Source organism: Pseudomonas sp. EggHat1 (assembly GCF_014892995.1).
Classification (GTDB): domain Bacteria; phylum Pseudomonadota; class Gammaproteobacteria; order Pseudomonadales; family Pseudomonadaceae; genus Aquipseudomonas; species Aquipseudomonas chaetocerotis.
This window is the reverse complement of record NZ_JACKQK010000001.1, coordinates 740,419-797,641: the sequence shown is the minus strand read 5'-3', so window position 1 is coordinate 797,641 and position 57,223 is coordinate 740,419. Positions and strand designations below refer to the sequence as shown.

Below are 57,223 nucleotides of genomic sequence, written 5' to 3'. Positions count from 1 at the left end.
ACTGGCCAGGTAGGCGGCCTCCAGGCCCAGGGTGTCGTACTTGTTCTCGGCGACGTTCTCTTCGTGGGTAGCCGCTTCGTGGGCGCTCAGGGCTGCGAGGCTGGCCTGTTCGAGGTCGGTCTGCAGATGGGTGAGCACGTCTTGCAGCAGCAGATTCTTGTTCATGGTGCGTTTCGGATTCGGGTTGGTGAAAGGGACGGCGGCCCCTCTTCAAAGCTATTGGGTGGCCAGTTGAACGCGGTTGCGACCTTCGGCCTTGGCGCGGTACATGGCGGCATCGGCTAGGCGGATCAGCTGGGTGGCATCATCGGCGCCGCAGCTCAGGGCGATGCCGATGCTGGCGCCGACGCGCACGGCACGATCTTCCAGGTGCATCGGCGTGTCCAGTCCTTCCAGCAGGCGCTTGGCCAGGTCATGCGCATGTTCGGCTGATTGCACGCTCTCGCAGATCACCACGAACTCGTCACCGCCGAGGCGGGCAGGCAGATCGGTATCGCGCACGTACTGCCGCAGGCGCCGCGCTATTTCGGCCAGTACCAGGTCGCCATAGCCATGGCCGTGCTGGTCGTTGATCGGCTTGAAGCCGTCCAGGTCGATCAGCATCACGGCCAGTAGTTCGTTGCGCCGCAGGCTGCGCGCCAGTGCCTGCTCCAGGTGTTGCTGCAGGGCGGTACGGTTGGCCAGGCCGGTCAGTGGGTCCTGCAGGGCCAGCTCACTGAGGCGCTGATTGGCCTGTTCCAGGGCCTGGGTGCGTTCGGTGACGCGCTTGGCGAGGATCTGCTCGTTGAGCTGCAGCGCGGCTTCGCGTTGGCGCTTGAGCTCGTTGAAGCGTGCCGCCAGGGCGAAGGACAGCAGGATCATCTCCAGCCCCGAGCCGATCTGCATGGCGTACAGGGTAATGAAGTTCGACGGAATCAGGGCGAAGTTGCGTAGCGCCAGCAGCACCGCGCCGGTCAGCAGCATCAGCCAGGCCAGGGCGAACAGGCGAGCACCGGGCACCCGGTAGCCAATGCAGACGAAGCTGGTGACCAGCAGCGTCAGGGTGGCGATCAGGCCGGTCAGCGACATCAGCTGCAGCGCGCGCTGCAGTGGCAGCAGCACACTGGCCAAGACGGCTGCACCGATGGCGATGGACAGCATCAGCAGGCCCTTGTCCCAGCGCGGCAGCCACTGGCGGGTATCGAGAAAACTGCGCGCAAAAACCACCGACAGCAGCGCCGCCGACGTCAGGCTGACCGGCAGCATGCGGTTGCTCCAGGGCGCAGCTTCGGACCACAAATACTGCGCGCCAAGACCATTGAGCGAGAGCACGCTGAGGGCGAAGGCGAACATGAACAGCACATAGTTGAGGAAAGGCCGTTCGCGCAGGGCGAGAAACAGCAGCAGGTTGTACAGCCCCAGTGCGATCAGCACGCCGAAGTAGATGGCATGCACCAGATAACCATTCTGACTGTGCTGCTCGAAATCGCGCGCAGGCATCAGGGTGCCGCTGAGGGTCATGCTGCCGCGCGAGTCGACGCGCAGGTACAGCGTGCGTTGCTCGCCGGGCTGCAGCGCGATCTCGAATACCGGGTTGCGATGGCCGACGCTGCGCTGCGCGTAGGGCACGGTGTCACCGCTACGCGACTCGCGCACGCCATCGGCGCCGATGTCGTACAGGCGTACCTCGTCCAGTGAGGCGTAATTCAGCTCCAGGCGCCAGACGCGCGTTTGCTGGGCATCCGATTGCAGCGCCAGGCGCAGCCAGATCACCCCCGGCACGTAGCCGAAGCTGAGGTCACGGCGGTTCAAGGAGGGCTGGAAAGGGGCGTCGACAGCGCGAACGTCGTCCAGACTCAGCGCGCTCTGGGGATCGGCGAGAAAGTCGACCCGTCCATAGAGATCCTGTGCTGCGCTGCTGTCGTCCAGGCGCGTGCTGGCGAGAGTGACCTGGCACGCCAACAGCAGGCTGCACACCAGCAGCAGACCCGGCAGCGAGGCCAGGTAGGTGAGGGTGGTGTGTCGGTTGACTGGCATGGGCAAGGCCTGGGAACTAGGCGTCGTCAGATAGTGGCAGAAAGCCCCGTGAGCCTGCTAGTGGCGATCCTTCTGCAGATGAGCGGCCAGCGTGCGCAGGGGCGCGAGTTGGCGGCAGATCAGCGCCAGTTGCGTCTGCACCAGGCGTTGGCGCTCGTCGACGTCGTCGGAGATCTGCTCCAGGCTCTGCGCCAGTGCCTGTTCCTCGTCGCTGTGAATGGCCAACGGTTGCTCGCCGCGCAGGCCGGTGGCGATGTCATCGAGGCTGCTCGCCAGCGCTTCGGCCTGTTCCAGCAATTGTGCCTGGGCCGTCTGCGGCAACTGCTCGCCACGATGGGCGCCGAGCCCGGAGAGGTAGCTGAGCAGGGTGTGCGACAGCACCAGAAAGCGAAAACCAAGGTCGGCGTCCTTACGGAAATGCCCTGGCTCCATCAGCATGTTGCCGAGTGTGGTGGACAGCGCTGCATCGGCGTTGTGCGCGTTGCGTCGAGCCAGGCGGTAGCCGAGGTCGTCACGCTTGCCGTGTGCGTACTGGGCAATGATCTGTCGCAGGTAGGCGCTGTTGCAGCTCAGCGTGCTCGCCAACATGCGCCCCAGGCGCCGGCCCTGCCAGTCCGGCAGGATCAGGAACACCGCCAGCCCGGCCAGCATGCCGCCGAGCAGGGTGTCGACCAGGCGCGGCAGGAACAGGCCGTAGCCATCGCCGATCTGGTTGAAGCAGAACAGCACCAGCAGGGTGATCGCCGCCGTGGCCAGGGTGTAGCGCGTGCTGCGTGTGGCGAAGAAGGCGACGCCGGCGACCACGGCGAACAGGGCCTGGATGCGTGGGTCGGGGAACAGATCGATCAATGCCCAGCCTAACCCCAAGCCAATCAGGGTGCCGACGATGCGCTGCACCAGCTTTAGACGCGTGGCGCCGTAGTTCGGCTGGCAGACGAACAGGGTGGTCAGCAGAATCCAGTAGCCCTGGGTCGGATGAATCAGGTGCAGCAGGCCATAACCGGCAGCCAGAGCAATGGACAGGCGCAGCGAGTGGCGAAACAGCAGCGAGGTGGGTGTCAGTTGCTGGCCGATACGCTCGATGACCTCGCGCAACGAATGCGGTTCGCGATCCAGCAGGCTGCTGTCCTGCTCATCGGCCAGGGCCTCGGGGTTGCTGGCACTGCCGAGCAGCAGGTCGAGGCTGGCCAGGTTGCCGGCCAGAGCGCCGAGCGAGCGCAGCAGGCGGCGCCAGGCCGGGTTGCTTTGCAGATGCAGGTGATCGAGGGAGGCATGCAGGTCTTCCAGCGCCTGGCTGCACAGCTCGCGGTATTCGAACGGCTGGCGCAACTCGATGGCACTGCCCAGGCGCTGGCAGGCTTCGCCATGCAGACGCAGCAGGCGCTGGCAGCGAAACAGCACATCGCTGTGGAAGAAGGCTTCGGCCAGTTCGTTGTAAGGGTAGTGCGACGAGCTGGCGCGCTCGTGGATGTCCTGGGCAAGGAAGTACAGCTTCAGATAACGATTGACCTTGGGGCCTGGGCGACCGCCTCCGACCCGGTGCAGGATGATCTCCTTGGCCGCGTTGAGTGCGGAGACTACGCGGCCATTCTGCTGGGCCAACTCCAGACGGCGTTGCTCCACATCCAGCTGGCGCACGGGTTCGAACAGCGCTGCCTTGAGCTTGAGGTACTTGCCCAGTTCGCGAAACAGTCGGGCCAGGGCGAGCTGTACCGGCTGATGGGCGAACAGGCCATGCCAGATCACCGACAGCAGGCCGTACCAGGCGGCACCAGCCACCAGCAGCAGCGGCTCCAGCCACAGGCCGGCGACGCCGCCGCGCTGCTCGACGCCGATCATGCTGTACACCGCGAGGATCAGCGTGCCGGAACCCAGGGTGGCGAAGCGTTCACCGAGTGCGCCGAGCATGGTCAGACAAAAGGCGGAAAAGGCCAGGGCGATGACGAACAACCAGGGATAGGGAAAGAGGAATTCCACCGCATAGGCCGCCGCGCTGAAGCAGGCCAGGGTGACCAGCACTGCGCCGAGGCGGCCTTGCCAGCTGTCGTCGGTCTCGGTCAGGGCGCTGGCGATGATGCCGAGAAACAGTGGGATCAGCCCATGCATCCAGCCCTGCCACCCGCATAGCGCCAGGGCTCCGGCCAGGGCGATGAATACCCGCAGGCTGGCGCTGAACTTGTCCAGCGCCCAGAGGCGGCGCAGTGATTGACGGAGGCGAGGGCGGGGCATAGGGAGTCTGGTCGGAAACGATCTGAGCAGCCTACCGGAACTGGTTGGCCGTTGGGTATCTGTCTGCCGGCGATCTGTTCGGCGTGACCCCTTTCGTGAGTTCTTCGCGCGTATCGCGGATAAATCCGCTCCTACAGGTAGCAACTGCTGGCGCACCCGTACATCCCCTGTAGCACATCCGCCGGTCCTGTCGCGGGAGCCGCTGGAGGCATGAACTATGCTCAACAGAGGCCCTCCGCCAGCTGCCTGGTATCACTGCAGGGCCTGGGAGTCGAACGTGTTTCCTGGCTGGTTGCGTCTGTGTCTGAGTGCCCTGATCCTCTGCGGTTCGGTGGGGGCGAGTGCGGCGCCGGGCGCGGTGGTGCAGCTGCAGGTGGACGGGGTGATCGGCCCGGCCAGTGCCGACTACCTGGTGCGCGGCTTGGCCAAGGCGGTGGACGAGGGTGCGCAACTGGTGGTGATCGAAATCGACACGCCGGGCGGCCTGGATAGCTCCATGCGCGCCATCATCAAGGCGATTCTCGCCAGCCAGATTCCAGTGGCCAGCTATGTCGCCCCGGGTGGCGCGAGGGCAGCCAGCGCCGGCACCTATATCCTCTACGCCAGTCATGTCGCCGCCATGGCGCCGGGCACCAATCTCGGCGCAGCCACGCCGGTGGCCATTGGCATGCCGGGGGCGCCGAGCAAACCGACGGGCGAGGACAAGGAGAACACGCAGAAGAAGGGCGAAGCCGACAAGATGCCGGCTGATGCCATGACCGCCAAGCAGGTCAACGATGCGGCCGCCTACATCCGCGGTCTGGCGAATATGCGCGGGCGCAATGCCGAGTGGGCCGAACAGGCGGTGCGCGAGGCTGTCAGCCTGTCCGCCGAGGAGGCGCTGGAGCAGAAGGTGATCGACTATCTGGCCAGGGACCTGAGCGATCTGCTGCGCCAGCTTGATGGCAAGTCCCTGCAAGCTGCAGGCGTCGAAGTCACCCTGACCACCGCCGGTGCGACGCTGATCAGCCATGCGCCGGACTGGCGCACCCGGCTGCTGGCGGTGATCACCAACCCCAGCGTGGCGCTGATCCTGATGATGATCGGTGTCTACGGCCTGTTCTTCGAATTCTCCAATCCCGGCAGCGGCGTCGGCGGTGTGCTCGGTGGCATCAGCCTGGTGCTCGCGCTCTATGCCCTGCAGCTGTTGCCGGTGAACTACGCCGGGGTCGCGTTGATCCTGCTCGGTATTGCCTTCATCACCGCCGAGGCCTTCTTGCCCAGCTTCGGCGTGCTCGGTATCGGCGGGGTGGTTGCGTTCGTCTTCGGCGGGTTGATCCTGATCGACACCGACGTGCCGGGCTTCGGCATCCCGCTGGCGTTGATCTTCACCCTCGCGCTGATCAGTGCCGCGCTGATCCTGGCCATAGTCGGTATGGCACTTCGGGCCAGGCGGCGTCAGCAGGTGGCCGGTGACAGCGGTCTGGTCGGCAGCCTGGTGGCGATAACCGCGGTGCGCGACGACGATCCGCGCGTCGCTTGGGTGGCGCTGCAGGGCGAACGTTGGCAGGTGCAGGGCGCCTCTGCGTTAAGGCCCGGGCAGCAGGTACGAGTCACGGCGCGCGAAGGCGTGCATCTGCAGGTCAGCGCGGTGGATGAATCCCCGCCCCAAGGAGGTCACTGATGGGCTTCGAACTGAGTTTTCTTTCGCTGGTAATCATCGTCCTTGCACTGCTCGTCTCATCGTTTCGCATCCTGCGCGAATACGAACGTGGCGTAGTGTTCCAGCTCGGCCGTTTCTGGCGGGTCAAGGGGCCGGGCCTGGTGCTGGTCATCCCCGGGCTGCAACAGATGGTGCGGGTTGACCTGCGCACTATCGTGCTGGACGTTCCGACCCAGGATGTGATCTCCCGCGACAACGTCTCGGTCAAGGTCAACGCGGTGGTCTACTTCCGCGTGCTCGACGCGCAGAAGGCGATCATCCAGGTCGAGGATTACCACGTCGCCACCAGCCAGCTGGCGCAGACCACCTTGCGTGCAGTGCTCGGCAAGCACGAGCTGGACGAGATGCTCGCCGAGCGCGAGCGGCTCAACCTCGACATCCAGCAGGTGCTCGACGCGCAGACCGACGCCTGGGGCATCAAGGTGGCCAACGTCGAGATCAAGCACGTCGACCTCGACGAGTCGATGATCCGCGCCATCGCCAAGCAGGCCGAGGCCGAGCGCGAGCGGCGGGCCAAGGTGATTCACGCCGAAGGCGAGCTGCAGGCCTCGGAAAAACTCATGCAGGCCGCCGAGATGCTCGGCCGCCAGTCCGGCGCCATGCAGCTGCGCTATATGCAGACGCTGAGCAATATCGCCAGTGACAAGAGCTCGACCATCGTCTTTCCGCTACCGGTGGAGTTGTTGCGCGGCATCGTCGATCTGAAGGAGCCCAAGGCTTGAATTTAGAACCGATCGGTTCTAAATTGCGTGCATGACGACACGTGGACGCCCCAAGAGCTTCTGCCCGGACCGGGCCCTGGAAAACGCCATGCAGCTGTTCTGGCAACGCGGTTATGAAGCCGCGTCGCTGCAGGACCTGCAGGCGGCCACCGGGCTGTCCAAGAGCAGCCTGTATCAGACTTACCCGAGCAAGCAGGCCTGGTTCGTCGCTGCCTTCAGCCGCTACGTAGCGCAGCGTCGTGCCTTGTTGCTGGAACAGCTTGCTGCCAGCACCTCGCCGCTCGCTTTCATCCGCGAGCGACTGCTCAGTGTGCTCGAAGACGACGGCCCTGACGGTGTGCCGCGTGGCTGCATGCTGGTCAATGTCGCCAATGAATTTTCCCTGTCGGAGCCGGCGCTGGTGCCAGTTCTGCAACAGGCCACGGCGGGTATCTGCCAGGTCTTCGTGCAGGCGCTCGAACGCGCCGTGGCCTGCGGCGAGCTGAGCAACGCTCAGGACCTCGCGGCTCGCGCCAGTTATCTGCAATGTGTGATGAGCGGGCTGCGTACCCAGGTGAAATCTGCGGTGCCGGCGGATTCGATCCGCGCCACCGTGGCAGTGGTGATGGCCAGCCTGGATTGCGCCTGAGCAATCCTGCGCTGGTTTTTGTTCGCTTGATTCTGGACTGATTGGTTTTGAATGGGGGTGGTATGCGGGAATTGTTCGAGTTATGCGGTGCCGATCCTGAGCTGGTGTTTTCGCCGTACTGCTGGCGCGTACGTCTGGCGTTGGCGCACAAGGGGCTGGACTGGCAGAGCCGACCGACACGTTTCACCGACAAGGAGCTGATCGCTTTTTCCGGGCAGAAGCTGGTGCCGGTGCTGATTGACGAAGGTGAAACGGTGCATGACAGCCTGGCGATCTTCGCCTACCTCGATCAGCGTTATCCGCAACGTCCCTTGCTCGGTGACGCGCTGGCTGCCGAGCGCGCCCGTCTGGTCGAGCGCCTGAGCTTTCATATGGTGCGTGTGCCGCTGTTGAAGATGCTGATCCCGCGCGTCTGGCAGGTGATCGACCCGGCTGACCGCGAGTATTTCCGCAGTAGCCGGGAGAAGGCGCTGGGCATGAATCTGGAGGCGTTCGCCGATCCGCAGGGCGGTGAGCGGTTGTTCCGTGAAGGCGTAGCGCCGCTGGAGATGTGGCTGCGTGATCAGCCCTTCCTCGACGGTCAGGCCCCTGGAGGCTGTGACTACCTGCTGGCCGGCATGCTGCTCTGGGCCTGGTGCCTGGGCGCTCAACCCTGGGCCGACGATTCGGCGCTGGGCGCCTGGTTCGCGCGCATCCTGCAGACGTACGAAGCGACTCACGGCCCGGTCAAGCGGGCCGCGATCCACGTGGAGGAAAACCAATGATAGACCTGTACTACTGGACCACGCCCAACGGCCACAAGGTCAGCATCTTTCTCGAGGAAGCCGGGCTGGACTACCGCATCGTTCCGGTGCATATCGGCAAGGGCGAGCAGTTCGCACCCGAGTTTCTCAAGATCGCACCGAACAACCGCATTCCGGCCATCGTCGATCATGCGCCGGCCGATGGCGGTGAGCCTATCGCCCTGTTCGAGTCCGGGGCGATTCTCGAATACCTGGCCGACAAGAGCGGGCAGTTCCTGCCGCGCGAGACACGCGCGCGTTTCACCGTGCTGCAGTGGCTCTACTGGCAGATGGGCGGCGTTGGGCCGATGGCGGGGCAGAACCACCACTTCGTGCGCTACGCGCCGGAGCCGATTCCTTACGCCATCGACCGCTACGTGAAGGAAACCGCGCGCCTCTACGGCGTGCTGGACCACCAGCTGGCCGGGTGCGACTACGTGGCGGACGATTATTCCATCGCCGACATGGCCATCTATCCCTGGGCAAAGCTGTGGAAGATGCAGCAACAGAAACTGGAGGATTTCCCCAACATGGCCGCCTGGCTCGAACGCATCGATGCACGCCCTGCAGTGCAGCGTGCCTACGCGCTGGTAGAACAGGTGAACGCCGATCCGCAGGCTCTGCTCACCGCAGAGGCACGGCGGCTGCTATTCGGGCAGTGACGGACGGACGAAATTTCTCGTGGATTTTCCTGTGAGCTGGCTCACGCTTTCCTAGACTGCAACTGTTGGCCCGCAATGGTTGGAGATGGTTATGCGAATCGGCGTACCCAAGGAAATCAAGAACCACGAGTACCGAGTCGGCCTCACGCCACAGTCGGTGGCCGAGCTGACGGCGCTCGGTCATGAGGTCTGGATCGAAACCCATGCCGGTGCCGCTGTCGGTTTCGCCGACGAGGATTACCTCGAGGCGGGCGCACAGATCGCCCGTAGTTCGTGCGAGGTGTTCCAGCAGGGGCAGTTGATCGTCAAGGTCAAGGAGCCTCTGGCGGTGGAGCGCGCCAGGTTGCGCGCCCACCACACGCTGTTCACCTACCTGCACCTGGCGCCGGATCGGGCACAGACCGAAGAGCTGATGGCCGGCGGAGCCACCTGCATCGCCTACGAGACGGTGACCGATGCACAGGGCCGCCTGCCGTTGCTGGCGCCGATGTCGGAAGTGGCCGGGCGCATGTCGATCCAGGCCGGCGCCGGCTGCCTGGAAAAAGCCCGCGGCGGGCGTGGCGTATTGCTGGGTGGCGTGCCAGGCGTGGCGCCGGGAAAGGTGGTGATTCTCGGTGGCGGCGTGGTCGGCAGTCATGCCCTGGCGATGGCGGTCGGCCTGGGCGCCGATGTCACTGTGCTGGACAAGAGCGTCGACGCGCTGCGCCGGCTCGATGCCCAGTACGGCAATCGCATCACCACGCTCTACTCCACTCGCGCGGCGGTGCGCGAGCAGGTGCTGGCGGCTGACCTGGTGATTGGCGGGGTGCTGATTCCCGGGGCTGCCGCGCCCAAGCTGATCACAGCGGAGATGGTGCGGCAGATGAAGGCCGGTGCAGTGTTGGTGGATGTCGCCATCGACCAGGGTGGGTGCGCCGAGACCTCCCGCGCCACGACCCATGCCGAGCCCACCTATGTGGTCGATGATGTGGTGCACTATTGCGTGGCCAACATGCCCGGCGCGGTGGCACGTACCTCGACCCTGGCACTGAACAACGCCACCCTGCCGTTCGTCGTGGCGCTCGCCCAGAAGGGTACTCGCCGCGCCTTGCAAGACGACCCGCATCTGCTGAATGGGCTCAACGTGGCCAGGGGGGCAATCACCTGCGGCAGCGTGGCCGAGGCCCATGGCCTGCCTTTTCAATCGGCCGCCGGGGTGCTGGAGCATCTGTCATAAGGGCCGCCTGGGTTGCGCGCTACGGAGGAAAAGGCCATGTCCAGCCGTCGTCATCTCCTCTTCGCCGCTGGCGGCGCGTTGCTGGCCAGCCCGGCACTGGCGCTGGCCGAGCGCCTGCTGACGCCACGGCAGACGCTCGGCCCCTTCTACCCCGACCAACTACCGCTGGATGACGACAACGACCTGGTGCGAGTTGACGGCCAGGCCGCAGAGGCGCGCGGGATTCGCGTGCAACTGCACGGCTCGATCCTCGATGTGGGTGGTCGGCCACTGGCGGGGGCACGGGTGGAAATCTGGCAAGTGGATGCCAACGGTATCTACCTGCACAGTCGCGGCGGTGACCGCCAGAGGCTCGACCTCGGATTCCAGGGTTATGGCCGTTTCACCACCGCGGCCGATGGGCGCTATCGCTTTCGCACCATCCGCCCGGTGCCTTATCCCGGCCGCACCCCGCATATCCATCTGGCGGTGACCCTGCCCGGCCTGCCGCGTTTCTCCACGCAGTGCTATGTCCAAGGCGAACCGCTCAATCAGCGCGATGGCCTGCTCAACGCGATCCGCGACCCACGCTTGCGCGAACTGCTGGTCGTGCCCTTCGTGCCGGTGAGCGGGCAGACCGACGAGCAGGTCGCCCGCTTCGACGTGGTGCTCGGCATCACCCCGAGCGCTTGAGTGGATGATTACAACGGCCAGATCCACAGCAGCATGGGCACACTGATCAGCACCACGAGGATCTCCAGCGGCAGGCCCAGGCGCCAATAGTCACCAAAACGGAAACCACCGGGGCTGAGGATCAGGGTGTTGTTCTGGTGGCCAATGGGAGTGAGGAACGAGCAGGAGGCGCCGATAGCCACGGCCATCAGCAGCGAGTCCGGGCTGACGCCGAGCTGGCTGGCGGCGCTCAGCGCGATGGGGCACATCACCGCTGCAGTCGCCGCGTTGTTCATGAAATCCGACAGGGTCATGGTCACCACCAGCAACAGGGTCAGAGTGATGATGGCGTTGCCCTGTGCCAGGTTCTCCATCAGCAGGCGTGCCAGCAGATCGGCTGCGCCCGTCGCAGACATCGCACCGGCCACCGGCATCAAAGCCCCGAGCAACACGATCACCGGCCAGTCGATGGACTCGTAGACGGCGCGCAGCGGCACCAGACGCAGCAGCATGTAGGCCAGTACACCGCTGGCGAAGGCAATCGCCGCCGAGAGCAGGCCGAAGGCGGCGGCAGCGATGGCCAGCAGCATGATGCCGAGCGCGAGGTTGGCCTGTCGTGGATCGGGAATGTTGATGGCGCGTGCGGCCAACGGTACGCAGTCATAGTCGCTGGCGAACTCGCCGATATCCTCGGCGCTGCCCTGCATCAGCAACACGTCACCGCCCTGGATCAGGGTCGAGCGCAGGCGCTTGATCGAGCGATGGCTCTGCCTGGAAATGGCCAGCAGGTTGATGGAATAGCGGCTGCGCAAACGTGTGCTGCTGGCAGAACGGCCAATCAGTGACGAGTCGGGCTTGACCAGCAGTTCCTGCATGGCACGGTCTTCGCCGTTGCTGGCTTTCTTGTCTGCTTCGCCGTCCTTGGCCTGCTGCAGCTCGGCTTCCTCGGCTTCGCGCTCGGCCTCCAGCAACAGGTCCAGCTGGCCGAGCACCTCGCCCAGCTCCTCCGGTTCCGCTTCGATCACCAGTACGTCGTCGGCCTGCAGTACGCGCCGAGGGTTGGGCGCAGTCAGGCGCAGCTTGTTGCGCACCATGGCCACCACCTGGGCGTCGGCCTCGTCGAGCAACTGTTCGATCTCGCGCAGGGTCTTGCCCTGGGCCTTGCCGCCTTCCTTGACTCGCGCCTCGGTCAGGTAATGGCCAGTGTCGAAGCTGGCGGCGTTACCTACTTCGCGCTTGGGCACCAGGCGCCAGCCGAGCAGGGTGATGAACAGCACGCCGGCGACTGCCACGGCGACACCGACCGGGCTGAAATCGAACATGGCGAAGGGACCGCTGCCATTCTGGGCGCGAAAACTGGAGACGATCAGGTTCGGCGGTGTACCGATCAGCGTGGTCATGCCGCCGAGGATGGTGCCGAAGGCCAGTGGCATCAGCACGCGCCCCGGCGGCAGTTCCAGGCGTGCAGAAATCTGCAGGGCGATGGGCATCAGCAGGGCGAGGGCGCCGACGTTGTTCATGAATGCCGAGAGCAGCGCGCCCAGGCCGGTCAATGCGGCGATGGAAAGCAGCACGCCAGCGCCGCTGGGCAGCAGTCGTTGGGCCAGTCGACTGACCGCCCCCGTGCGCTGCAAGCCATGGCTGAGCACCAGTACGCAGGCGACGGTGATCACCGCCGGGTGACCGAAACCCGCAAAGGCCTCGCGCTCGGGTACCAGGCCAACGATCACACACGCCAACAGCGCGCCCAGTGCTACCACGTCATGGCGCCAGCGGCCCCAGATGAACAAACCCATGCTGGCAACGAGAATGACGAAAATCAGGCCTTGTTCGAGCGTCATGAGGCGGTGCCGTCCCTGTTATGTGCAGACTTCTGGTCTGCTGTTCATAGCAGAGTCTGCGCCGCGTCGGCAGTTCCCGCTGCGCTGTCGACTGGGGCGCAATATTTCAGCCTCAGACGTATTGCGCGGCGGCGTAGCCCGACGCCCAGGCCCACTGGAAGTTGAAGCCGCCCAGGTGGCCGGTGACGTCGAGCACTTCGCCGATGAAATACAGGCCAGGCACCTTGAGCGATTCCAGCGTCTTGGATGACACCTCGTCGGTATTCACCCCGCCCAGGGTCACTTCTGCAGTGCGGTAGCCTTCGGTGCCAGCCGGTACCAATTGCCAGTCGGACAGGCGCTCGGCAATCGTCTTGAGCTCGCCGGGCGTGTACTGCTTGAGCGGTTTGTTGGTGAACCAGCTGTCGACCAGCAGGGTCGCCATCTTCTTGGTGAACAGCTCGGCCAGCAGGGTTTTCAGCTCGCTGTTGCCACGCTCGCGCTGCTGGGTGGCCAGCCATTCGGGCAGATCGATATGCGGCAGCAGGTCGATATGCACGGTATCGCCCGGCTGCCAGTAAGAGGATATCTGCAGGATCGCCGGGCCGGACAGGCCACGGTGGGTGAAGAGGATGTTTTCGACGAAACTCTGCCCATTGCAGCTCACCCGGCAGTCCTCCACCGAGGTGCCGGAAAGCTCCGTGCACAGCGTCTTGAGCTGCGGGTCGGTGAGGGTGAAAGGTACCAGCCCGGCGCGGGTCGGCAGCAAATCGTGGCCGAACTGCCTGGCCACCTGATAGCCGAAGCCAGTGGCGCCGAGGGTCGGAATCGACAGCCCGCCGCTGGCGATCACCAGTGACTGGCAGACCACTTCGCCGAGGTCGCTTTGCAGAAGGAAGCCACCTTCGGTCTTTTCGATACTGTGTACCGCCGTATTCAGGCGAATCTGTGCGCCAGCCTCGGCGCATTCGGCCAGCAGCAGTTCGAGGATGTCGCTGGATTTGTTGTCGCAAAACAGCTGGCCAAGCTTCTTCTCGTGGTAAGGCACGCCGTGCTTGGCCACCAGGCCGATGAAGTCCCACTGGGTGAAGCGTGCCAGGGCGGACTTGCAGAAGTGCGGGTTGCCGGAAAGGAAGTTGTTCGGCTCACAGTAGAGGTTGGTGAAGTTGCAGCGGCCACCACCGGACATGAGGATTTTCTTTCCGGCCTTGTTGGCATGGTCGAACACCAGCACGCTGCGGCCACGGGCTGCGGCAGTGGCAGCACACATCAGCCCGGCGGCGCCTGCGCCGATGATCAGTACGTCGGTTTGCAACACGAAATGTCCTCAGGTGAATCGCTGACGCAGCCAGCGCTGCGCGGAAACCGCTGAAGTTTACCCGAAGCCGCTCTGGGCCGACGTTTCTGTCGCCGTGCGGCTGGCAAGTGTGTAACGCCCGATTGACTGTCTCAGATATGAGACAGTGACGAGTGGCCTCGTGCCTGCTATCACTAGAACTGATCATTTCGGATGGACCACCACCCATGCTCGCAGTGCGTGCCTGGCTATTGCTGTTGCTGCTGTCGCCGGTATTGGCCTCGGCCGAGCTGCTGCGCCTGGTGGCCGACCCCTGGCCGCCGTTCAATGATCAACGGCTGCCCGGCAAAGGTCTGGCCAGTGATCTGGTGGAGCAGGCGCTCGCCCGTGCCGGCTACACCACCCGCTACGTGGAGGTGCCCTGGGAGCGTGCGGTGCTGGGGCTCAAGCGTGGCGATTACGATGTACTGATCAACGCCTGGTACAGCGCCGATCGTACCGAGTACGGCTATTTCTCCCAGCCCTATCTGGTCAATCGCATCCGCTTCATGCGGCGCAAAGGGAGCGACATTCAGTTCGAGACCCTGGCCGATCTCTACCCGCACAGCATCGCGGTGGTCAGGGGCTATGCCTATTCCAGGGAGTTCGACAGTGATCCGCAGTTGCTCAAGGTCGGCGTCGGCAGCTTCGAGATCGCCGCGCGGATGCTGCATGCCGGGCGCGTGCAACTGGCGCTGGAGGACGAGTTGGTGGCGCGCCACCTGCTCGGTCGCAAGCTGAGCGCCATCCGCGATGAACTGGAGTTCCTGCCGCAGCCCTTGAGCGAGAACGGCCTGCATATCCTGATACGCCGTAGCCATGCGCAGCATCGCGACATTGCCAGGCGTTTCGATGCGGCGATTCAGGCCATGAGCGACGACGGTAGTTATGCCGCGACGCTGCAGCGCCACAGCCCCTGATCAGGCCAGTACGGTGCGGGCACGGCCCTGTTGCTTGGCCCGATACAGGCGAATGTCGGCCTCATGCAGCAGGCTTTCCAGATCCTCTGGTTCACCCTGATAGAGGCCCGCGCTGAACGATAGCGCGGGCGCACCGACGGCATAGTGCAAGCTGGCGCACTGGCGGCGCAGTTTATCCAGTGCCTGAGCCACATGATCTGCGCCATGCAGGGTCAGCAGGGCAAATTCCTCACCACCCAGGCGGCCCAGCAGCATGTCGGGGAAGGCATTGCTCATCGCCCGGGCGAACACCACCAGGGCGCTGTCGCCGCTGGCATGGCCGAAGCCGTCGTTGATCTGCTTGAAGTGGTCGAGATCGAGCATGGCCACGCTGACCTCGCGACTTTCCCGTTGTGCCTTCTGCAGTATCTGCATGCCTTGTTCGTAGAAGGCGCGGCGGTTGTTCAGACCGGTCAGGGCATCGAACTGCGCGGCCTTTTTCAGTGCGCGCAACAGGTCGCGTCGCTCCAGGGTCGACATTACCCGGCAGTTCAGCTCTTCAGGGCAGAAGGGTTTGCGCAGGAAGTCGTCGGCACCGTGCTTGATGAACTGCGCACTGAGCGACCCCTTCGGGTCGGCGGATACGCCGATGATGATCAGGTCATTGAGGCGCAGCTTCTGTCGCAGCAGCTTGACCAGCTCGAAACCGCTGACACCGGGCATGGCATGGTCCAGCACCAGCAGGTCGATATCCGGGTGCTCGCCCAGCTGGCGCAGGGTCTCCTTGCCGTCGCTGGCCTCGATGATCTGATAGTGGTGCGGCTCGAGGATATGGCGGATGTAATGGCGCTGCGCCGTGGAGTCGTCGGCGATGAGAATCTTGATATGGCTGTTGTGGTCGAGCCGGTGCAGCAAACGGAAGGCGTACTCGTAGGAGTGCTGGCTCTCCTTGAGCACGTAGTCGACCACGCCTTTCATCAGCAATTCGTCGCGGCGCTGTTCGTTGTAGCTGCCACTGAGCACGATGCACGGCAGGTGATAGCGCATCACCAGATCGACGCTCTCGCCATCCGGTGCATCCGGCAGGTGCAGATCGACGATGGCAGCGAAGAACAGTGCTGCCGAGGTCTCCAGCATGACTTCCGCTTCTGCCAGTGACGCGCAGAAGATCGGCTCCAGATCGGTTTCCTGACGAAACAGATGCTCGAGGATCTTCAGTACCAGTGGGCTGTCTTCAATGACCAGAATATTGCGCATGGGTGACTCCGGCCCAGGCCGTTTGACTCTTTATATCAACCTTACAATAGACGCACACGCAGCGTTCTACCCTTGATCTTGCCTTCGGTGAGGCGCTTGAGCGCCTGGCGAGCGACGTCGCGTTCGACTGCGACATAGGCCTGGTAGTCGAACAGGGCGATCTTGCCGACCTGGCTACCGGGCAGCCCGGCGTCGCCGGTCAGGGCACCGAGGATATCGCCCGGGCGTAGCTTGTCCTTGCGTCCGGCGCCGATGCAGATCGTGTGCATCGGCGGCAGCAGCGGCTCACCCGTCGCCTTGGCTGCAGGCAGCGGGTACCAGGCCAGTTCCTTGCCCTGCAGGGTTTCGATGGCTTGGGCACGACCGGCTTCAGCGGGCGCCACCAGGCTGAGTGCCAGGCCTTTCTCGCCAGCGCGACCACTGCGGCCGATGCGGTGGATATGCACCTCGGCATCACGCGACAGCTCGACGTTGATCACCATTTCCAGCCCGGCGATATCCAGGCCGCGCGCTGCGACGTCGGTGGCCACCAGCACGCTGAGGCTGCGATTGGCGAACAGCGCGAGAATCTGATCGCGATCACGCTGTTCCAGATCGCCATGCAGGGCGGCGGCGGAAATCTTCTCGGCCTCCAGCTGTGCGGCCAGTTCGTCACACTGTTGGCGCGTGGCGCAGAAGGCCACGGTCGGTTGTTTGCGGAAATGCCGCAGCAGGGTGCTGACCGCCTCCATGCGCTGGCTCGGCGCTATTTCGTAGAAGCGCTGCTCGATCTGCCCGTCGTCGTGCTGTGCCTCCACTTCGACCCGCTCCGGGCTACGCAAGAAACGCGCGGCAAGCTGCTCGATGGCGGGCGGGTAGGTGGCGGAGAACAGCAGGGTCTGGCGGCGTGCCGGGGTCTGTTCGATGATTTCGCTGATGCTGTCGATGAAACCCATGTCGAGCATGCGGTCGGCTTCGTCGAGTACCAGGGTATTGAGCCCATCGACTTTCAGTGTGCCCTTGCGCAGGTGCTCCTGCACGCGTCCTGGCGTGCCGACGATAACGTGCGCACCGTGCTCGAGCGAGCCGATCTGCGGGCCGAAGGGTACGCCGCCGCAGAGGGTGAGCACCTTGATGTTGTCGGCAGCACGGGCCAGGCGACGGATCTCCTTGGCCACCTGATCGGCCAGTTCGCGCGTTGGGCACAGCACCATGGCCTGGCAGCCGAAGTAGCGCGGGTTGAGCGGGTGCAGCAGGCCGATGCCGAAGGCTGCGGTCTTGCCGCTGCCGGTCTTGGCCTGGGCGATCAGGTCGCGGCCCTTGAGAATCAGCGGCAGGCTGGCGGCCTGGATGGGCGTCATCTCGGCATAGCCGATGGCGGCGAGATTGGCCTGCATGGCGGCAGAAATGGGCAGGCTGGCGAAGGCAGTAGCGGTCACGGCAAGAGCTCGGGGATGAAGAAACAGGCCGGCAGTGTAGCAGGCCCGCTCATTCGTCCGCTGAAACCTCGATATTGCGCCCGCTACGGCCATCTTTCGTGTCCAGTTGCAGGAAGATCGCCGCCGCCAGCATCGACAGCAAGCCCACGCACAGATAGGTCGCCTGGAACGCCTCCAGCACATGGCCGTTGTCGCCCAGCTCGCGGCTGAAACCGCTGAGCAGCGCCGCCGCCGACGCAACGCCAAGGCCCATTGCCAGCTGTACTACTACCGACAGCAGGCTGTTCCCGCTGCTGGCGTCGCGGTTGTCCAGGTCGATCAGCGTTACCGTGTTCATCGCGGTGAACTGCAGCGAGTTGCAGGCGCCGATCAGGCTCAACTGGATGATCAGCTGCAAGGTCGAGGTTTGTGCATCGACCAGGGCCAGGCTGGCGATCAGGGCGCCGAGCAGCAAGGTGTTGCTGGTGAGGATGTTGCGGTAGCCGAGGCGCTCGATCAGCGGTCTGGCCAGGGGCTTGGCTGCCATGGCCGCCAGTGCCAGCGGGATCAGGCTCATGCCGGCCTGGGCCGGCGAATAGCCCATCGCCAGTTGCAGCAGCAGCGGCGTGAGGAAAGGCAGCGCGCCGCTGCCGAGGCGGGCGAACAGGTTACCGATGATGCCCACGGCGAAGCTGCGGGTGTGGAACAGATTGGGTGCGAACAATGGTTGCTCGATGCGCCCGGCGCGGAGCCAATAAGCGGCCAGGCAGGCCATGCCGCCGAGCAACAGCAGCACCACGCGCATGGTAGGCAGGTGCAATTCGCCGAGCCCCTCCAGGGCTACGGTGATCAGCAGCATGGCGGCGCCGAACAGCAGAAAGCCGGCGGTGTCGAAGCGGCTGTGCTCAGGGCCGCGCAGGTCGGGCATATGGCGCAATGCCGCCCAGCAGCCGAGCAGCCCCACCGGCAGGTTGATCAGGAAGATCCAGTGCCAGCTGGCCACCTCCACCAGCCAGCCGCCCAGGCTCGGGCCGATCAGCGGGCCGAGCAGGCCGGGCAGGGTGATGAAGCTCATGATCCGTACCAGCTCAGAACGCGGATAGGCGCGCAGCACCACCAGGCGCCCGACCGGCATCATCAGTGCGCCGCCCAGGCCCTGGATGACGCGTGCACCGATCAGCATGCTCAGCGACTCCGACAGTGCGCAGAGCAGCGAGCCGAGGCTGAACATGGCGATGGCGCCGAAGAAGATGCGCCGCGTGCCGAAGCGGTCGGCGACCCAGCCCGAGGCCGGGATCAGCAGGGCCACCGTAAGCATGTAGGCGATCACCACCGACTGCATGCGCAATGGATTTTCGCCGAGATCGGCGGCCATGGCCGGTAATGCGGTGTTGAGGATGGTGCCATCCAGCGTCTGCATGAAGAAGGCGATGGCGACTATCCAGGGCAGCAGGCGGGCGGTTCTGGGGTCGAGCAGGGTGGGGTTGGTCATGCTGTTCTCATGGTCTGTGCGCTCCACTCTAGGCCGCCGACCGAGCCCGGGCAACTGCGGGTTGCCGATGTGCAAGCAGGTGTCCGAGGTGGTGCTACGCTGGGGTTACTGGCACATCGCCCCGCAAGGGCTAAGGACGGCGTCATGCGCTGGTTGACTCTGTGGCTTTCGCTGGCTTGCCAGTCACTGCTGGCGGCCGAGTGGTTCCCTTATCCGGTACGTGCCGATGGCCGCATGCTGGACTACCGGCCTTTGCCAGTGGCCAGCCAGCCCTGGCGTATCTGCGCGCTGCTGCCCCATGGCAAGGACCGCTACTGGTGGGGCGTGGCCTGGGGGCTGGATCAGGAAGCCAGACGTCTTGGCGTGCGGCTGGGTATCTACGAAGCCGGTGGCTACGAGTATGCCGAGGTGCAGGTGGAGCAGTTCGAGCATTGTGTAGCCGAGGGCGCCGATGCCTTCGTCGTGGCCAGTATCAACACCTATGACCTGTGCAGCGCAGCAGACGTGCAGATCAAGGCCGGTCGGCCGGTAATCGATCTGGTCAATCGCCTGGAATGCCCGGGGCTCAGCGCGCATTCGCGCGTCGACTTCGCCGACATGACGCGTGCCACGCTCAAGTATCTGGTACGTGTCAGTGAGGGGCGGCCGATTCAGGTCGGCTGGCTACCCGGCCCGGCCGATGCCGGCTGGGTGCAGGATGCCGAGCGCGGTCTGCGTGATGCCTTGCCTGGAACCCGGGTGAACCTGATCCATGGTGGTTATGCCCCGGTGGATCGCAGTCGGCAGGCGCAACTGGCGCGCGAGCTGTTCAAGCAGCATCCGCATCTCGATTACCTGATCGCCAATGCCGAAGCAGCGGCCTTCGCCGCGCAACTGGTGCGCAACATCGGCTCCGAGGCGCAGGTACTGTCGCTTTACGCCACCGAGCGGGTACTGGAGCAGATTCGCGAGGGACAGGTATTGGCTGCGCCCACCGATTCACCGGTGATTCAGGCGCGCATCGCCCTGGACCTGGCCGTTCGTGGCCTGCAGGGCGAAAAACTGCCGCAACTGGTGAGCCCGCAGATCGAGATGCTCGACGCTGGGTCCCTCGATCGTTTCGACCTCGGCCGGCTGATGCCGCCCGAGGGCCACTGGATGATCCGCCAGGAATTACCCGACTAGTCTGTCTTCCTGCCTGCGCAGCGGCGTACCACGCACCGGGCGTTCGCCCGCGACGAAATAGGGTGCGTTGCTGCGCGGTAATGGCTGGCGCCCGCGAATCCGATCCGCGATCTTCTCGGCGATCATGATGGTGGTGGCGTTGAGGTTGCCGGTGATGATCTCCGGCATGATCGACGCATCCACCACGCGCAAGCCCTGCAGGCCATGCACGCGGCCCTGACCATCGACCACCGCCATGTCGTCCTCGCCCATCTTGCACGAGCAGGAGGGATGGAAAGCCGTTTCCGCATGCTCGCGAATGAAGGCATCCAGCTCGGCGTCGCTCTGCACATGCGCGCCAGGGCTGATTTCACGCCCACGGTAAGGATCGAGCGCTGGCTGCGCCATGATCTCGCGGGTTAGGCGTATGCCGTCGCGAAACTCCTGCCAGTCCTGATCAGCGCTCATGTAGTTGAAGAGGATGCTCGGGTGCTGGCGCGGGTCCTTCGACTTGAGCTGGATGCGCCCACGGCTGGGCGAGCGCATCGAGCCGACGTGAGCCTGGAAACCGTGCTCGTTCACCGCGTTGCTGCCGTTGTAGTTGATCGCCACCGGCAGAAAATGGAACTGGATGTTGGGCCAGGCGAACTCCGGGCGCGTGCGGATGAAACCGCCGGCCTCGAACTGGTTGCTGGCACCGATGCCGTTGCCGGCGAACAGCCATTGCGCGCCGATGCCAGGCTGGTTGAGCAGTTTGAGCGCCGGGTACAGCGACACCGGTTCGGTGCATGCGTACTGCAGGTACATCTCCAGGTGATCCTGCAGGTTCTGGCCGACGCCGGGCAGTTCATGTACCAGCGGGATATCCAGCTCGCGCAGCAGCGCGGCGGGGCCGACGCCAGAGCGTTGCAGAATCTGCGGTGAGGCGATGGCACCGGCGCACAGCAGCACCTCACGACGGGCACGGGCTTCGGTGGCGTTGTTCGAGTTGCCGATCAGGTAGCTGACGCCGCTGGCACGCTTACCGTCGAACAGGATGCGGTCAGTGGTGGCATGGGTGACGATGGTCAGGTTGGGCCGCGCCCGTGCCTGGTCCAGGTAGCCGCGCGCAGTGCTGGCACGGCGACCTTCCGGGGTCACAGTGCGGTCCATCGGGCCGAAGCCTTCCTGCTGATAGCCGTTGAGATCATCGGTGCGCGGGTAACCAGCCTGCACGCCGGCCTCGACCATGGCGTGGAACAACGGGTTGTTGCCGGCCTTGGGCGTGGTCACGCTGACCGGGCCGTCACCGCCGTGGTAATCGTTGGGGCCGATGTCGCGGGTTTCTGCCTTGCGGAAGTACGGTAGGCAGTCGAGATAGCTCCAGTCTTCCAGACCTTTGGCCGTGGCCCAGTTGTCGAAGTCCAACGCGTTGCCGCGGATGTAGCACATGCCGTTTATCAGCGATGAGCCGCCCAGGCCCTTGCCGCGTCCGCATTCCATGCGGCGGTTGTTCATGTACGGTTCTGGGTCGGTCTCGTAAGCCCAGTTGTAGCGCCGGCCCTGTAGTGGAAAGGCCAGGGCAGCGGGCATCTGGGTGCGGAAATCGAGGCGGTAGTCAGGGCCGCCGGCTTCCAGCAGCAGCACGCTGACGTCTGCGTCTTCGGTCAGTCGGGTGGCCAGGACGTTACCGGCCGAACCGGCGCCGATGATGATGTAGTCGAATTCCTGGGTCATGGCTCCTCCTGTTGCCCGGCTGTGATCCGGGAAAACGCGGTGATTGTTCCCGGATTGCATCCGGGCTACGGGGCGGCGGCTTTTTTGTAGGAGCGGATTTATCCGCGATGACTTCGCGGCTGAAGCGGTGCGCCGCCCGGCCGCTCCTACGCTGCGATGGGGTTCAGAACACCGAGGTGTAATCGCCCATTTCCAGCTGCACCGACTTGATACGGGTGTAGTGGCCAAGGGTGACCAGGCCGTTCTCGCGGCCGACACCGGACTGCTTGTAGCCGCCCACCGGCATCTCGGCCGGCGACTCGCCCCAGGTGTTGATCCAGCAGATGCCGGCTTCCAGCTTGTGGATCACCCGGTGCGCGCGATTGAGATCGCGGGTCACCACGCCGGCAGCCAGGCCGTAGTCGGTGTCGTTGGCGCGGCGGATCACTTCCTCTTCGCTGTCGTAGATGAGGATGCTCATCACCGGGCCGAAGATTTCCTCGCGCACGATGGTCATGTCGTCCCGGCAGTCGGTGAATACGGTGGGGGCGACGTAGGCGCCCTTGGCATAGTCGCCATCGATGACGCGCGAACCACCGATCAGCAGGCGTGCGCCCTCGCTGCGGCCCTTCTCGATGTAGCCGAGCACGCTGTCCATGTGCGCGTAGCTCACCAGCGGGCCGAAATTGGTGGCGTCATCCAGCGGATCGCCGAGGCGGATGCGTTTGACTCGCTCCAGCACCTTGGCCTCGAAGCGTGCCTGCAGCATGCGCGGCACGAACACGCGGGTGCCGTTGGTGCACACCTGGCCGGAGCTGTAGAAGTTGGCCATCACCGCGATGTCGGCGGCGCGGTCGAGGTCGGCGTCCTCGAAGACGATCAGGGGCGACTTGCCGCCCAGCTCCATGGTCACTTCCTTGAGGCTGGAACTGGAGGCGCTGGCCATCACCTTCTTGCCGGTGACGGTGCCGCCGGTGAAGGAAATCTTCTCGATGCCCGGATGCTCGGTCAGCCATTGGCCGACTTCGCGACCGCTGCCAGTGAGCACGTTGAACACGCCGGCGGGGAGGCCGGCCTCGGTGTAGATCTCGGCCAGTTTCAGCGCGGTCAGCGAGGTGACTTCGCTGGGCTTGAAGATCATCGCGTTGCCGGCGGCGAGGGCCGGGGCGGATTTCCACAGGGCGATCTGGATCGGGTAGTTCCACGCGCCGATGCCGGCGACCACGCCCAGCGGCTCGCGGCGGGTGTAGATGAAGGAAGTCTCGCGCAGCGGGATCTGCTCGCCCTCTATCGCCGGGATCAGGCCGGCGTAGTACTCCAGCACGTCGGCACCGGTGACGATGTCGACGTAACGGGTTTCGGACAGCGGCTTGCCGGTGTCGAGGGTTTCCAGCTCGGCCAGTTCATCGTTGCGCTCACGCAGGATGTCCACGGCCTTGCGCAGGATGCGCGAGCGCTGCATGGCGGTCATCGCCGCCCACACCTTCTGCCCCTCGGCTGCGCTGGCCACGGCACGGTCGACGTCGGCCTGGCTGGCGCGCTGCACCTTGGCCAGCACCTCGCCGGTGGCCGGGTTGATGCTGTCGAAGGTTTCTCCACTGCTGGCGGCGACGTACTGACCACCGATGTAGAGCTGCTGTTCGGCGAAACGGGGCATGGGCTGTCCTCTGCACTTGGCAATCTGCTTGGAGAACAGCCTATTTTATTTAAATTGAACGATCAATCAATAAAAACGACCCGGCGTGATCAAAAGCGACATGGAGGGCGCCACTTGTCCTTGGCGCCGCTTCGGCTGTGTGCAATTTCCGTTCGGGACGTTCGGGGATGCTGGGGATGCTGGTGCGCACGGCCAAGGTGGCCCCGCGACACCCTACGAGGCGTTGCCCGCAGCCCGTAGATTGGCCTGGGTGGGCTGTAGGATGGGCTTCAGCCCACCAAACTCAAAAATGGACCGTCGCCCCCGATGTGCCTTCGCGACAGGCTAGTGGGCTTTGTTCAACTGCAGGTCGAGATAGTCGTAGGCAATGCGGCGTGCCTGTTCGGTGTCGAAGGCTTCGCCGGAAAGCGCGCCGCGCAGCCACAGGCCATCGATCAGCGAGGCCAGGCCGCGAGCTGCGAAGCGGGCCTGATCCTGCGGCAGCGCGCGATGGAATTGACCGCACAGATTTGAGTACAGGCGGTGATCATTGACCCGCTGCAAGCGGCGCAGGGCCGGCTGGTGCATGCTGCTGGCCCAGAACGCCAGCCAGGTCTTCATCGCCGGGCCGCTGACCTGGCTGTCGTCGAAGTTGCCATCGATCATCGCCTTCAGGTGCGCGCGTGGGCTGTCCTCGCGCAATGCACGACGGCGTTGTCCCACTGCATTGCTGAGCGCCTGCATCAGGTGACGCATGGTGGCGTCGAGCAGGCCGTTCTTGTCACTGAAGTAGTGGCTGATGATGCCATTGGATACCCCGGCCAGGCGGGCGATATAGGCGATGCTGGCATCGGCCATACCGACCTGGTCGACGGCTTCCAGGGTGGCGGCAATCAACTGCGAACGACGAATGGGCTGCATGCCGACCTTGGGCATGGGGATCTCCAGCGGGTGAAGTTGGGCCGGAGTCTAGGCGGATTTTGATCGTTCGATCAATTACATGGAACAACGAGATGCCGTGTGGCACAAGGATGAGCCTAGAGTGCACTGTGCATATCGCCTTTGATTAGTAGAGCCACCATGGAACAGGCGTTCCTGGAGACTGGCCGCACATTCCGATGGAGCAGAGTCGATTGAGGCCTGCTTCTGTCGGTTGAATACTTGCTTGGGCTTTCGAGTCGAAGGCGATGCGGAATCTCGCAGCTGCAGTACTCAATACTGAAGCCTGCAACTGATCCTTCCCGCAATCACCAGCATCTACGGATAAGGCGTAGTCGCCCAAGGGCAGTTTGAATATGGCTGATTCTTCAGGTTTGAGCCGCACGCTCAGTTGGCCATCAATGTAAATTGCGGCATCACAGCTACTTCCGCTAAATCCTTTATCCCGGTTGATCACCAGGTATTGAAAGGGCTCGGATGGTATTTCCTGATAATTAAACAATCGTTCGGGGGACACCGGTATTGCGCGATTGGCTGGAACTGACTGGGTTGCGCATCCGGCAAGCAGCGGAATGATGGCTAGGGATAGCAGGCGCATGCAGGTCGTCCTTGAACTTGAATTGATCTCCAGCTTATCGAGGTGATCTGCAGAAAGCACTCAGGATTTCAGAAGGTAAAGTCGACTTTGTAGCGGAGAGAAAAAAGCGGGCCGAAGCCCGCTTTGTGATGGGACAGGGTGAGGCTTACTTCAGCCAGCTTTCCACGCGCTCCGGGTTGGCGGCGATCCAGTCCTTGGCGGCCTGGTCCGGCTTGGCGCCTTCGCGGATGGCCAGCATCACCGCGCCGACTTCTTCACCGCTCCAGGAAATCTTGCTGAGGAAGGCGGCAGCGTCGGCGGCCTTGCCCTTCAGTTCCGGGTTGGCCACGGTATCGACGCGCTCGTCGTCACCAAAGACTTTCTTCGGATCTTCGAGGAAGCGCAGTTTCCACTTGGCGAACATCCAGTGCGGAATCCAGCCGGTGACCACGATCGGCTTCTGCGCCTTCTCGGCGCGGGTCAGGGCGGTGGCCATGGCCGGACCGGAACTCGGCATCAGCTTGATGCTGGCCAGGTTGTATTCCTTGATGGCGTCTTCGGTGCGGCGCATCACGCCGGCACCAGCGTCGATGCCGGTGATCTTGCCGTCGAAGTCCTTGGCGTATTTCTCCAGGTCTTCGATGCTCTTGGCTTGTACGTAGTCCGGCACGATCAGGCCGATCTTGGCGCCGGAGTAATTGGTGCCGAGGATTTCCACCTTGTCCTTGAGTTTCTCGAAGTATTCGCCATGAGTCGCCGGCAGCCAGGCGGAGAGGGTGGCATCGAGGTCGCCACGGGCTACGCCCTGCCACATGATGGCGGGTTCGACCGGCTTCAGTTCGACCGTGTAGCCGAGTTTGCTTTGCAGGATTTCACCGGCGACATGGGTGACGGCAACGCTGTCATCCCAGCCGTTGACGTAGCCGATCTTCAAGGTGGGCTTGTCGGCGGCCAGGGCGCTGCCCATGCCGATGGCCAGGGCGGCAGCGCCGAGGCAGAGGTGCTTGATTACGCGCATGTTTGTTGTGCTCCATCAGTGAGTGGCAGTTGCAAGATCGTTGACTGGCTCGTTCTCATTGCGGGCCTTGCGAATCCGTGTTGCGCAGCAGATTGCCGGTTCGCGGGCAAAGACTCCCCGTCACGGCCAGAAATCAGCCGCTAGTGGTTTACGAGGAGGTTTCCGGGCTCGAACCCTGAGGTTCGAGCCCGAATGAGGTTGTGGCTTGTTACAGCCCCACGTGTTTCTTCACGGCGGCAACGCCGTCCTGACCGTCAAAGGTGGTCACGCCGCTCAGCCACTGATCGAGGATCGCAGGGTTGGCCTTGATCCACTCCTTGGCGACGTTCTGCGGGTTTTCCTTTTCCAGGACCTTTTCCATCAGTTGGCTTTCGATATCGACGGTGAACTGCAGGTTGTTCAGCAGCTTGCCGACGTTCTCGCAGCGCGCCTCGTAATCCGGCGGCACAACGGTGTAAACCTTGGCAGCGCCGTAATCGGGGCCGAACACGTCGTCACCGCCGGACAGGTAGGTGATGTCGTGCTGGGTATTCATCGGGTGCGGCGCCCAGCCGAGGAAGACCACCGGCTCCTTCTTCTTGATGGCGCGCGATACCTGCACCAGCATGCCGGCTTCGCTGGACTCGACCATGCGGAAGTCGCCGAGGTCGAACTGGTTGTTCTTGATCATGCCGTCGATCAGCAGATTGCCGTCGTTACCCGGCTCGATGCCATAGATCTTGCCGCCCAGCTGATCCTTGAACTTGGCGATATCCTGAAAGCTCTTCAGGCCGGCCTCGGCCGCGTAGGTCGGCACGGCCAGGGTGTACTTGGCACCTTCGAGGTTGGCCTTGGGCAGTACCTTGACGCCGTCGTCCTTGAGGAACGGCTCGATCACCGAGTCCATTGATGGCGCCCAGTAGCCGAGGAAGACATCGACCTGGCCGCTCTTGACGCCGGTGAAGGCGATGGGTACCGAAGCCATGATCTTGCGCGGCTGATAGCCCAGACCCTCGACCAGAGTCATGGCCACACCCGTGGTGGCGGCGATGTCGGCCCAGCCAATCTCGGCGAAACGCACCTGCTTGCAGCTCGCCGGCTCTGCGGCCATGGCGCCCTGCATCAGTGCGCAGGACAGCAGGCCGATGGCGGCAGTGGTCTTGATCATTTTCATCTGCGGTTCCCTGTGAAGTGAAAAAATGTTTACTGGCGCTGCAGCTTGCCGCTGAACCAGGCAAAGATGCCGCCGCGGGCGGTCTGCTTGGTGCCGAAGCTTTCAGTGATGCGGTCGAGAATGATCGCCAGCAGCACCACGGCCATGCCGCTTTCGAAGCCTAGCCCGATGTCCAGGCGCTGGATACTCGCCAGCACATCGTTCCCCAGGCCACCGGCGCCGACCATCGAGGCGATGATCACCATCGACAGGGCCATCATGATGGTCTGGTTGACCCCGGCCATGATCGACGGCATGGCGTTGGGCAGTTGTACCTTGAACAACAGCTGGCGGCTGGTGCAGCCGAAGGACTGGCCGGCCTCGACGATTTCCTTGTTCACCTGGCGAATGCCCAGGCTGGTCAGGCGCACCGCCGGCGGCATGGCGAAGATCACCGTGGCGATGATGCCGGGCACGCGGCCGAGGCCAAAGAGCATGGCTGCCGGAATCAGGTAGACGAACGCCGGCATGGTCTGCATGAAGTCGAGGATCGGCCGGATGATGGTCGCCACGCGCTCGCTCTTGGCGGCCCAGATGCCCAGCGGAATACCCAGCAGCAGGCTGATCAGCGTCGAGGAGAAGGTCAGGCCCAGGGTTACCACGGTCTGTTCCCAGAAGCCGGTCATGACGATGAGGATGAAGGCCACTGCGGTGAATACTGCGAAACGTGCGCCGATGCGCCACAGACCGAGGGCAACGAAGATGGCGATCAGCAGCCAGGCCGGCGGCAGCATCAGCAAGGCTTCGATGCCTTCGGAGAAGCCGCTGACCACTTTGCCGATGCTGTCGAAGGCACCGCTGTAGTTGTCCAGCAGGTGCTGGACGACGTCGTTGACCCAGCTACCCAGGTCGAGTTTCTTGTCACTCATGGGATTCCCCCTGCAGTCGGGTCAGCAGACGGCCCTTGCTGATGGCGCCGCAGTAGTGGCCTTGGGCGTCCACTACAGGGATCGGACCTTCGTTATCCACCAGGCGCGTGATGACGTGTTCCAGCGGCATGTCTTCGGGTACCGGTACCACGTGCTTGAGCGCATCCGCCTCGAGTGGCCTGGGTTCGTCACCGTCGACCATCAGGGCGATCTTTTCCAGGCTGATGGAGCCCTGGAAGTTGTTCTGCTCGTCGACGATGAAGGCGTAGTGCTTGTCCAGCGCCTGCAAGTCCTTGCAGATCACTGCCGCATCCGGCGCCTTGCCGTTGTAGACATAGGTCGGCACGCTGTCGGCCTTGAGCTGGCCGGCGGTGAGGTAGCGGCTGGTGTCGACGGTGTCGAAGAAGTTGCGCACGTACTCGTTGGCCGGCTTTTCGATCAGCTCCTGCGGGGTGCCGACCTGGATCAGCTTGCCGCCTTCCATGATGCCGATGCGGGTGCCGATGCGCATGGCTTCTTCGATGTCGTGGGAGACGAAGATGATGGTGCGCCGGTGGGTCTTCTGCAGCTCCAGCAGCACGTCCTGCATCTCACGGCGTTTGAGCGGGTCGAGGGCGGAGAAGGCCTCGTCCATGATGATCATCGACGGGTTCACCGTCAGCGCGCGGGCCAGGCCGACGCGCTGCTGCATGCCGCCGGAGAGCTCGTGCGGGTACTTGTGGGCGAAGGTGTCCAGGCCGACCTGCTTGAGCACTTCCATGGCGCGCTTCTCGCGCTCCTTACGGCCGGTGCCGGCAACTTCCAGACCGAAGGCGGCGTTGTCCAGCACGCTGCGCGAAGGCATCAGGGCGAAGGACTGGAAGACCATGCTCATGTCGCGCCGGCGCAGGTCGATCAGTTGCGATTGCGGCAGCTTGGCCACGTTCTGGCCATCGATGTAGACATCACCGGCGCTGGGTTCGACCAGGCGATTGATCAGACGGATCAGGGTGGACTTGCCAGAGCCGGACAGGCCCATGAGAACGAAAATCTCGCCCTCTTCGACACTGAACGACACATCGCTGACGCCGATCACGGCGCCTTTCTCGGCCAGAATCCTCTCTTTGCTCCAGCCTTCCTTGAGCAGGTCGATGGCTTCTTGTGGGTTGGAGCCGAACACCTTGTACAGGTGTTCGACCACGATCTTTCCAGACTGCATGGGACGTTTCCCCTTCAATCGGCATCCAGTTCACGCTGGCACGGCTGGGCACGCATCGTCGAAGCGTAGATCAGCTGTGTCAGGCCTCTGATACCTGTGTGGGTGTTTGCTGAGTTTCGAGGTTGGCGAACGTTTCGCTGCGGGCGTCGAGTGTGGCGCTCGGGCACGCTGCAGCGCACGCGGCTGGTGGCAAAAACTGCCCGCAGCGTCGTTGCAACCTGTTGATGAGTGACCACTGTCTTGCCGTGCTGCAAACCGCTTTCCAAACCCTCTGGCAGTGTTTCGAAGCCCATTCCCTTGGGGGTTCATGCGTCGTCCTGGCGCATGCGTACATCCGAAATTTCTTGTTGGGCTGGCGCCCTGTCGATGGTGGGCCAGCGCTTGTATGTTCTTCGGTCTGGGGCGGTGGGCCCCAGTCTGCCGTTCCCCTTGGGAGGCGGCAGCGACGTCATCGGCTGACTCAACGATATAGTCTTGGGCTCTGCGCAATTATCGGTTTGCGACCCTGACGTGTTGGGCGACGACATGGCCCGTCACACCCTGTATTTTTCCACGTTTTCGCCGTTTTCCGGGCTCCTGAAAGCACTGCGTGATGCCGTTTCGATTAGCGCTCGATGTAAGCATCGAGAAGCGCTTTCGAGAACGTGCTTTAAAAACCTTAACAGACTTTTTCGTCCCTTGGCCAAGGCTGAAAGCCGCGCCGGTGCTGGTTTTCAGCTCTTCAAGCGAGGCGCAGGCGGCGTAGCGCGGGGGCTGTGGCGATGTTGAAAAAAATTTACAGAGAAGGGTGGTGTAGTGCCGAAAATCGCTGGAAAAGCGAAAGGCGGCGCAATGTGACCAATTGGTCGCGCCTGGTTCAGGTCGCGCGCCTGAGCGTGATTCTCTGCGAGATGAGGGAAGGCCCTTCCGGACTGTGAGGCGACCTTTGCTTTTTGCCATTTTATTGGTTTTTCTCGGCCATTTCGTCGAATTTATCAGTCATTTATTGTCAGTGATACGTCGAGGACCTTGCTGGCAGGGCGACCTTGATAGCGGGTCACGCCTTCCAGCCAGGTCGTAATCATCTGCGGGTTGTCTTCGAACCACTGCTTGGCCACGCGGCGGCGGTTGGTGTTGTCTTCCAGTACGGCACTCATCAACTGGTTTTCTGCGCTGATGGTGAAGGTCATATTGCGGAAAAGCCGAGCCAGGTTGCGACACTGCTCGCTCAACCCGCCGCGTGCCAGCGTGTCGACCTGTGCCGCTCCGTGATTGGCACCGAAATAATCATCGCCACCGGCCAGATAGCTCATCTTCAGACGCTCGTTCATCGGGTGCGGTTCCCAGCCGAGCAAGTCCATATGCCCGGACGTTAAGGAGGTGGGCCGCTCTTCGGGGGGAGAAGCCACACTGGCATGCCGAGAAAAGACTCAGACACTGACGGCCGCCGCGGCGCGATTGGATATGCGTGAGTCGGTTGGGTATCTGGGTGCGCTGGCGAAAGTTGGATCATCGCGAACCCGTTGCAGATTCATCAGGATGCACCTCTCCATGGAGGTCCCGGCGGATGACACGCCGGCGAGCGTTGACCTTTGCTGGTGCAGCGATTCTGGCAGAAGCCCGCGTTTCGCGAGCTTTTGGTGCGACGCTTGCCGGTGTCGATGCCATCAAGCGTGACCGGTTGGTCGATGTTGTTACCGACTGTCCGTTACTGGCAGCCAGAGATGCCGTAGCAGGTCACTCAGGCCGTGCTACCAAAATGCTCAAAGCCTTGTAGAAAGAGGCTTTGAGAGCATTTCGCAAACTCTGAAAACAGGGTCAGGAAGCCCGTCCGGCGCGCCATTCATCAACGCTTCAGTTTTTATTGAACGCTTGATCAATTTAGGCATGACCTTTGCGTAGAGATGCATAGCCACCCGGTTTTCGAACCTGGCCAGGATAAAACAGAGGCCCACTTCAATTGGGCTCATACCGTGCTTAGCGTGAGAGGGTTCCATCAATGTCGCAGTTCAGCCAAGGGGCGCAACCCCAGAACCGTGTCGCCCAGTCCATCGGCTTCCTGCTCCTGGATAACTTCACCCTGATTTCTCTCGCTTCGGCGGTAGAGCCCCTGCGCATGGCCAACCAGCTTTCCGGCAAGGAGCTGTTTCGCTGGCATACCCTGACTCATGATGGCCTGCCGGTCTGCGCCAGCGATGGTTTGAAGATCACTCCGGACGCCACTATGCAAAGCGCCCCGGCGTTGGATGCGGTGATCGTCTGTGGCGGTGTGGATATTCAGCACAGCGTCAAGCGTGAACATGTCAGTTGGCTGCAACTGCAGGCGCGCCAGGGGCGCTTGCTCGGTGCGGTGTGCACCGGCAGCTGGGCGCTGGCCAAGGCTGGTCTGCTCGACGGCTACGATTGCAGCGTGCATTGGGAGTGCCTGGCCTCGATGCAGGAAGCCTTCCCGCGTGCGGCCATCACCACTCGCCTGTTCTCCATCGACCGTAATCGCCACACCTCCTCCGGCGGTACCGCGCCGATGGACATGATGCTGCACCTGATTGGCCAGCAGCATGGTCGCGAACTGGCCGCCGGCATCTCCGAAATGTTCATCTACGAGCGCATCCGCAACGAGCAGGATCACCAGCGTGTGCCGCTCAAGCACATGCTTGGCAGCAATCAGCCGAAGCTGCAGGAAATCGTCGCGCTGATGGAAGCCAACCTGGAGGAGCCGATCGACCTCGACGAGCTGGCCTGTTTCGTCGACATCTCCCGTCGTCAGCTCGAGCGCCTGTTCCAGAAGTACCTGCACTGCTCGCCGTCGCGCTACTACCTGAAGCTGCGCCTGATCCGCGCGCGGCAGCTGCTCAAGCAGACCAGCATGTCGATCATCGAAGTGGCCTCGGTCTGTGGTTTCGTCTCCACCCCGCATTTCTCCAAGTGCTACCGCGAATACTTCGGCATTCCGCCGCGCGATGAACGTGCCGGTCAGCAGGGCAACAACCTGGTGATGCTGTTGCCGATTCCCGAGCATCAGGTCAACTCCAGCGCGGTGCTGGCGCTCAACCGTGCGCAAGGCGAGTCGACCTTCGCTAGCGTGCGGATCTGAGTCGAGCCGCAATGAAAACGGGGCGCCAGCGGCGCCCCGTTTTCATTGTGTCGTTGCTGTAGGGTGGGCTTTAGCCCACCACTCTGTCAGTGGTCCAATTTTAGGTTGACCCCATCCCTGTCTGCTTTTGGTGGGCTAAAGCCCACCCTACGCCAATGGCGCCCGTCCGTAGGGTGCGCCGTGCGCACCGGAAATCAGGCCGGCTTCGGCACCAGCGCCGGCAGCAGATGGCGGCTGATGGCTTCGCGCACGTTGGGCAGCAGGGTGGCGCTGCCGCCGAGCAGTTCTTCCACCAGATGACGCAGGGCCACGGCGCGGTCGGCGCTGAGGCCGCTGACGGCCAGTTCGCAAGCCTGCTCGGGCGTGACGCCTGGTGGAATGCTCAGGCCCAGCGCGATCAGGCGCTCACGGAAGTCTTCCTGGTCGATCAGATCGGCATGCATCATGGTCGTGGCTCCTTGGCTTGGGGCGTCAACGCAGGACGCCTTCTTCGATCAACAGCTTGAAGATAGCCTCCGCGCCGTCTTGTGGCGAGACATCCTTGAGCACCTGGCCGCCACCTCCACTGGCTTTGGCAGTCGCCGCCTTCATCCGTTCGGCGCCAGTTTTGGCCTTGATCACCTTGAGACGTTTGGGCCGTGGTTTGGCTGGCTGCAGGCTGGCCTCGGCCAGTAACGGATCGTCTATCACCGTGACCTCATGCGCTTCGATCTGCCCGCGTCGGGCCGGGCCGAAGGCGCTCTGGCGCGCGACCGGGGCCGCGTTATCGACGCTGGCCACGCACGGCATGCGTACCTTGAGGCGACGCCGCTGACCACGTGGCAGCGCTTGCAGCACCTGGGCCACGCCGTTCTCGACCTTTTCCACTTCGGCCAGGCCGACCACCATCGGCCAGCCCAGGCGCTCGGCCAGCAGGAACGGCAGCATGCCCGAGCCTTCGCCAGTTTCCGCCTGGCTGCCAGTGAGCACCAGCTGGGTTCGGCTGCCTTGCAGGTAATCGACCAGCAGCGGCAGGGCATCGGCGCTTTCGGGCTGTTCCAGTACATCGAGCTGCTCCAGGCCCATGCCCAGGTAGCCGCGCAGGGCTTCGGCCTGTGGGTCGCCAGCATGCAGCAGTTGCAGATTCTGCCCGGCCAGACGCAAGCCCAGTTCCACCGCACGGGCGTCCTGCTCGGCGCGGCGTGGGCGACCGGAGGTGGGGTGGGCGCCGACCGAGACCAGGGCGATGATATTCAGGTCAGTCATTTGGGCAACCTCGAACCGTGGGAGCGGCTGGGCGGCACTCCGCTTTAGCCGCGATATGGCCATACGCGCAATCTGTCGCGGCTGAAGCCCCTCCCACGAGGGCGTATTCGTGAGGATCAGGCAGCATCACGTTTGCCCTCCTGACGCCAGGCGGCGACGCGTGCTATCAGGGCCTGGAGGATCGCCGCCGAATCGCCGATCACCGACAGGTCGGCGCGTTTGATCATGTCGCAGCCAGGGTCCATGTTCACCGCCACCACCTTGTCGCAGGCACCGATGCCCTGTAGGTGCTGGATGGCGCCGGAGATACCCACGGCCAGGTAGACGCGGGCAGTGACCCAGGTACCGGTGGCGCCGACCTGGCGGTTGCGCGGCATGAAGCCGTCGTCCACCGCCACGCGCGAAGCGCCTTCGGTGGCGCCGATGGCGATGGCGGCCTGGTGGAACAGATTCCAGTCTTTCACGCCGTTGCCGCCGGAGAGGATGAACTCGGCTTCGGCCATGGGGATTTGCGCCGGGTCCACGGCCACCGCGCCGAGATCTGCGATGCGCGGCAGGCTGTGGGCGACCTTTTCAGCCAGTTCCAGCGGACGAGCTTCATGGCGGGTTTCGCTGACCGGCTCGGCGCATTCGGCGGCGGCCAGAATCAGCCGTGGCAGCGCGCGCTGGATGTCCTGCTGGCCACTGCCGGCACGGCCGATGGCCTGTTCGCCAGCGACTTGCCAGACGCGCGTGGCCGGACGTTCGCCGAGCTTGGCGGCCAGGCGCCGACCCAGCTCGCCGCCACCGGTGCGACTGTCGGGCAGCAGCCAGTGGCGCGGCGCCAGTTGGCTTTCCACGGCGCTTAGGGCGAGCACGCGGGCTTCCGGTGCATAGCCGTCGAAGGTGTCACCCTGGACGCGCAGCAGGCGGTCGACTCCGGCCGTGTCGAATGCGTTTTCCTTGTCCTCGCCGAACACTACGGCGACCACCGCACCGCTGTCACCGGCCAGCTTGCGGGCCAGGCCGAGCAGGTCCTTGTCATGGCTGGACAGGCGGCCGCCGACCATGTCCGGCACCACGCAGATGTGGAAGGCCGGTTGTTCGATGACATGCAGTGGCAATTGCACCTCGACGCTGGCGCTGCTGCGCTTGCCGGCGGTGCCGTGCTGGGCGCCGCTGCGATCGATCCGCTTGAGCCCGGCCGGGCCGACGAAACCGGCGGCGATAGCGTGCGGGTTCTTGCGGATGATGCCGTTGGGGCCCATCCAGCTGGTTTGGTTCTGACTCTGCATGGCCGCATGCAGCGGGTGCAGGCGGTTGCGGGCGATCCACTCGGCGCGAGGGTCGCGGCGGATGATGTCGCTCATAAGGTGATCTCCTGGGCTGCACGGACAACCCCCTCTCCCCTTGGGAGAGGGTTGGGGTGAGGGTGGGATGGGCGGCTCGGGTTCAGACCCTCACCTCCAGCCCCTCTCCCGGAGGGAGAGGGGAGCGCCAGTTGCTTCATCACTGCACCTCTACCAGTTCACGCTTGGCGAGCGGCTTTTTTGCCGCCACTTCGGTGGCTTCGATCAGCACCTCGGCCACCAGCTCGGCGATGTCCTTGATTTCCGGGCGCGGCGCGACTACGCCTTCGAGCATCGCGGTGCATTGCGGGCAACCGACGGCCACTAGTTCTGCGCCCGTTTCCTTGATGTCGATCATGCGCATGTCGGGGATGCGCTGCTTGCCGGGGATGTCGGTGATCGGTGCGCCGCCACCACCACCGCAGCAGCGCGAGCGAAAGCCCGAACGCTCCATTTCCCTGACCTCGATGCCGATGGCCTTGAGCACGGCGCGCGGTGCCTCGTACTCGCCGTTATAGCGGCCGAGGTAGCAGGGGTCGTGGTAGGTCACGCTGGTGGCCTTGCTCTGGCCGAGATTCAGCGAGCCCTTGCGCAGCAGTTCGTCGATGAAGGTGCTGTGGTGCAGTACCTGATAGTTGCCGCCGAGTGCGCCGTATTCGTTCTTCAGTACGTGGAAGCTGTGCGGGTCGCAGCTGACGATGCGCTTGAAGCGGTACTTGGCCATCGTGGCGATGTTGCGTTTGGCCAGGTGCTGGAAGGTCGCTTCATCACCCAGGCGGCGGGCTATGTCGCCGCTGTCGCGCTCTTCCAGGCCGAGCACGGCGAAGTCGACGGCGGCAGCCTTGAGGATCTTCACGAAAGCACGCAGGGTGCGCTGGTTGCGCATGTCGAAGGCACCATCACCGACCCAGAACAGCACGTCGGTTTCACCCTTGTCGGCGAGCAGTGGTAGGTTCAGGTCGGCCGCCCAGTTCAGGCGCCCGCCGGGGTTGAAACCGCCCGGGTTGTCGGTGGCGATCAGGTTGTCCAGCACCTCGGCGCCCTTGTTCGGGGTCGCCCCCTTCTCGAGGGTCAGATGACGGCGCATATCGACGATGGCATCGACGTGCTCGATCATCATCGGGCATTCCTCGACGCAGGCGCGGCAGGTGGTGCACGACCACAGGGTCTCGGCATCCACCAGCGCCTTGCCGTTGAGGTTCACAATCGGCTGATGCGGGCCCCCGCTGTGTTCGCCCAGTGGTATGCCAGGGTAGGGGCTGCCAGCGAACTTGGCGTCGTTGCCACCGGCGAGGCCGATGACCATGTCCTGAATCAGCTTCTTCGGGTTCAGCGGCTGGCCGGCGGCGAAGGCCGGGCACATGGCTTCGCACTTGCCGCACTGCACACAGGCGTCGAAGCCGAGCAACTGGTTCCAAGTGAAGTCGGTGGGTTTTTCCACGCCCAGCGGGACTTTCGGGTCGTCCAGATCCAGGGCTTTCAGGCCGGTCGAGCGCCCGCCACCGAAACGTTCACTGCGGCGGTGCCAGGCCAGGTGCAGGGCGCCGGCGAAGGCGTGTTTCATCGGTCCGCCCCAGGTCATGCCGAGGAACAACTCCGACACGCCCCAGGCAACGCCGACGGCGAGGATGACGGCCAGGCTCCAGCCACCGAAGTTTTCGGGGAGGATACCGGCCACCGGCAGCGTGGCGATAAAGAAGCTGGCGGCAAACATTAGCAGACTTTTCGGCAAACGCATCCACGGGCCTTTCGACAGGCGCGACGGCGGGTCGAGGCGGCGCTTGGCGACGAACAGGGCACCGACGAACATCAGCACCGTGGCGCCCAGCAGGGCGAAGCCGAGGATGCGGTTATGCAGGCCGAAACCGTGCACGACGATGGCCAGCACCGCCGCCAGAACGAAGCCGCCAGCAGTGGCCACGTGGGTCCTGGACATGTACTTGTCGCGCTCGACCACGTGGTGCAGATCTACCAGGTAGCGGCGCGGCATCTGCAGCAGGCCGCCTATCCAGTCGACCTTCGATGGTCGGCCACGGCGCCACATGAAGAAGCGCTTCAACGCGCCCAGCACAGCGAGGCTGAGCGCAGCGAAGAGCAGAATGGGGAGTAGGGTATTCAACATTCGTTGGTCTCCTTAGGGGGACCTCAAGGCGATCCGGTCAGCCCCCTCTCCCTCTGGGAGAGGGCTGGGGTGAGGGGGATGTCCGGCGACTGGTAATCCAGTCGCGCCAACAATCCCTCACCCCCGGCCCCTCTCCCGGAGGGAGAGGGGAGACAAGCTTAAAAGTCCTTGCACAGGCGCAAGGCGTCGTAGATCGCCGCGTGGGTGTTGCGCTGGGCCACGCAGTCGCCGATGCGAAATAGCAGGTAGCCTTCGCCCGACTCGGATAAACAGGGTTGCGGCTTGATCGCGAACAGTGCTTCGACGTCGATCTGGCCCTTGTTGCGCGAGCCTTCCTTCAGCGCGTAGTACAGCGACTCGTCCGGCCGTACGCCGTTCTCCACCACCACCTGGTCGATCACCCGCTCTTCCTTGGCGCCGGTGTATTCGTTCTCCAGCACGGCCACTAGCTTGTCGCCCTCGCGGTAGACCTTTTCCAGCATCATGTCGCCGGTCATGATCACTTCCTTGGGGTACAGGCTGCGGTAATAGGTCGGGAAGCTGGTGCCGCCGATGGCCACGCCCGGCTTGATGTCGTCGGTGACGATCTCCACCTGCGCACCCTTGTCGGCGAGGAAATCGGCCACCGACATGCCGGTGAATTCGCAGATGGTGTCGTACACCAGCACGTTCTTGCCCGGTGCGACCTTGCCCGCGAGCACATCCCAACTGCTCACCACCAGGCCTTCGGCCGCGCCCCAGTGTTCGTTCTGTTCGAGGAACGGATGACCGCCGTTGGCTAGCACGATGATGTCCGGACGCAGGTCGAGGATGCTCGCTGCGTCGGCGCCTGTGCCCAGACGCAGGTCGATCCCCAAGCGCGCCAGCTCCAGTTGATACCAGCGGGTGATACCGGCGATCTGGTCACGCTGCGGCGCTTTCGACGCCAGGGTGATCTGCCCGCCCAGTTGTTCCTGCTTTTCGAACAGGGTGACATCGTGACCACGCTCGGCGGCCACGCGCGCTGCTTCCATGCCAGCCGGGCCGCCGCCGACGATCACTACCTTGCGTTTGACGCCGGTGGTCTTCTCGATGATGTGCGGCACGCCCATGTATTCGCGGCTGGTCGCGGCGTTCTGAATGCACAACACGTCCAGGCCCTGGTACTGACGGTCGATGCAGTAGTTGGCACCGACGCACTGTTTGATCTGGTCGATCTGGCCCATTTTGATCTTGGCGATCAGGTGCGGGTCGGCGATGTGCGCGCGGGTCATGCCGACCATGTCCACGTAACCACCTTCGAGAATTCGTGTGGCCTGGTTCGGGTCCTTGATGTTCTGCGCGTGCAGCACTGGCACCTTGACCACTTCCTTGATGCCGGCCGCCAGGTGCAGGAAGGGCTCGGGCGGGTAGCTCATGTTCGGAATGACGTTGGCCAGGGTGTTGTGGGTGTCGCAGCCCGAGCCGACGACGCCGATGAAGTCGAGCATGCCGGTGGCATCGTAATAGGCAGCAATCTGCTTCATGTCCTCGTGGGACAGGCCGTCCGGGTGGAATTCGTCGCCGCAGATGCGCATGCCGACGCAGAAGTCGTCACCGACCTCGGCGCGCACTGCCTTCAATACTTCCAGGCCGAACTTCATGCGGCCCTCGAAGGTGCCGCCCCATTCGTCGGTGCGCTTGTTGACGCGCGGCGACCAGAACTGGTCGATCATGTGCTGGTGCACGGCGGACAGCTCGACGCCATCCAGGCCACCTTCCTTGGCGCGGCGCGCGGCCTGGGCGTAGTTGCCGATCACCCGCCAGATCTCCTCGACCTCGATGGTCTTGCAGGTGGCGCGGTGCACCGGCTCGCGGATGCCGGACGGCGACATCAGGGTCGGCCAGTGGAAACCATCCCAGCGCGAGCGGCGGCCCATGTGGGTAATCTGGATCATGATCTTGGCGCCGTGCTTGTGCATGGCGTCGGCGAGATTCTGGAAGTGCGGGATGATGCGGTCGGTGGACAGATTGACCGAACTCCACCACTGCTGCGGGCTGTCGATGGCTACTACCGAGGAGCCGCCGCAGATGGCCAGGCCGATGCCGCCCTTGGCCTTCTCTTCGTAGTACTTGACGTAGCGCTCGGTGGTCATGCCGCCGTCGGTGGCGTAGACCTCGGCGTGCGCGGTGCTGAGCACACGGTTGCGGATGGTCAGCTTGCCGATCTGGATCGGCTGGAACATTGCTTCGAAGGCCATTACGGCATCCTCACGGTAAGCGCTCTAGCGTTGTGGGAGGCGCTGGCCGCCCCCACGGATTTCTTATGGGTGACTCAGAGTGGCCGGGTGACGAACAGGCCGTCGTCGTGGTCGTCTTCGGCGCCGCTGTATTGCTGCACGGTGACCGTGCGGATCGGGCTGCCCTTGGCGGCCAGGATCTGGTCGATGGCACCGGAGAACCAGCCGGTGAACATGTAGTCGACTTTTCGATTGACCTTGCCGTACACGTAGACGAAGGCCGAATGCTTGAGCTTGACCTCGGCATGGCCGGTTTCCAGGTCGAGCTTCTGCGTTTCGAACAGGCCCCAGCCGCGCTGCGACAGACGTTTCATGTAGTGCTCGAACACCGCAGCGCCCGAGATACCGTGGCACTCGGCTTCCTTCTCGCACCAGTGCCAGGCGGACTTGTAGCCGGCCTTGTAGAGGATCTCGGCGTATTTGTCGGCGCCGAGCACTTCCTCGATGCCCATGTGGTTGTTGACGAAGAAATGTCGCGGCACGTAGAGCATCGGCAGGGCGTCTGTGGTCCAGACGCCGGTTTCGTCGTCGACGGCGATAGGCATTTCGGGGGCGTGGGTGGCCATGTGTTTTCAGCTCCAGAATTCGTTGTCTGATCGTTCCCACGCTTTGCGTGGTAACGCCTCATTGGATGCTCTGCGTCCGCTTCTGTGACGCAGAGCGTCACGGGCTGCATTCCCACGCTGAGCGTGGGAATGATCAGAGGGGCAGTTAAAAAGGCTTACTCGCCCCAGACGTCCTTCAATACGCGCACCCAGTTCTCGCCCATGACCTTGCGCACCACGCGCTCGGACATGCCTCGCTTGAGTAGCGTTTCGGTCAGATTGGGGAACTCGCCCACGGTGCGGATGCCCAGCGGGTTGACGATCTTGCCGAAGTTGGTCAGGCGCCGGGCGTAGCCCTTGTCGTGAGTCAGGTACTCGAAGAAGTCCTGGCCGTGGCCCTGAGTGAAGTCGGTGCCGATGCCGATGGCGTCTTCGCCGACCAGGTTCATCACGTACTCGATGGCTTCGGCGTAGTCGTCGATGGTCGAGTCGATGCCCTTGGCCAGGAACGGCGCGAACATGGTCACGCCGACGAAGCCGCCGTGGTTGGCGATGAACTTCAGTTCTTCATCGGACTTGTTGCGTGGGTGTTCTTTCAGGCCGGAAGGCAGGCAGTGGGAGTAGCAGACTGGTTTCTTCGATTCGAGGATGACTTCCTCGCTGGTCTTGGAGCCGACGTGGGACAGGTCGCACATGATGCCGACGCGGTTCATCTCGGCGACGATCTCGCGGCCGAAGCCGGACAGGCCGCCGTCGCGCTCGTAGCAGCCGGTGCCGACCAGGTTCTGGGTGTTGTAGCACAGCTGCACGATGCCCACGCCGAGCTGCTTGAACACCTCGACGTAGCCGATCTGGTCCTCGAAGGCGTGGGCGTTCTGGAAACCGTAGAGGATGCCGGTCTTGCCCTGCTCTTTGGCCTTGCGGATGTCGGCGGTGGTGCGCACCGGCATGACCAGGTCGCTGTTGTCGCGAATCAGATTGTTGCTGGCAACGATGTTGTTCACCGTGGCCTGGAAACCTTCCCACACGGACACCGTGCAGTTGGCTGCGGTCAAGCCGCCCTTGCGCATGTCCTCGAACAGGTCGCGATTCCACTTGGCGATGATCAGACCGTCGATGACGATGCTGTCGGCGTGCAATTCGGCTGGGCTCATCAGGCTTGTCCCCTAAACGTATGCGCCGAGTCGGTCGTCGGCGCTTTGGGGAGAGCTTATCCCTGGGGGGCAGGGCGACCCGGTGCAAAAACGACTGGGGGTTTGCCGAAAGCGTCAAGCCGAGGTCGCGAACGGATATGTCATCGTTTCGCCTATTGCGCGTAGCCCGGATGCAAGCCGGGGAATCTGTGGCGCCTGGCCCCGGATTGCATCCGGGCTAGGGTTGGCGTAGCAGGCCGTTGAAAAACGTAGGCGACGACTGCATGGATGCAGGAGGTAGAGCGAAGCAGGAAGCCCGAGCCGAGGCAGCCAGTGCAATACCGATGGTGGCCCCACAAAAACAGGCGAAAAACGGTCGGAGTCGCGCTCGACTTTACGAGTTGTAAATGAGCATTTGACCGGGCTGGCGTTCCAGCCTGTTTTTAACGCAGCAATGGCAACGCAGGTAGTTTTTCAACAGCCTGCTAGCTGCCTGGTCGCTCGTGGCGATCCTGGCTGGGGCTGGCGGCGAAGCGCTTGCGGTAACAACGCGAGAAGTACGAGGCTGAATCGAAGCCGCAGGCCAGGCTCACCTCCAGCACGCTGAGATCGCTCTGGCGCAATAGCTGGCGCGCCTTGTCCAGGCGCAGGCCCAGATAGAAGGCCGACGGCGTGGTCTCCAGATGATGACGGAACAGGCGCTCCAACTGACGCACGGTGATGCCGACCCGCTCGGCCAGCGTTTCGCTGGGCAGAGGCTGCTCGCACTGACGCTCCATCTCGCCTATTACCCGCACCAGCTTCTTGTTGTGCAGGTCGTAACGGCTGGCCACCTGCATGCGCTGGTGATCCAGGCGGGTGCGGATGCGGCTGACCACAAACTGCTCGGACACCTGCACCGCCAACGGCTCGCCGTGTTCCTGGCCGATCAGGCCGAGCATCAGGTCGAGGCTGCTGGTGCCACCGGCGCTGGTGATGCGTTTGCCATCGATCTCGAACAGCTCCTGGGTGACCAGCAACGCCGGGTAGCGCTCACGGAAGGCGTCGATGGCTTCCCAGTGCAGGGTCAGACGCTGATGCTGGAACAGCCCGGCCTCGGCCAGCACGAAGCTGCCGGTGTCGATACCGCCGAGCACGGCCAACTCGGGTTCGCGGCGTTGCAGCCAATGCGCCAGAGTGTGGTCGTAATGGGCCAGCGGCTCGAAACCGGCGACAACGAACAGTGCTCGACTTTCCCCTGGCAGTTCCAGGCTGTCGTCGACGTTGAGCGACATGCCGTTGCTGGCCTGCACGGCATTGCCGTCCTGGCTGAGCAGGCGCCAGCGATACAGCTCGCCGCGAAAGCGATTGGCCACGCGCAGCGGCTCGATGGCGGACATCAGGCCCATCATCGAAAAGCCGGGCAGCAGCAGGAAGCAGAAGGTCTGGGGCATACAGCTCATGGCGCCGGTATCGGAGGTGGCAGGTAGCCCGGATGCAATCCGGGGTCGGACTCCCGGATTGCATCCGGGCTACGGGCATGTCGAAAGATTAATGGGCCAGCATGGCTTTCATACAAGCAGAAAGTCGGTATAGGTCAATGAATAGTCGCTCAAGTGTGAGTTTGGCGTTAAGTCGAAGCGTAAGGTGCATTCATCGGGAGACGAGATTCCCCGAGCACGGTGGGGGTTCTGTCCGCTGGCAGGCCTCTAGAAAAACGAAATAGAACCGCTGTGACACGATGAGGAGCACCCAGATGAAAGGTCTTACCGCGCTGGCCGCGTGCTGCACCCTGAGCCTGTTCAGTACCTCCCTGCTGGCCGACGACGCCAGTTGCAAGAACGTTCGCATCGGCGCCGTCGGCTGGACCGACGTGGTCGCCACCACTGCCGTCGCCAGCGAGCTGCTGCACGGCCTCGGCTACGAAACCAAGCAGACCCAGGCGTCGCAACAGATCATCTTTGCCGGTATCCAGAAAGGGCAGATCGACGCCTTCCTCGGTTACTGGAAGCCGATCATGGACGACAACATCAAGCCCTTCCTCGATGCCGGTGCGGTCAAGGTCGCGGCAGAGCCGTCGCTGGATGACGCCGTGGCCGTGCTCGCCGTGCCCAGCTACACCGCTGACAAGGGGCTCAAGACCCTGGCCGACATTGCCAAATTCAAGGACGAGCTGGACGGCAAGATCTACGGCATCGAGGCCGGCTCCGGCGCCAATACGGCGATCCAGAAGATGATCGACTCCAACCAGTTCGGCCTGGGCGGCTTCAAATTGGTGGAGTCCAGCGAGGCTGGCATGCTCGCCGCCGTCGGCCGCGCTGCGCGTAACGAGAAACCGGTGGTGTTCTTCGGCTGGAAACCGCACCCGATGAACCTGTCGATGCAGATCACCTATCTGACCGGTACCGAAGACGTGTTCGGCCCCAATGACGGTGCCGCCACGGTGTCCACCGTTACCGCGCCGGATTACGCCGAACGCTGCCCCAACGCCAACCGGCTGCTGACCAGCCTGCGCTTCACCAGTGCGCAGGAAGCCGAGCTGATGCAGCCGATCATGGATCGCAAGCAGCCTGCACAGGTAGCGCGTGACTGGATCAAGGCCAATCCGCAGGTGGTCGAGGCCTGGCTCGAGGGCGTCACCACGTTGGACGGCAAACCCGCCAACGCCGCGCTGGTTGCCGGCAACTGATACCTGGGCGCCGGGTGAGCCGGCGCCGATTCCCCTTACTTGCAAAACGCCTGCGGCCCTGCCGTCGGCACTCGTTCGCCCCTGGAAAGGACAGTCGAAAATGAACTACGAGGTTATCGTCACCTGCGCGGTGACCGGCGCTGGCGACACCGTCGGCAAGCACCCGGCGATCCCGGTCACCCCCAAGGAGATCGCTGCCGCCGCCATCGAGGCGGCCAAGGCCGGCGCCACCGTCGCCCATTGCCATGTGCGCGACCCGCAGACCGGCAAGCCAAGCCGCGACGTGGCGCTGTACCGCGAATTGGTCGAGCGCATCCGCGAAAGCGACACCGACGTGATCATCAACCTCACCGCTGGCATGGGCGGTGATCTGGAGATCGGCCGGGGCGAGCAGCCGCTGGAGTTCGGTGCCGGTACCGATCTGGTCGGGCCGATCACCCGCCTGGCGCATGTCGAGGAGTTGCTACCGGAAATCTGCACCCTGGACTGCGGCACCCTGAATTTCGGCGACGGCGACTTCATCTACGTCTCCACCCCGGCGCAACTGCGTGCCGGCGCCAAGCGCATCACAGAACTGGGCGTGAAGGCCGAGCTGGAAATCTTCGACACCGGCCACCTGTGGTTCGCCAAGCAGATGATCAAGGAAGGGCTGCTGGACGACCCGCTGATCCAGCTGTGCCTGGGCATTCCCTGGGGCGCGCCGGCCGACACCACGACCATGAAGGCCATGGCCGACAACCTGCCGCCGGGCATCACCTGGGCCGGCTTTGGCATCGGCCGCATGCAGATGCCCATGGTCGCCCAGGCCATGCTGCTCGGCGGCCACGTGCGGGTAGGGCTGGAGGACAACATCTGGCTGGACCGTGGCGTGCATGCGAGCAACGGCCAACTGGTCGAGCGCGCCATCGAGATCATCGAACGCCTCGGCGGACGTGCCCTGAGCCCGGCCGAAGGGCGCGAGAAGATGAAGCTCAAGCGTCGCGGCTAGAGCGCAACGTCGCCCGGCCCGTCCCACAGGTTTGCGCTGCTCTTGTGGGAGGGGCTTTAGCCGCGACAGCCCGGATGCAATCCGGGGAAATTTCACCTGCCACCCCCGGATTGCATCCGGGCTACACCCGCAAGGAACCCACCATGACCTTCGTCACCGACATCAAGACCTTCGCCGCCCTTGGCACCGGCGTCATCGGCGCCGGCTGGATCGCCCGCGCCCTGGCCCATGGCCTCGACGTGATCGCCTGGGACCCGGCGCCTGGCGCCGAGGCTGCGCTGCGCACGCGTCTGGCCAACGCCTGGCCGGCGCTGGAAAAGCAGGGCCTGGCACCTGGCGCTTCGCTGAATCGTCTGCGTTTCGTCGATAGCATCGAAGACTGCGTGCGCGATGCCGACTTCATCCAGGAAAGCGCGCCCGAACGCCTCGACCTCAAGTGCGAGCTGCACGCGAAGATCAGCGCTGCGGCGCGTCCGGATGTACTGATCGGTTCCAGCACCTCGGGTCTGCTGCCCAGTGAGTTCTATGCAGACGCCGCACATCCTGAGCGCTGCGTGGTCGGTCATCCCTTCAACCCGGTTTATCTGCTGCCGTTGGTGGAAGTGGTGGGCGGTGCGAAGACGGCGCCCGAGGCAGTGCAGGCAGCGATCGGCGTGTACGAGTCGCTGGGTATGCGCCCGCTGCACGTGCGCAAGGAAGTCCCAGGATTTATCGCCGACCGTCTGCTCGAAGCGCTATGGCGCGAGGCGCTGCACCTGGTCAACGACGGGGTGGCCACTACCGGCGAAATCGACGACGCGATCCGCTTCGGTGCCGGCCTGCGCTGGTCGTTCATGGGCAGCTTTCTGACCTACACCCTGGCTGGTGGCCCGGCCGGCATGCGCCACTTCATGGCTCAGTTCGGCCCGGCGCTGAAGCTGCCCTGGACCTATCTGGAGGCGCCGGAACTGACCGAGGGGTTGATCGATGCCGTGGTCGAAGGCACCGCCGAGCAGCAAGGCGAACGCAGCCTGGATGCGCTGGAGCGCTATCGCGATGATTGCCTGCTGGCGGTGCTGGAGGCGATCCGCCAGACCAAGGCCAGGCATGGCTTCGAGTTCGCCGAGTAAACCGAGTCATTCCCGGTGCGCACGGCGCACCCTACGGCCAACCGTCTGTCTGGCGCCCCTCTCCCGCTTGCGGGAGAGGGGCTGGGGGAGAGGGGCACTTCAGGAGTCGCATGCATGCCAGTCAAGCCGATGACCAGCTACCAAACCACTATCTCCCGCGACTGGGTCGACTACAACGGCCACCTGCGCGATGCCTTCTATCTGCTGATCTTCAGCCACGCCACCGATGCGCTAATGGACGTGCTGGGCCTCGACGAAGCGGGTCGCGCCCGCACCGGGCACACCCTGTACACCCTGGAGTGCCATCTCAACTTCCTGGCGGAGGTGAAGGAGGGCGAAGAGGTCGAGGTGCGCACGCAACTGCTGGCGCACGACGCCAAGCGCTTGCATATCCACCATGGCCTTTATCGGCCGGGCGAAGACGCCAGCCTGGCGGAAAGCGAACAGATGCTGATGAATATCGACAGTGCCGTTGGCCGTGCGGCGCTGTTCGACGAACAGGTGGCCGAGCGGGTGGCGCACCTGGCTGCCGAACAGCAGAACCTGCAACGCCCTGCCTGTGTCGGGCGTGTTATCGGCCTGCGCCGGGCTTCGTAGAAGGGGCCAATTCCCGCGGGACCAGCCCTACTTCGGCTTATACGCGCAATAGCCCGGCCGTGGGCCGACCTTGGGGTGGTGACGGCAGGTGTCCGGGCGCTTCTCGTAGACCGTGCACAGGCGCGTCTTGCGGTCGAGGAACAGGCAGTCGTTGTTGGACATGCGGATCAGGGTGAAGATGCCCGACTTCTGGTTGAAGCGCTCGACGATGCCGTCCTTCTGCAAGCGCTTGGCGATATTCTTCGGCGGCTCGCTGCGCTCGAACTCGTCCACCAGCTCCAGGCGGATCAGGTCGTTCAGGCGCACCTCAACGGGCATGGTGCAGCAGGTGGACATGCAGCTGTGGCACATGTCGCTGGTGTATTTGGCCCAGGTTTCCAGGCGGTCGATTTCTGCAGCGGCTATCAGGCGGGGCTTCATCATGATGCTCGGGTAGGCCTGTCTTGTGCGGCGGACTGTTCGCTTCGCTCCCGAGTCCGCCCTACGGTCACGGGGGCGGCGATAATAGCGGGCGCGGGGCGTTTGTGAAGCACCGGCTGGCGGCTGATCGTTTTCCGTTGTGCCTGTGAACAGCTTGGCAGTCGTCTCTATGGGTGTGGGTCGGCGCGACTCCTATACTGTGGCTCGTCTCGGGCGGCCTGCTAGGAACGCGAGGCGACCTCTTTCTCAGGGTTGGGACATAACGCATGCAATGGATCTTCATGCTGGTCGGTTTGGTGCTCGGTGTGGGCGCCAGCGAATCGGTCACGGGTGCGCTTCTGGGCGGGTTGATCGGCCTCAGTCTGGGTCAGGCGCTGCGTCTGCAGGGGCTGGAGACGCGTAACGCGCAACTGGCTGCGCAGCTCAAGGACTTCGCCGAACGCTTCGATAGTGGAACTCGCGCCATCCACGAGCGCCTGGTCAGGGTCGAGCAGGGAGAGCGCAGCGAGCCGGAACCGGCCTCCGTCGAACCCGTCTCCAGCCCAGTGCCCGAGCCGGGCGCTGCCGAAGAATCGCAGCCCGAACTGGACTGGACACTTGATCCGCTGCCTGAAATCGAAACATCGCAGCCTGTCGCAGAACCTGCGCCACTGGCCGCTCAGGTCGCTCACCAGCCCCAACCGGCACCGCAACAAAGCCCCTGGCGCGAGCAACCGCCGCGCGAGCCGAATCTGATTGAGCGTGGTATCGCTGCCGCCAAGGCCTGGCTGTTTGGCGGTAACACCGTACTGCGGGTTGGCGTGGTGCTGCTGTTCCTTGGTCTGGCCTTCCTCCTGCGTTACGCCACCGAAGGTGTCGAGGTGCCGGTAGAGCTGCGCTACATGGGCGTTGCGGCCAGTGCACTGGCGTTGCTCGGCCTGGGTTGGTGGTTGCGCCGACGCAATCGCAATTACGCCTTGGTGCTGCAGGGCACCGGCATCGCTGTGCTGTATCTGACGGTATTCGCTGCCATGCGCCTGCATCCGCTGTTGGACCCAGGCATGGCCCTCGGCCTGCTGGTGGCGGTGACGCTGTTCTCGGCCATCCTTGCCGTGCAGCAGAACGCGCTTGGCCTGGCAGCTGCTGCGGCGCTGGGCGGCTTCGCTGCGCCAATCCTCACTTCCACCGGTAGCGGCAATCATGTCGCGCTGTTTTCCTACTTCGCCCTGCTCAATGCCGGCATCTTCGCCATCGCCTGGTTCAAGGCCTGGCGCCTGCTCAACCTGATCGGCTTCGTCGGCACCTTCGGCATCGGTTTCGCGTGGGGGCTGCGTTCCTACACGCCGGAACTGCTGGGCAGCACTCAGCCATTTTTGATCCTGTTCTTCCTGATGTACGTGGCCATCGGCCTGTTATTCGCCCGCCGCACCCTGCGCGATGCAGCGGATGCGCCTGAGGCGCGTGACGAATTGCTGCGCTGGTCCCTGCGCCGTGGCGACTACGTCGATGCCACCACGTTGTTCGGTCCGCCGCTGATCGGCTTCGGTCTGCAAGTCGCATTGGTGCGACATATCGAGTTCGCTGCGGCCTTCAGCGCCCTGGGTCTGGGCCTGTTCTATCTATTACTGGCACGGGTGCTCAAGGCGCGTGCTGGCGACCGCGCACTGTTGCTGGTGGAAACCTGCCTGGCGCTCGGCGTGGTGTTCGCCAGCCTGGCCATTCCGCTCGGCCTGGATGCGCGCTGGACGGCAGCGGCCTGGGCCGTGGAAGGCGCCGGCATCTTCTGGTTGGGCCTGCGTCAGGGGCGGCCGCTGGCGCGTGCGTTCGCGCTGTTGCTGCAGGTGGGCGCGGCGTTGGCGTTCGTCAGCGGTCTGGACCATGGTTACGGCAGCTTGCTCGACGGCTCGCCGTTGGGCGCGCTGATGCTCGGTGCGGCGCTGCTCTTCAGCTACTGGCAATTTCGCTCGATGCCCGAAGCGGCCAGCGTCTGGGAAAATCGCCTGCTGCCCTGGTTGGGCCTGGCCGGGTTGGCATTCATCTATCTGATTGCGCCACTGCTGTTCGCTGCGCCGGGTACGGCCATCGCCTGGGCGCTGGCCGGGCTGGCGACCCTGTTCGTCGGCCTGCGTATCGCCGCGCCAAGCTTCGTCTACAGCGCCTTCGCCATCCAGTTGCTCGGCGGCTTGCTGTTCCTCGGGCAGATGGCGCTGGATTCGCTGTTCGGGCGTGGTGGTTTCAGCACCGGTTGGTTCGGCCTGCTGGCGGCGTCGATGGTCGGTCTGGGGCTGATCGCCGGCATGCTGCTGGCGGCACGTGATCCGCAGATCCGCGAGAACCGTCGCCTGCTCGGCGTATTGTCGATGGTCATGCTGGTTGGGCTGGTGTTCATCAATCTGGCGGTGCTGTTCGTGCTGCCCTGGGTGGCGGCTGCGGCAGTGTGGGGCGGGACGGGGTTGCTGATTCTGTGGCTGGCGCTCTACCTGCGGCAGCGCGCGGCTTTCCTGTTCAGCCTGGCGCTGCAGGTCTTCGCCGGTCTGGCCTTCCTCGCGGCCGGGCCGTTACTGCTGTCGGGCATCAGTGGCGAAGGCCTGTCGCCGCTGGCGCACACCGGTTTCTGGACGCCCGCCGTGCTTGGCCTGGCTGCACAGATTGGCGCCTGGCGCCTGCACGGTCTGGCGCACAGCGGGCGGGACACCGGCCTCGATGGGGTCAGTCTGCAGCGTCTGGGCCAGTTGCTGCTGGCCTGGGGCGCCGCCTGGTGGGCCTTGGCTCTGGCCAGTGAAGTGATGCGCTTCGTGACTGTAGATATGCAGACCAGCGTGTTGCTGGTAGTGGCAGCGCTGTCGGCTCTGATCTGGATGCTGCTGGCGTTGCGCACCCGCTGGAGCGAGTTGGCCACGCTGTGCAGCCTGCTGGCGCCGGTGGCAGGGTTGATCCTGATCCATGCCTGGCATTCCTTCTACCATCCAGCCGCGCACTTCGGCTGGGTGGGCTGGGCTGCCGTGATCGCAGTGCACCTGCTTGTCCTGCGCCGGTTGCACGAGCTGCTGCCATCCACGGCGGCCAGCGTCGCCCATGTGCTCGGTTGCTGGCTGCTGCTCGGCGTGCTGGCGCTGGAGCTGCGTTATCTGCTGCTGAGCCTGTCCGATCACTACAACGCCTGGCGTTGGCTGGGTTGGGCGCTGCTGCCGACCGCCTATCTGTGGGCGATGGCGCAGGCACGCCGCCTGCCCTGGCCGGTGGCCAGCTTCGAGCGCGAGTACCGGCTGTGGGCGGCGGCGCCTCTGGCCGCATTGATGCTCGCCTGGTTCTGGCTGGCCAACGCCAATAGCGCCGGAGATAGTGATCCGCTGCCGTATCTGCCGCTGTTCAACCCACTGGAGTTGGGTTTGCTGCTGTGTCTGGGCGCGCTGTTCGTTTGGGCGCGCGATGCCCTGCCGCGCTTCGGCCTGGCGCCGGTGCGGGCGCTGCCGCTGGTGCAGGGCGTGGCAGGTGTTTCGCTGTTCGCCCTGCTGACGGTGATGGTGATGCGTACCGCGCACCACTGGGGTGGCGTGCCCTGGCAGACGTCGGCACTGTTCGACTCGATGCTGGTGCAGGCTGGCTGGTCCATCGTCTGGACGCTGATCGCCCTGGCGCTGATGCTGTTCGGCCATTTGCGCGCGCGTCGTGAACTGTGGCTGGTCGGCGCCGCACTGATCGCCCTGGTAGTGGCCAAGTTGTTCTTCGTCGAGCTGGGCAACCGTGGCGGCCTGGAGCGCATCGTCTCGTTCATCGGCGTCGGTGTGCTGCTGTTGGTGGTGGGCTATTTCGCCCCGCTACCGCCGCGCAAGGCGCAAGAGTCGGCTGCTGACGAACAGGAGTCTGCCGTATGAAGCTCGTTCGTTGGTGTCTGCTCCTGGGGGTGTCGCTGAGTGCGCTCAGCCAGGCCAGTGAGAAACCTCATGACTATCGGCATGGCGCTGCCCTGCAACTAGCCGGCGAGGAGCCCTGGTATCGCCTTGAGCTGCCCTTCGCCGCTCACCTCGCCGCCGGGCATGGCGATTTGCGTGATCTGCGCGTATTCGACAGCAATGGCCAGATGCAGGCCTATGCGCTGATTCCGGGGCGCAGCGAGAGCGTGCAGCACGAACAGGAGCATGGCGTAAACGGGTTCCCGTTGAGGGGCCGCGTCGATGCCCAGGAGATGCCCGCGCTACGCGTCGAACGCAGCACCACTGGCACGCTGATCGAGCTGCGCGGCGAGGCGCCGGCCGAAAGCGAGCAGCAACTGCGGGGCTGGTTGCTCGACGCCAGCGCCATCGACGCGCCGCTGGTGCGTCTGAGCCTGGACTGGAGCGGAGCCGAAGACGGCTTTCAGCGTTTCAGCATCGAAGCCAGTGATGACCTGCAGCACTGGCGCAGTTGGGGGGAAGGGCAGGTGGCGCGCCTGAGCTTCGCCGACGAGCGCATCGATCAGCGCCAGGTCGAACTGCCCGGCCAGCGTGCCCGTTATCTGCGCCTGCTGTGGCGCAGCCCTGCCCAGGCCCCGCAACTGCAGGCCGTTACCCTGCGCAGTCAGCGCCAGGCTCATCAGGCGGCGCCTCTGGTGTGGTCCGAGCCCATGGCGGCGCAGGCCAACGCTGACGGGCATTACCAATGGCAGCTGCCCTTGTCGTTGCCTCTGGAGCGACTGCGGGTCGAACTGGAACAGAGCAACACGCTGGCGCCACTGCGTTTCGAGGCGCGCAGCAGTGATCAGGGCGCCTGGCGTCAGCTGGTCAACGGGGTTCTCTATCGCCTGCCCGAGGCTGGGCGCGAAGTGGTGAACGATGAGTTGACGCTGCCCGGTTGGCCGGTGCGACAGCTGCGTATGCAGGTGGATGCGCGTGGCGGCGGCCTGGGCGTGGATGTGCCACGCATGCAGGTCGCAGTGCGCGCGACGCAACTGGTATTTCTCGCCCGTGGCGAGCCGCCTTATCGGCTGGCGCTGGGTAACCCGAATGCACAGTCGGCAGCATTGCCGCTGCACACATTGATCCCCGGCTATCAGGCGGAAAGACTCGCCAATCTTGGTCGTGCCGAATTGGCTGAGCCGCTTGCCGCTTCGGTCGAATCCCAAGCCGGCTCCAGTCAGGACTGGCAGCGTTGGGGACTCTGGGCTGTACTGCTGGTGGGAGTTGGGTTGCTGGCCGCGATGGCCGCCAGTGTGCTGCGTCGCCCGCCAGACGCCTGAGCGGCATGGACCAACAAGCGGCAGGGCTTTTGCAGTATCTTAGTCACCCCGCGCCAATCCAGCATGGAAGGTCAGGAAGGCCCTTGCGTATTTCGATTCGCGTCATTGTCCAGTCGCCTCGCGTCGCTTGCGCATGCGACTCACGCACTGCTTCGTCGGGAATGCGGAGGAGTCGCTGATGCAGGCCTGCATGGCTTCCGGCTGGAGTTTCTCGGCGCCGGTGCTGGTGACGCTGCTGGTGTGCCTCGGCGTGATCCTGCTGGCGCACTGGGTGACCCGCCAGCGCGACTTTCCCGGACGTGACAGTTTCATCCTGCTGCATCTGGCCAGCCTCTGGTGGATGGTGGCTGCTGCGCTGGAAATGACCTTCCTCAGTGCCGACTGCAAGATGTTCTGGGCCAGCATGGCCTGGCCCGGCATCGTTTCCACGCCCACGTTCTGGGCCGTCTTCCTCTGGCAATACGTCAACAGCATGCGCGCGCCTCTGGCACGCAGCAGCATCCTCGGGTTGAGCCTGGTGCCGCTGCTGGTCTGGGGGCTGGCGCTGAGCAACCCCTGGCATGGTCTGTTCTACGGGGCCGGTAGTGCGCCGGTCGACGCCAGCCTGGGTGCGCCGGTGCGCTACGAGCATGGCCCGCTGTTCTACGCCACCGCCGTCTACGTCTACCTGTTCATGGCCTTCTGCATGGGCGTAGTGACGCGTGCCGCCGCGCTGAGCCAGGGATTGCATCGCCGCCATTATCTGGCCTTCGTGCTGGTCACCGCAGTGCCCTGGGTGGCCAATATCGGCTATGTGGGGTTCGGCTGGACGCTGTTCGGCTTCGACCCGACGCCCTTCAGTTTCGCGTTCACGCTGATGGCGTTCTCCTGGTTGATCGTCGGGGTGCGTCTGTTCGACCTGTTGCCGGTGGCCCGTCATCTGCTGCTCGAAGCCTTGCTCGATCCGGTGCTGGTGATCGACCCTCGTGGACGGGTGATCGAGGCCAACCCGGCGGCGCTGAAACTGGCAGGCCTGCAAGCGGGATGGCAAGGCACCGAGTTGGGGCAGTGGCCGGTTTTCGGTGCCGATCTGCAGCAGTCGCTGCAAGAACACAACGGCCACGAGCAGGACCTGCCGCTGACACTGACCAGTGCCGCGCGCTACTACGAGGTGCGCGTGCGCGCCATCCAGCGCGCCAGCCGCCATGGTCCGACCCTGCTGGGCCACATGCTCTACATCCGTGACGTGACCCAGCGCCACCTCAGTGAACTCAAGCTGGCCGAAGCGCTGGCGCTGAGTGAGGAGCGTCTGCGCACCATCTCCAGCCTGCACGAGCAACTGCGCGAGCAGGCCCTGTGTGATCCGCTGACCGGGCTTTACAACCGCCGTTATCTGGATGAGTTCTTCGAGCGCGAACTAGCCAGGGCGCAGCGCGAGAACCTGCCATTGGCGCTGGCCCTGATCGATCTCGATCACTTCAAGCGCCTCAACGACGAATGCGGCCACCTGGTCGGCGACGACGTACTCAAGGCCGTCGCGCAGCACCTGCTGGATAACCTGCGCAGTACCGATGCGGTGTTTCGTATCGGTGGCGAAGAGTTTCTGCTGATCCTGCCGGGCGCCGATCCGCGCGAGGCCAGCGAACGTCTGCAAAGCATCTGCGCGCAACTGGCGACTCGCGATGTCGCCACCCGTGGCGGCGACCAGCGTGTGACCCTGTCTGCCGGGCTGGCCCATTGGCCTGAGCAGGGGCAGGCACTCGACGAGCTGCTGCAGGCTGCCGACGCCGCGCTTTATCAGGCCAAACGCGACGGGCGCAATCGCGTTTGCGGGCAGTTGGCAGGCGCCGATCTCAGCCATCCATCCCGGCAGGCAGCATTGCGCGGCGACTCGGGTTAAACTGCGCGCGATTTTTCCCCTTTCCGGAGCCGTCCATGTCCCGCGTCACCCTGAGCCGCTACCTGATCGAGCAGACTCGCAGCCACAACACCCCGGCCGACCTGCGTTTTCTTATCGAAGTCGTGGCGCGGGCCTGCAAGGCGATCAGCCACCAGGTCTCCAAGGGCGCCCTCGGCGGCGTACTGGGTAGCCTGGACAGCGAGAACGTGCAGGGCGAAGTGCAGAAGAAGCTCGACGTGATTTCCAACGAGATTCTGCTCGAAGCCAACGAGTGGGGCGGTCACCTGGCCGGCATGGCGTCCGAGGAAATGGACAACGCCTACCAGATCCCCGGCAAGTACCCGAAAGGCGCTTATCTGTTGGTATTCGACCCGCTGGATGGCTCCAGCAACATCGACGTCAACGTCTCGGTCGGCACCATCTTCTCGGTGCTGCGCAGCCCTGAACGTAACGGTGAAACCGGTGATCTGGGCGAAGAGGCCTTCCTCCAGCCGGGTACTCAGCAGGTCGCGGCCGGCTACGCCATCTATGGCCCGCAGACCATGCTGATGCTGACCCTCGGCGATGGCGTGAAGGGCTTCACCCTGGATCGTGAACTGGGCAGCTTCGTGCTCACCCATGACAACATCAAGGTGCCGGAGTCCACCAAGGAATTCGCCATCAACATGTCCAACCAGCGCCACTGGGAAGCCCCGGTACAGCGTTATGTCTCCGAGTTGCTGGCCGGTGAAACCGGACCGCTGGGGCGCAACTACAACATGCGCTGGATCGCTTCGATGGTGGCCGATGTGCACCGCATTCTCACCCGTGGCGGCGTGTTCATGTACCCGCGTGATGCCCGTGAGCCGGACAAGCCGGGCAAGCTGCGTCTGATGTACGAGGCCAACCCGATGTCGATGATCATCGAACAGGCCGGTGGTGCAGCCACCGACGGTAGCCAGCGTATTCTCGATATCCAGCCCACTTCCCTGCACCAGCGCGTACCGGTCTACCTTGGCTCCAAGGAAGAAGTGCTGCGTATCACTGCCTACCACCGCAGCTGATGCACGTCTGGCAGCCGCTGCTCGACTGGTGGTTTGGTGCCGACGGCAGCGCTACCGAAGTCGCGGCAGCGCGCCAGGGGTTATGGTTCGGCAAGCGTGATAGCCAGGATCGTGAGGCTGAGGTGCGCTTCGGTGCCCTGGTCGAGAAGGCACTGGCTGGCGAGCTGCAGGGTTGGACGGGCGACCCGCAAGGTTGGCTGGCGCAGCTGATCCTGCTCGATCAGCTGCCGCGTATGATCTTTCGCGATACGCCGCGGGCCTTTGCCGGCGACAGCCTGGCCCGCCCGCTGTTGCGCGATGGCCTGGATCGCGGCTGGGATCGCAGGCTGACGCCGATCCAGCGCGTCTTTGCCTATCTGGTCTTCGAGCACGCCGAAGATCTGTCGTTGCAGGACCGCGCGGTCGAACTGTTTGCTGATCTGCTGAACGAAGCCGCTGCCGCTGAGCGGCCTTTGTTCGCCGACTTCCTCGATTTCGCCGAGCGTCATCAGCGGGTGATTGCCCGTTTCGGTCGCTTTCCTCATCGCAACGCGATTCTGGGTCGTGCCTCCACTGACGAAGAGCAAGTCTTCCTGCGGGAACCCGGCTCGCGTTTCTGAACTCCAAGCGGGCAAGTCATCGCCGGCTATGCCAAGCTTGCTGGCACCTTCCCATCAGGAGCTTCATCCATGTCGATGCGTATCGTCGCGTTGCTCGCCTGCTGTCTGCTCGCCGCCTGCAGCAAGATCAATCAGGACAACTATTCCAAGCTCAAGGCGGGCATGAGCAAGCAGGAAGTGGAAAGCCTGCTCGGTGCGCCGGGCGAGTGTGCGGGCGCTCTGGGGGTGACCAGCTGCACCTGGGGTGACGACAAGGCCTATATCAGTGTCCAGTACGCCGGGGACAAGGTCATGCTGTTCTCCGGCAAGGGACTCAAGTAAACAGGAGCTTCCATGCGTTCGATCCTAATCGCCAGCACCATTCTCGCCCTTGCGGGCTGTGCCAACTCTGGTACCGGCAGCATCTCCAAACCGCCACCGCAGACCATGCAGGTCGACCTGCAGCGCTACCAGGGCACCTGGTACGAACTGGCACGTCTGCCCATGTTCTTCCAGCGCAACTGCGTGCAATCGGAGGCACACTACGGCCTGCGTGACGATGGCCGCATCGACGTGACCAACCGCTGCCGCGACAAGGACGGTGAGTGGGTCGAGGCCAAGGGTATGGCCGAGCCTCAGGTCGAAGGGCAAACCGACAAGCTGTGGGTGCGCTTCGACAACTGGGCCAGCAAGCTGCTGCCGATCAAGGGCGACTACTGGGTGATCTACCACGACGAGGACTATCGCGTGGCGCTGGTCGGTCACCCGGAGCACAAGTACCTGTGGCTGCTGTCACGCACCCCGGAGGTGGATCAGGAAACCCGCGACAAGCTGCTCAGCGTCGCGCGCGAGCAGGGCTACGTCACGTCAGACCTGATCTGGCGCCAGGCTGACTAGCCTATAGCCCGGATTGCATCGGCTACATAACTGGGTGCGTTAGGGCCGCTCCCCTGTAGGAGCGAGCTTGCTCGCGATCAGACCGGATGGTGAACATCGGGGGATCGCCGGCAAGCCGGCTCCTACGCAGGCAGGCGGGCTACGTCGTCACTCCCAGTCCAGGCGCGCCAGTTTCCATCCGTCACCGTCGAGCCACCATTCCAGCTTCACCGAGTAGTGCCGCGCGCTGTCGGGGATCAACCCCTCGGCGCCGCTCAGGCCGACCTGGGCTTCGGTATAGCCCTTGCTGCTGATCGCCGAGTCGATCCAGCTGTTCTTGCCCAGCGCGATGACCTTGATGTTCTTGTGGCGCAGGAACAGCAGGGTCATGGTGCGCTTGGCCCACTCACGGTCGAGTTCCTGGCGGGCCAGGAAGTCGCCATGCAACTGCTCCAGCACCGCACCGGTGCTCTTGGCCTCGATGTTGTCCTGCAACTGCTGAACGGCCGCCTCCAGAGCAGCCTGTGGATCGTCGCGACCGCCGCAGCCGGCGAGCAGGAGGGTGAAGGACATAAACAGCGACCAAGCCAGATGACGCATCGACATGCTGAACTTCCTTTTCATGGTTATGATGCCGGGCAGAGTGGAACACGGCAGTTGTAGCCCAGCCAACAGGAGCCAACCATGCAGACTTTGTACCCGGAGATCAAACCCTACGCGCGCCATGAACTGGCGGTCGAGCAACCGCACGTGCTGTACATCGACGAGAGCGGCTCTGCGGACGGGTTGCCGGTACTGTTCATCCATGGCGGCCCAGGTGCAGGCTGCGATTCAGCCAGCCGCCGTTACTTCGATCCTGCCCTGTATCGCATCGTCACCTTCGACCAGCGTGGCTGTGGCCGTTCGACGCCGCACGCGAGCCTGGAAAACAACACCACCCAGGCGTTGATCGCCGATATCGAGCGTATTCGTGAGCACCTGGGTATCGACAAGTTCGTGCTGTTCGGTGGCTCCTGGGGCTCGACCCTGGCGTTGGCTTATGCACAGGCGCATCCGCAGCGCGTGCATGGGCTGATTCTGCGCGGCATCTT

49 protein-coding genes (2 of these 49 running past the window's edge) are annotated in these 57,223 nt (G+C 63.9%); 22 read left to right on the top strand and 27 right to left on the bottom strand.

All coding sequences use genetic code 11. The features are described 5' to 3' along the window. The 3 genes in view from INS93_RS03625 to yccS are tightly spaced (at most 57 nt apart) and all read right to left on the bottom strand, a layout consistent with a single transcriptional unit that may run on beyond the window. On the bottom strand, positions 1–165 hold the start of the coding sequence (locus tag INS93_RS03625; protein ID WP_192980331.1) for a transcription elongation factor GreAB. 318 nt of this gene lie to the left of the window's left edge; only the first 165 of its 483 coding nucleotides appear in the window; it begins with the start codon at positions 163–165; its stop codon lies off the left edge, out of view. Positions 166–216: 51 nt separating this feature from the next. Continuing rightward, positions 217–2,016: a diguanylate cyclase gene (locus INS93_RS03620; protein ID WP_192980330.1), complete on the bottom strand. Its 1,800-nt coding sequence runs from the start codon at positions 2,014–2,016 to the stop codon at positions 217–219. A gap of 57 nt (positions 2,017–2,073) precedes the next feature. Then, a complete protein-coding gene (yccS, locus tag INS93_RS03615) occupies positions 2,074–4,245 on the bottom strand; it encodes a YccS family putative transporter (RefSeq protein WP_192980329.1) in 2,172 nt (723 codons plus the stop codon). A gap of 217 nt (positions 4,246–4,462) precedes the next feature. On the opposite strand from yccS, the gene INS93_RS03610 reads away from it, so the two are divergent. From INS93_RS03610 to INS93_RS03580, 7 genes are all read left to right on the top strand, one after another. Then, a complete protein-coding gene (locus tag INS93_RS03610) occupies positions 4,463–5,908 on the top strand; it encodes an NfeD family protein (RefSeq protein WP_226945285.1) in 1,446 nt (481 codons plus the stop codon). Continuing rightward, positions 5,908–6,669, top strand: a complete 762-nt coding sequence (locus INS93_RS03605; RefSeq protein ID WP_160019036.1) for a slipin family protein — start codon at positions 5,908–5,910, stop codon at positions 6,667–6,669. Before INS93_RS03610 ends, INS93_RS03605 begins: the two co-directional genes overlap by 1 nt. Before the next feature lie 88 nt (positions 6,670–6,757). Then, complete coding sequence (locus INS93_RS03600) at positions 6,758–7,297, top strand: TetR/AcrR family transcriptional regulator (RefSeq protein ID WP_192980327.1); 540 nt, start codon at positions 6,758–6,760, stop codon at positions 7,295–7,297. A gap of 62 nt (positions 7,298–7,359) precedes the next feature. Further along, positions 7,360–8,061, top strand: a complete 702-nt coding sequence (locus tag INS93_RS03595) for a glutathione S-transferase N-terminal domain-containing protein (protein ID WP_192980326.1) — start codon at positions 7,360–7,362, stop codon at positions 8,059–8,061. Next, the gene (locus tag INS93_RS03590; protein ID WP_192980325.1) at positions 8,058–8,741 is read left to right on the top strand and encodes a glutathione S-transferase N-terminal domain-containing protein; all 684 of its coding nucleotides are present in this window, start codon (positions 8,058–8,060) and stop codon (positions 8,739–8,741) included. Before INS93_RS03595 ends, INS93_RS03590 begins: the two co-directional genes overlap by 4 nt. 91 nt (positions 8,742–8,832) lie before the next feature. Beyond that, on the top strand, positions 8,833–9,957 hold the full coding sequence (gene ald, locus INS93_RS03585) for an alanine dehydrogenase (protein ID WP_192980324.1): 1,125 nt from the start codon (positions 8,833–8,835) through the stop codon (positions 9,955–9,957). Between the two features lie 36 nt (positions 9,958–9,993). Next, positions 9,994–10,629: a protocatechuate 3,4-dioxygenase gene (locus INS93_RS03580; protein WP_192980323.1), complete on the top strand. Its 636-nt coding sequence runs from the start codon at positions 9,994–9,996 to the stop codon at positions 10,627–10,629. An 8-nt stretch (positions 10,630–10,637) separates the two neighbouring features. Here INS93_RS03580 and INS93_RS03575 read toward each other — a convergent pair whose 3' ends face one another. Further along, positions 10,638–12,449: an SLC13 family permease gene (locus INS93_RS03575; protein ID WP_192980322.1), complete on the bottom strand. Its 1,812-nt coding sequence runs from the start codon at positions 12,447–12,449 to the stop codon at positions 10,638–10,640. 112 nt (positions 12,450–12,561) lie between these two features. Beyond that, entirely contained in the window at positions 12,562–13,746 is a 1,185-nt protein-coding gene (locus INS93_RS03570; RefSeq protein WP_192980321.1) for an NAD(P)/FAD-dependent oxidoreductase, read from the bottom strand. A 206-nt stretch (positions 13,747–13,952) separates the two neighbouring features. Between INS93_RS03570 and INS93_RS03565 the strand changes: the two genes are divergently transcribed. Next, positions 13,953–14,684, top strand: coding sequence for a substrate-binding periplasmic protein (locus tag INS93_RS03565; protein WP_192980320.1), 732 nt, complete (start codon positions 13,953–13,955; stop codon positions 14,682–14,684). Here the strand turns inward: INS93_RS03565 and INS93_RS03560 are convergent, their stop codons facing one another. Genes INS93_RS03560 through mdtD form a run of 3 tightly spaced genes read right to left on the bottom strand, consistent with a single transcriptional unit; the run spans position 14,685 to position 18,809 of the window. Beyond that, on the bottom strand, positions 14,685–15,920 hold the full coding sequence (locus tag INS93_RS03560) for a diguanylate cyclase domain-containing protein (protein ID WP_160019045.1): 1,236 nt from the start codon (positions 15,918–15,920) through the stop codon (positions 14,685–14,687). It lies immediately after the preceding gene. Between the two features lie 41 nt (positions 15,921–15,961). After that, positions 15,962–17,338 carry an ATP-dependent RNA helicase DbpA gene (dbpA, locus tag INS93_RS03555; protein WP_192980319.1) on the bottom strand — a complete coding sequence of 459 codons (1,377 nt, stop codon included), beginning with the start codon at positions 17,336–17,338 and terminating at the stop codon, positions 15,962–15,964. A 49-nt stretch (positions 17,339–17,387) separates the two neighbouring features. Next, positions 17,388–18,809, bottom strand: coding sequence for a multidrug transporter subunit MdtD (mdtD, locus tag INS93_RS03550; RefSeq protein WP_192980318.1), 1,422 nt, complete (start codon positions 18,807–18,809; stop codon positions 17,388–17,390). A 144-nt stretch (positions 18,810–18,953) separates the two neighbouring features. On the opposite strand from mdtD, the gene torT reads away from it, so the two are divergent. Next, positions 18,954–19,973, top strand: a complete 1,020-nt coding sequence (gene torT / locus INS93_RS03545) for a TMAO reductase system periplasmic protein TorT (RefSeq protein ID WP_160019048.1) — start codon at positions 18,954–18,956, stop codon at positions 19,971–19,973. On the opposite strand, the gene betA is transcribed toward torT, so the two are convergent. The 9 genes from betA to INS93_RS03500 form a co-directional block, all read right to left on the bottom strand. Continuing rightward, entirely contained in the window at positions 19,962–21,668 is a 1,707-nt protein-coding gene (gene betA, locus INS93_RS03540) for a choline dehydrogenase (RefSeq protein WP_192980317.1), read from the bottom strand. The genes torT and betA overlap by 12 nt on opposite strands. Before the next feature lie 163 nt (positions 21,669–21,831). Continuing rightward, positions 21,832–23,304: a betaine-aldehyde dehydrogenase gene (gene betB, locus INS93_RS03535; protein WP_192980316.1), complete on the bottom strand. Its 1,473-nt coding sequence runs from the start codon at positions 23,302–23,304 to the stop codon at positions 21,832–21,834. 324 nt (positions 23,305–23,628) lie between these two features. Continuing rightward, positions 23,629–24,219: a transcriptional regulator BetI gene (gene betI, locus INS93_RS03530; RefSeq protein WP_192980315.1), complete on the bottom strand. Its 591-nt coding sequence runs from the start codon at positions 24,217–24,219 to the stop codon at positions 23,629–23,631. 130 nt (positions 24,220–24,349) lie between these two features. Next, positions 24,350–24,820: a hypothetical protein gene (locus INS93_RS03525; protein ID WP_192980314.1), complete on the bottom strand. Its 471-nt coding sequence runs from the start codon at positions 24,818–24,820 to the stop codon at positions 24,350–24,352. A gap of 145 nt (positions 24,821–24,965) precedes the next feature. After that, on the bottom strand, positions 24,966–25,817 hold the full coding sequence (locus INS93_RS03520; RefSeq protein ID WP_160019053.1) for a glycine betaine ABC transporter substrate-binding protein: 852 nt from the start codon (positions 25,815–25,817) through the stop codon (positions 24,966–24,968). A gap of 208 nt (positions 25,818–26,025) precedes the next feature. Then, on the bottom strand, positions 26,026–26,970 hold the full coding sequence (locus INS93_RS03515) for a choline ABC transporter substrate-binding protein (RefSeq protein WP_074855226.1): 945 nt from the start codon (positions 26,968–26,970) through the stop codon (positions 26,026–26,028). A gap of 29 nt (positions 26,971–26,999) precedes the next feature. Further along, positions 27,000–27,878 carry an ABC transporter permease gene (locus INS93_RS03510; protein WP_100547501.1) on the bottom strand — a complete coding sequence of 293 codons (879 nt, stop codon included), beginning with the start codon at positions 27,876–27,878 and terminating at the stop codon, positions 27,000–27,002. Beyond that, entirely contained in the window at positions 27,871–29,076 is a 1,206-nt protein-coding gene (locus INS93_RS03505; protein WP_100547500.1) for a quaternary amine ABC transporter ATP-binding protein, read from the bottom strand. Before INS93_RS03505 ends, INS93_RS03510 begins: the two co-directional genes overlap by 8 nt. 974 nt (positions 29,077–30,050) lie before the next feature. Then, positions 30,051–30,416, bottom strand: a complete 366-nt coding sequence (locus tag INS93_RS03500) for a glycine betaine ABC transporter substrate-binding protein (RefSeq protein ID WP_226945282.1) — start codon at positions 30,414–30,416, stop codon at positions 30,051–30,053. A 638-nt stretch (positions 30,417–31,054) separates the two neighbouring features. Here INS93_RS03500 and INS93_RS03495 point away from each other — a divergent pair. Further along, complete coding sequence (locus tag INS93_RS03495; RefSeq protein WP_100547499.1) at positions 31,055–32,149, top strand: GlxA family transcriptional regulator; 1,095 nt, start codon at positions 31,055–31,057, stop codon at positions 32,147–32,149. Between the two features lie 194 nt (positions 32,150–32,343). On the opposite strand, the gene INS93_RS03490 is transcribed toward INS93_RS03495, so the two are convergent. The 8 genes from INS93_RS03490 to INS93_RS03455 all read right to left on the bottom strand — a co-directional run bounded on the left by INS93_RS03490 (position 32,344) and on the right by INS93_RS03455 (position 42,213). Then, positions 32,344–32,595, bottom strand: coding sequence for a hypothetical protein (locus INS93_RS03490; RefSeq protein ID WP_160019056.1), 252 nt, complete (start codon positions 32,593–32,595; stop codon positions 32,344–32,346). Positions 32,596–32,620: 25 nt separating this feature from the next. After that, positions 32,621–33,394: an electron transfer flavoprotein subunit beta gene (locus tag INS93_RS03485; protein WP_192980313.1), complete on the bottom strand. Its 774-nt coding sequence runs from the start codon at positions 33,392–33,394 to the stop codon at positions 32,621–32,623. Between the two features lie 116 nt (positions 33,395–33,510). Further along, positions 33,511–34,743, bottom strand: a complete 1,233-nt coding sequence (locus INS93_RS03480) for an electron transfer flavoprotein subunit alpha/FixB family protein (RefSeq protein WP_192980312.1) — start codon at positions 34,741–34,743, stop codon at positions 33,511–33,513. 139 nt (positions 34,744–34,882) lie between these two features. Then, positions 34,883–36,844 (bottom strand): dimethylglycine demethylation protein DgcB, encoded by a 1,962-nt coding sequence (gene dgcB / locus INS93_RS03475; protein WP_192980311.1) that lies wholly within the window; start codon positions 36,842–36,844, stop codon positions 34,883–34,885. Between the two features lie 158 nt (positions 36,845–37,002). Beyond that, the gene (gene dgcA, locus INS93_RS03470; protein ID WP_100547494.1) at positions 37,003–39,063 is read right to left on the bottom strand and encodes a dimethylglycine demethylation protein DgcA; all 2,061 of its coding nucleotides are present in this window, start codon (positions 39,061–39,063) and stop codon (positions 37,003–37,005) included. Positions 39,064–39,137: 74 nt separating this feature from the next. After that, on the bottom strand, positions 39,138–39,668 hold the full coding sequence (locus INS93_RS03465; protein ID WP_192980310.1) for a DUF5943 domain-containing protein: 531 nt from the start codon (positions 39,666–39,668) through the stop codon (positions 39,138–39,140). 155 nt (positions 39,669–39,823) lie between these two features. Then, complete coding sequence (locus INS93_RS03460) at positions 39,824–40,801, bottom strand: dipeptidase (protein ID WP_192980309.1); 978 nt, start codon at positions 40,799–40,801, stop codon at positions 39,824–39,826. A gap of 464 nt (positions 40,802–41,265) precedes the next feature. After that, a complete protein-coding gene (locus tag INS93_RS03455; RefSeq protein ID WP_192980426.1) occupies positions 41,266–42,213 on the bottom strand; it encodes a GlxA family transcriptional regulator in 948 nt (315 codons plus the stop codon). 302 nt (positions 42,214–42,515) lie between these two features. On the opposite strand from INS93_RS03455, the gene choX reads away from it, so the two are divergent. The 4 genes from choX (at position 42,516) to INS93_RS03435 (ending at position 46,142) form a co-directional block, all read left to right on the top strand. Next, complete coding sequence (gene choX, locus INS93_RS03450; RefSeq protein WP_192980308.1) at positions 42,516–43,448, top strand: choline ABC transporter substrate-binding protein; 933 nt, start codon at positions 42,516–42,518, stop codon at positions 43,446–43,448. A gap of 100 nt (positions 43,449–43,548) precedes the next feature. Next, on the top strand, positions 43,549–44,436 hold the full coding sequence (locus INS93_RS03445) for a 3-keto-5-aminohexanoate cleavage protein (protein ID WP_192980307.1): 888 nt from the start codon (positions 43,549–43,551) through the stop codon (positions 44,434–44,436). Positions 44,437–44,579: 143 nt separating this feature from the next. Further along, entirely contained in the window at positions 44,580–45,545 is a 966-nt protein-coding gene (locus INS93_RS03440) for an L-carnitine dehydrogenase (protein ID WP_192980306.1), read from the top strand. Between the two features lie 114 nt (positions 45,546–45,659). After that, the gene (locus INS93_RS03435; protein WP_192980305.1) at positions 45,660–46,142 is read left to right on the top strand and encodes a thioesterase family protein; all 483 of its coding nucleotides are present in this window, start codon (positions 45,660–45,662) and stop codon (positions 46,140–46,142) included. Between the two features lie 27 nt (positions 46,143–46,169). On the opposite strand, the gene INS93_RS03430 is transcribed toward INS93_RS03435, so the two are convergent. Next, positions 46,170–46,565, bottom strand: coding sequence for a YkgJ family cysteine cluster protein (locus INS93_RS03430; RefSeq protein WP_192980304.1), 396 nt, complete (start codon positions 46,563–46,565; stop codon positions 46,170–46,172). 263 nt (positions 46,566–46,828) lie between these two features. On the opposite strand from INS93_RS03430, the gene INS93_RS03425 reads away from it, so the two are divergent. From INS93_RS03425 to INS93_RS03395, 7 genes are all read left to right on the top strand, one after another. Next, the gene (locus tag INS93_RS03425; RefSeq protein WP_192980303.1) at positions 46,829–50,416 is read left to right on the top strand and encodes a DUF2339 domain-containing protein; all 3,588 of its coding nucleotides are present in this window, start codon (positions 46,829–46,831) and stop codon (positions 50,414–50,416) included. After that, the gene (locus tag INS93_RS03420) at positions 50,413–51,756 is read left to right on the top strand and encodes a DUF3999 domain-containing protein (protein WP_192980302.1); all 1,344 of its coding nucleotides are present in this window, start codon (positions 50,413–50,415) and stop codon (positions 51,754–51,756) included. The genes INS93_RS03425 and INS93_RS03420 overlap by 4 nt, the downstream gene beginning before the upstream one ends. A gap of 178 nt (positions 51,757–51,934) precedes the next feature. Next, positions 51,935–53,635: a histidine kinase N-terminal 7TM domain-containing protein gene (locus INS93_RS03415; protein WP_192980301.1), complete on the top strand. Its 1,701-nt coding sequence runs from the start codon at positions 51,935–51,937 to the stop codon at positions 53,633–53,635. Positions 53,636–53,670: 35 nt separating this feature from the next. After that, positions 53,671–54,678 carry a class 1 fructose-bisphosphatase gene (locus INS93_RS03410; RefSeq protein WP_192980300.1) on the top strand — a complete coding sequence of 336 codons (1,008 nt, stop codon included), beginning with the start codon at positions 53,671–53,673 and terminating at the stop codon, positions 54,676–54,678. Beyond that, positions 54,678–55,277: a DUF924 family protein gene (locus INS93_RS03405; RefSeq protein WP_192980299.1), complete on the top strand. Its 600-nt coding sequence runs from the start codon at positions 54,678–54,680 to the stop codon at positions 55,275–55,277. Before INS93_RS03410 ends, INS93_RS03405 begins: the two co-directional genes overlap by 1 nt. A 69-nt stretch (positions 55,278–55,346) precedes the next feature. Continuing rightward, positions 55,347–55,598 carry an outer membrane protein assembly factor BamE domain-containing protein gene (bamE, locus tag INS93_RS03400; RefSeq protein ID WP_160019074.1) on the top strand — a complete coding sequence of 84 codons (252 nt, stop codon included), beginning with the start codon at positions 55,347–55,349 and terminating at the stop codon, positions 55,596–55,598. A 12-nt stretch (positions 55,599–55,610) separates the two neighbouring features. Further along, positions 55,611–56,153, top strand: a complete 543-nt coding sequence (locus INS93_RS03395) for a lipocalin family protein (protein ID WP_192980298.1) — start codon at positions 55,611–55,613, stop codon at positions 56,151–56,153. A gap of 147 nt (positions 56,154–56,300) precedes the next feature. Here the strand turns inward: INS93_RS03395 and INS93_RS03390 are convergent, their stop codons facing one another. Beyond that, positions 56,301–56,738: a hypothetical protein gene (locus tag INS93_RS03390; RefSeq protein WP_169970003.1), complete on the bottom strand. Its 438-nt coding sequence runs from the start codon at positions 56,736–56,738 to the stop codon at positions 56,301–56,303. A gap of 78 nt (positions 56,739–56,816) precedes the next feature. Between INS93_RS03390 and pip the strand changes: the two genes are divergently transcribed. Further along, positions 56,817–57,223 carry the 5' end (the start) of a prolyl aminopeptidase gene (gene pip, locus INS93_RS03385; protein ID WP_160019077.1) on the top strand. Its footprint extends 565 nt past the window's final position, so the window shows 407 of its 972 coding nt (coding positions 1–407); its start codon is at positions 56,817–56,819; its stop codon lies beyond the right edge, outside the window.

Bases quoted from the DNA above. Each gene is read 5' to 3' on its own strand.
- INS93_RS03620 (WP_192980330.1), bottom strand. From the start codon at position 2,016: ATGCCAGTCAACCGACACACCACCCTCACCTACCTGGCCTCGCTGCCG.
- yccS (WP_192980329.1), bottom strand. From the start codon at position 4,245: ATGCCCCGCCCTCGCCTCCGTCAATCACTGCGCCGCCTCTGGGCGCTG.
- INS93_RS03610 (WP_226945285.1), top strand. From the start codon at position 4,463: ATGCTCAACAGAGGCCCTCCGCCAGCTGCCTGGTATCACTGCAGGGCC.
- INS93_RS03605 (WP_160019036.1), top strand. From the start codon at position 5,908: ATGGGCTTCGAACTGAGTTTTCTTTCGCTGGTAATCATCGTCCTTGCA.
- INS93_RS03600 (WP_192980327.1), top strand. From the start codon at position 6,758: ATGCAGCTGTTCTGGCAACGCGGTTATGAAGCCGCGTCGCTGCAGGAC.
- INS93_RS03595 (WP_192980326.1), top strand. From the start codon at position 7,360: ATGCGGGAATTGTTCGAGTTATGCGGTGCCGATCCTGAGCTGGTGTTT.
- INS93_RS03590 (WP_192980325.1), top strand. From the start codon at position 8,058: ATGATAGACCTGTACTACTGGACCACGCCCAACGGCCACAAGGTCAGC.
- ald (WP_192980324.1), top strand. From the start codon at position 8,833: ATGCGAATCGGCGTACCCAAGGAAATCAAGAACCACGAGTACCGAGTC.
- INS93_RS03580 (WP_192980323.1), top strand. From the start codon at position 9,994: ATGTCCAGCCGTCGTCATCTCCTCTTCGCCGCTGGCGGCGCGTTGCTG.
- INS93_RS03575 (WP_192980322.1), bottom strand. From the start codon at position 12,449: ATGACGCTCGAACAAGGCCTGATTTTCGTCATTCTCGTTGCCAGCATG.
- INS93_RS03565 (WP_192980320.1), top strand. From the start codon at position 13,953: ATGCTCGCAGTGCGTGCCTGGCTATTGCTGTTGCTGCTGTCGCCGGTA.
- INS93_RS03560 (WP_160019045.1), bottom strand. From the start codon at position 15,920: ATGCGCAATATTCTGGTCATTGAAGACAGCCCACTGGTACTGAAGATC.
- mdtD (WP_192980318.1), bottom strand. From the start codon at position 18,809: ATGACCAACCCCACCCTGCTCGACCCCAGAACCGCCCGCCTGCTGCCC.
- torT (WP_160019048.1), top strand. From the start codon at position 18,954: ATGCGCTGGTTGACTCTGTGGCTTTCGCTGGCTTGCCAGTCACTGCTG.
- betA (WP_192980317.1), bottom strand. From the start codon at position 21,668: ATGACCCAGGAATTCGACTACATCATCATCGGCGCCGGTTCGGCCGGT.
- betB (WP_192980316.1), bottom strand. From the start codon at position 23,304: ATGCCCCGTTTCGCCGAACAGCAGCTCTACATCGGTGGTCAGTACGTC.
- betI (WP_192980315.1), bottom strand. From the start codon at position 24,219: ATGCCCAAGGTCGGCATGCAGCCCATTCGTCGTTCGCAGTTGATTGCC.
- INS93_RS03525 (WP_192980314.1), bottom strand. From the start codon at position 24,820: ATGCGCCTGCTATCCCTAGCCATCATTCCGCTGCTTGCCGGATGCGCA.
- INS93_RS03520 (WP_160019053.1), bottom strand. From the start codon at position 25,817: ATGCGCGTAATCAAGCACCTCTGCCTCGGCGCTGCCGCCCTGGCCATC.
- INS93_RS03515 (WP_074855226.1), bottom strand. From the start codon at position 26,970: ATGAAAATGATCAAGACCACTGCCGCCATCGGCCTGCTGTCCTGCGCA.
- INS93_RS03510 (WP_100547501.1), bottom strand. From the start codon at position 27,878: ATGAGTGACAAGAAACTCGACCTGGGTAGCTGGGTCAACGACGTCGTC.
- INS93_RS03505 (WP_100547500.1), bottom strand. From the start codon at position 29,076: ATGCAGTCTGGAAAGATCGTGGTCGAACACCTGTACAAGGTGTTCGGC.
- INS93_RS03500 (WP_226945282.1), bottom strand. From the start codon at position 30,416: ATGGACTTGCTCGGCTGGGAACCGCACCCGATGAACGAGCGTCTGAAG.
- INS93_RS03495 (WP_100547499.1), top strand. From the start codon at position 31,055: ATGTCGCAGTTCAGCCAAGGGGCGCAACCCCAGAACCGTGTCGCCCAG.
- INS93_RS03490 (WP_160019056.1), bottom strand. From the start codon at position 32,595: ATGATGCATGCCGATCTGATCGACCAGGAAGACTTCCGTGAGCGCCTG.
- INS93_RS03485 (WP_192980313.1), bottom strand. From the start codon at position 33,394: ATGACTGACCTGAATATCATCGCCCTGGTCTCGGTCGGCGCCCACCCC.
- INS93_RS03480 (WP_192980312.1), bottom strand. From the start codon at position 34,743: ATGAGCGACATCATCCGCCGCGACCCTCGCGCCGAGTGGATCGCCCGC.
- dgcB (WP_192980311.1), bottom strand. From the start codon at position 36,844: ATGTTGAATACCCTACTCCCCATTCTGCTCTTCGCTGCGCTCAGCCTC.
- dgcA (WP_100547494.1), bottom strand. From the start codon at position 39,063: ATGGCCTTCGAAGCAATGTTCCAGCCGATCCAGATCGGCAAGCTGACC.
- INS93_RS03465 (WP_192980310.1), bottom strand. From the start codon at position 39,668: ATGGCCACCCACGCCCCCGAAATGCCTATCGCCGTCGACGACGAAACC.
- INS93_RS03460 (WP_192980309.1), bottom strand. From the start codon at position 40,801: ATGAGCCCAGCCGAATTGCACGCCGACAGCATCGTCATCGACGGTCTG.
- INS93_RS03455 (WP_192980426.1), bottom strand. From the start codon at position 42,213: ATGCCCCAGACCTTCTGCTTCCTGCTGCTGCCCGGCTTTTCGATGATG.
- choX (WP_192980308.1), top strand. From the start codon at position 42,516: ATGAAAGGTCTTACCGCGCTGGCCGCGTGCTGCACCCTGAGCCTGTTC.
- INS93_RS03445 (WP_192980307.1), top strand. From the start codon at position 43,549: ATGAACTACGAGGTTATCGTCACCTGCGCGGTGACCGGCGCTGGCGAC.
- INS93_RS03440 (WP_192980306.1), top strand. From the start codon at position 44,580: ATGACCTTCGTCACCGACATCAAGACCTTCGCCGCCCTTGGCACCGGC.
- INS93_RS03435 (WP_192980305.1), top strand. From the start codon at position 45,660: ATGCCAGTCAAGCCGATGACCAGCTACCAAACCACTATCTCCCGCGAC.
- INS93_RS03430 (WP_192980304.1), bottom strand. From the start codon at position 46,565: ATGATGAAGCCCCGCCTGATAGCCGCTGCAGAAATCGACCGCCTGGAA.
- INS93_RS03425 (WP_192980303.1), top strand. From the start codon at position 46,829: ATGCAATGGATCTTCATGCTGGTCGGTTTGGTGCTCGGTGTGGGCGCC.
- INS93_RS03420 (WP_192980302.1), top strand. From the start codon at position 50,413: ATGAAGCTCGTTCGTTGGTGTCTGCTCCTGGGGGTGTCGCTGAGTGCG.
- INS93_RS03415 (WP_192980301.1), top strand. From the start codon at position 51,935: ATGCAGGCCTGCATGGCTTCCGGCTGGAGTTTCTCGGCGCCGGTGCTG.
- INS93_RS03410 (WP_192980300.1), top strand. From the start codon at position 53,671: ATGTCCCGCGTCACCCTGAGCCGCTACCTGATCGAGCAGACTCGCAGC.
- INS93_RS03405 (WP_192980299.1), top strand. From the start codon at position 54,678: ATGCACGTCTGGCAGCCGCTGCTCGACTGGTGGTTTGGTGCCGACGGC.
- bamE (WP_160019074.1), top strand. From the start codon at position 55,347: ATGTCGATGCGTATCGTCGCGTTGCTCGCCTGCTGTCTGCTCGCCGCC.
- INS93_RS03395 (WP_192980298.1), top strand. From the start codon at position 55,611: ATGCGTTCGATCCTAATCGCCAGCACCATTCTCGCCCTTGCGGGCTGT.
- INS93_RS03390 (WP_169970003.1), bottom strand. From the start codon at position 56,738: ATGTCGATGCGTCATCTGGCTTGGTCGCTGTTTATGTCCTTCACCCTC.